Origin of the sequence: endosymbiont of Ridgeia piscesae (assembly GCF_001443665.1) — a bacterium.
In the GTDB taxonomy this organism is placed as follows: domain Bacteria; phylum Pseudomonadota; class Gammaproteobacteria; order Chromatiales; family Chromatiaceae; genus Endoriftia; species Endoriftia persephonae.
The window spans coordinates 1-56,718 of record NZ_KQ557125.1; the positions used below are offsets into that span (position 1 = coordinate 1).

Annotated in this window: 56 protein-coding genes and 1 pseudogene (1 of these 57 only partly in view); 8 read left to right on the plus strand and 49 right to left on the minus strand. The window is 60.7% G+C overall.

Going from position 1 to position 56,718, the window contains the following annotated elements:
• Nucleotides 1-34: 34 nt before the first annotated feature.
• From cas2 to Ga0074115_RS07020, 25 genes and pseudogenes are all read right to left on the minus strand, one after another.
• Nucleotides 35-268: a CRISPR-associated endonuclease Cas2 gene (gene cas2, locus Ga0074115_RS06900; RefSeq protein ID WP_057957266.1), complete on the minus strand. Its 234-nt coding sequence runs from the start codon at nt 266-268 to the stop codon at nt 35-37.
• A gap of 14 nt (nt 269-282) precedes the next feature.
• Nucleotides 283-1,317: a type I-C CRISPR-associated endonuclease Cas1c gene (gene cas1c, locus Ga0074115_RS06905; protein ID WP_057957265.1), complete on the minus strand. Its 1,035-nt coding sequence runs from the start codon at nt 1,315-1,317 to the stop codon at nt 283-285.
• Nucleotides 1,314-1,958 (minus strand): CRISPR-associated protein Cas4, encoded by a 645-nt coding sequence (gene cas4, locus Ga0074115_RS06910; RefSeq protein ID WP_057957264.1) that lies wholly within the window; start codon nt 1,956-1,958, stop codon nt 1,314-1,316. Before cas4 ends, cas1c begins: the two co-directional genes overlap by 4 nt.
• 50 nt (nt 1,959-2,008) lie before the next feature.
• Nucleotides 2,009-2,911, minus strand: a complete 903-nt coding sequence (cas7c, locus tag Ga0074115_RS06915; RefSeq protein WP_087959745.1) for a type I-C CRISPR-associated protein Cas7/Csd2 — start codon at nt 2,909-2,911, stop codon at nt 2,009-2,011.
• Between the two features lie 5 nt (nt 2,912-2,916).
• Nucleotides 2,917-4,689: a type I-C CRISPR-associated protein Cas8c/Csd1 gene (gene cas8c, locus Ga0074115_RS06920; RefSeq protein WP_232432959.1), complete on the minus strand. Its 1,773-nt coding sequence runs from the start codon at nt 4,687-4,689 to the stop codon at nt 2,917-2,919.
• Between the two features lie 24 nt (nt 4,690-4,713).
• Nucleotides 4,714-5,403 carry a type I-C CRISPR-associated protein Cas5c gene (gene cas5c / locus Ga0074115_RS06925; protein WP_057956238.1) on the minus strand — a complete coding sequence of 230 codons (690 nt, stop codon included), beginning with the start codon at nt 5,401-5,403 and terminating at the stop codon, nt 4,714-4,716.
• Nucleotides 5,404-5,522: 119 nt separating this feature from the next.
• Nucleotides 5,523-5,965 (minus strand): annotated as a pseudogene (locus Ga0074115_RS15755) (REP-associated tyrosine transposase); the annotation flags it as partial.
• A 106-nt stretch (nt 5,966-6,071) separates the two neighbouring features.
• Complete coding sequence (locus Ga0074115_RS06935; protein ID WP_060528357.1) at nt 6,072-8,390, minus strand: CRISPR-associated helicase/endonuclease Cas3; 2,319 nt, start codon at nt 8,388-8,390, stop codon at nt 6,072-6,074.
• Nucleotides 8,391-8,530: 140 nt separating this feature from the next.
• Nucleotides 8,531-9,931 carry an NAD(P)(+) transhydrogenase (Re/Si-specific) subunit beta gene (locus Ga0074115_RS06940; protein ID WP_057956239.1) on the minus strand — a complete coding sequence of 467 codons (1,401 nt, stop codon included), beginning with the start codon at nt 9,929-9,931 and terminating at the stop codon, nt 8,531-8,533.
• Nucleotides 9,932-9,942: 11 nt separating this feature from the next.
• Nucleotides 9,943-10,281 carry an NAD(P) transhydrogenase subunit alpha part 2 gene (locus Ga0074115_RS06945; protein ID WP_370443652.1) on the minus strand — a complete coding sequence of 113 codons (339 nt, stop codon included), beginning with the start codon at nt 10,279-10,281 and terminating at the stop codon, nt 9,943-9,945.
• The gene (locus Ga0074115_RS06950) at nt 10,278-11,375 is read right to left on the minus strand and encodes a Re/Si-specific NAD(P)(+) transhydrogenase subunit alpha (protein WP_057956240.1); all 1,098 of its coding nucleotides are present in this window, start codon (nt 11,373-11,375) and stop codon (nt 10,278-10,280) included. Before Ga0074115_RS06950 ends, Ga0074115_RS06945 begins: the two co-directional genes overlap by 4 nt.
• A 125-nt stretch (nt 11,376-11,500) precedes the next feature.
• A complete protein-coding gene (locus Ga0074115_RS06955) occupies nt 11,501-12,025 on the minus strand; it encodes a DUF2141 domain-containing protein (protein ID WP_138921928.1) in 525 nt (174 codons plus the stop codon).
• 44 nt (nt 12,026-12,069) lie between these two features.
• Nucleotides 12,070-13,440, minus strand: coding sequence for an aminodeoxychorismate synthase component I (gene pabB, locus Ga0074115_RS06960; RefSeq protein ID WP_057956241.1), 1,371 nt, complete (start codon nt 13,438-13,440; stop codon nt 12,070-12,072).
• Between the two features lie 86 nt (nt 13,441-13,526).
• A complete protein-coding gene (locus tag Ga0074115_RS06965) occupies nt 13,527-14,822 on the minus strand; it encodes an adenylosuccinate synthase (RefSeq protein ID WP_057956242.1) in 1,296 nt (431 codons plus the stop codon).
• Nucleotides 14,823-14,912: 90 nt separating this feature from the next.
• Nucleotides 14,913-16,094: an ATP phosphoribosyltransferase regulatory subunit gene (locus tag Ga0074115_RS06970; RefSeq protein WP_408642708.1), complete on the minus strand. Its 1,182-nt coding sequence runs from the start codon at nt 16,092-16,094 to the stop codon at nt 14,913-14,915.
• A gap of 8 nt (nt 16,095-16,102) precedes the next feature.
• Nucleotides 16,103-16,456: a DUF2065 domain-containing protein gene (locus tag Ga0074115_RS17165; protein WP_324616995.1), complete on the minus strand. Its 354-nt coding sequence runs from the start codon at nt 16,454-16,456 to the stop codon at nt 16,103-16,105.
• 116 nt (nt 16,457-16,572) lie between these two features.
• A complete protein-coding gene (gene hflC, locus Ga0074115_RS06980; RefSeq protein WP_057956244.1) occupies nt 16,573-17,439 on the minus strand; it encodes a protease modulator HflC in 867 nt (288 codons plus the stop codon).
• Nucleotides 17,439-18,596 carry an FtsH protease activity modulator HflK gene (hflK, locus tag Ga0074115_RS06985; protein WP_057956245.1) on the minus strand — a complete coding sequence of 386 codons (1,158 nt, stop codon included), beginning with the start codon at nt 18,594-18,596 and terminating at the stop codon, nt 17,439-17,441. Before hflK ends, hflC begins: the two co-directional genes overlap by 1 nt.
• A gap of 205 nt (nt 18,597-18,801) precedes the next feature.
• Entirely contained in the window at nt 18,802-20,085 is a 1,284-nt protein-coding gene (hflX, locus tag Ga0074115_RS06990; protein ID WP_057956246.1) for a ribosome rescue GTPase HflX, read from the minus strand.
• A 101-nt stretch (nt 20,086-20,186) separates the two neighbouring features.
• Nucleotides 20,187-20,453 carry an RNA chaperone Hfq gene (gene hfq, locus Ga0074115_RS06995; RefSeq protein ID WP_005961352.1) on the minus strand — a complete coding sequence of 89 codons (267 nt, stop codon included), beginning with the start codon at nt 20,451-20,453 and terminating at the stop codon, nt 20,187-20,189.
• Between the two features lie 151 nt (nt 20,454-20,604).
• Complete coding sequence (gene miaA / locus Ga0074115_RS07000; protein ID WP_057956247.1) at nt 20,605-21,555, minus strand: tRNA (adenosine(37)-N6)-dimethylallyltransferase MiaA; 951 nt, start codon at nt 21,553-21,555, stop codon at nt 20,605-20,607.
• Nucleotides 21,556-21,557: 2 nt separating this feature from the next.
• Entirely contained in the window at nt 21,558-23,363 is a 1,806-nt protein-coding gene (gene mutL / locus Ga0074115_RS07005; protein ID WP_057956248.1) for a DNA mismatch repair endonuclease MutL, read from the minus strand.
• A gap of 102 nt (nt 23,364-23,465) precedes the next feature.
• Nucleotides 23,466-24,860, minus strand: a complete 1,395-nt coding sequence (locus Ga0074115_RS07010) for an N-acetylmuramoyl-L-alanine amidase (RefSeq protein ID WP_060528358.1) — start codon at nt 24,858-24,860, stop codon at nt 23,466-23,468.
• 23 nt (nt 24,861-24,883) lie between these two features.
• Nucleotides 24,884-25,345: a tRNA (adenosine(37)-N6)-threonylcarbamoyltransferase complex ATPase subunit type 1 TsaE gene (gene tsaE, locus Ga0074115_RS07015; protein ID WP_006475686.1), complete on the minus strand. Its 462-nt coding sequence runs from the start codon at nt 25,343-25,345 to the stop codon at nt 24,884-24,886.
• A complete protein-coding gene (locus tag Ga0074115_RS07020; RefSeq protein ID WP_198295052.1) occupies nt 25,332-26,840 on the minus strand; it encodes an NAD(P)H-hydrate dehydratase in 1,509 nt (502 codons plus the stop codon). The genes tsaE and Ga0074115_RS07020 overlap by 14 nt, the downstream gene beginning before the upstream one ends.
• A gap of 81 nt (nt 26,841-26,921) precedes the next feature.
• Between Ga0074115_RS07020 and queG the strand changes: the two genes are divergently transcribed.
• On the plus strand, nt 26,922-28,013 hold the full coding sequence (gene queG / locus Ga0074115_RS07025; RefSeq protein WP_057956932.1) for a tRNA epoxyqueuosine(34) reductase QueG: 1,092 nt from the start codon (nt 26,922-26,924) through the stop codon (nt 28,011-28,013).
• Here the strand turns inward: queG and Ga0074115_RS07030 are convergent.
• Both Ga0074115_RS07030 and orn read right to left on the minus strand, forming a co-directional pair.
• A complete protein-coding gene (locus Ga0074115_RS07030; protein ID WP_060528359.1) occupies nt 27,982-29,073 on the minus strand; it encodes a VanZ family protein in 1,092 nt (363 codons plus the stop codon). The genes queG and Ga0074115_RS07030 overlap by 32 nt on opposite strands.
• Nucleotides 29,074-29,343: 270 nt before the next feature.
• A complete protein-coding gene (gene orn, locus Ga0074115_RS07035) occupies nt 29,344-29,892 on the minus strand; it encodes an oligoribonuclease (RefSeq protein ID WP_005961360.1) in 549 nt (182 codons plus the stop codon).
• 122 nt (nt 29,893-30,014) lie between these two features.
• On the opposite strand from orn, the gene Ga0074115_RS07040 reads away from it, so the two are divergent.
• From Ga0074115_RS07040 to rsgA, 3 genes are read left to right on the plus strand one after another with little or no spacing between them, the layout of a single operon-like run.
• Complete coding sequence (locus tag Ga0074115_RS07040; protein WP_057956930.1) at nt 30,015-31,262, plus strand: M48 family metallopeptidase; 1,248 nt, start codon at nt 30,015-30,017, stop codon at nt 31,260-31,262.
• Between the two features lie 12 nt (nt 31,263-31,274).
• A complete protein-coding gene (locus tag Ga0074115_RS07045; RefSeq protein ID WP_057956929.1) occupies nt 31,275-31,553 on the plus strand; it encodes a hypothetical protein in 279 nt (92 codons plus the stop codon).
• Between the two features lie 3 nt (nt 31,554-31,556).
• Nucleotides 31,557-32,558, plus strand: coding sequence for a small ribosomal subunit biogenesis GTPase RsgA (gene rsgA / locus Ga0074115_RS07050; RefSeq protein WP_057956928.1), 1,002 nt, complete (start codon nt 31,557-31,559; stop codon nt 32,556-32,558).
• Nucleotides 32,559-32,616: 58 nt separating this feature from the next.
• Here the strand turns inward: rsgA and Ga0074115_RS07055 are convergent, their stop codons facing one another.
• The 4 genes from Ga0074115_RS07055 to Ga0074115_RS07070 all read right to left on the minus strand — a co-directional run bounded on the left by Ga0074115_RS07055 (nt 32,617) and on the right by Ga0074115_RS07070 (nt 35,584).
• On the minus strand, nt 32,617-33,972 hold the full coding sequence (locus Ga0074115_RS07055) for an ATP-binding protein (RefSeq protein ID WP_060528360.1): 1,356 nt from the start codon (nt 33,970-33,972) through the stop codon (nt 32,617-32,619).
• 6 nt (nt 33,973-33,978) lie between these two features.
• The gene (locus Ga0074115_RS07060) at nt 33,979-34,674 is read right to left on the minus strand and encodes a response regulator transcription factor (RefSeq protein ID WP_057956926.1); all 696 of its coding nucleotides are present in this window, start codon (nt 34,672-34,674) and stop codon (nt 33,979-33,981) included.
• 15 nt (nt 34,675-34,689) lie between these two features.
• Nucleotides 34,690-34,944: a PepSY domain-containing protein gene (locus Ga0074115_RS07065; protein WP_006475537.1), complete on the minus strand. Its 255-nt coding sequence runs from the start codon at nt 34,942-34,944 to the stop codon at nt 34,690-34,692.
• An 88-nt stretch (nt 34,945-35,032) separates the two neighbouring features.
• Nucleotides 35,033-35,584 carry a glycine zipper 2TM domain-containing protein gene (locus Ga0074115_RS07070; RefSeq protein WP_005961367.1) on the minus strand — a complete coding sequence of 184 codons (552 nt, stop codon included), beginning with the start codon at nt 35,582-35,584 and terminating at the stop codon, nt 35,033-35,035.
• Nucleotides 35,585-35,772: 188 nt separating this feature from the next.
• Between Ga0074115_RS07070 and Ga0074115_RS07075 the strand changes: the two genes are divergently transcribed.
• Entirely contained in the window at nt 35,773-36,771 is a 999-nt protein-coding gene (locus Ga0074115_RS07075) for an SO_0444 family Cu/Zn efflux transporter (protein WP_057956946.1), read from the plus strand.
• A gap of 118 nt (nt 36,772-36,889) precedes the next feature.
• Here Ga0074115_RS07075 and Ga0074115_RS07080 read toward each other — a convergent pair whose 3' ends face one another.
• The 6 genes from Ga0074115_RS07080 to mazG form a co-directional block, all read right to left on the minus strand.
• Nucleotides 36,890-37,474, minus strand: coding sequence for a class I SAM-dependent methyltransferase (locus Ga0074115_RS07080; protein ID WP_057956945.1), 585 nt, complete (start codon nt 37,472-37,474; stop codon nt 36,890-36,892).
• A gap of 5 nt (nt 37,475-37,479) precedes the next feature.
• Entirely contained in the window at nt 37,480-38,670 is a 1,191-nt protein-coding gene (locus Ga0074115_RS07085; protein ID WP_057956944.1) for an O-succinylhomoserine sulfhydrylase, read from the minus strand.
• 120 nt (nt 38,671-38,790) lie between these two features.
• Nucleotides 38,791-40,365 carry a glutamate--cysteine ligase gene (gene gshA, locus Ga0074115_RS07090; RefSeq protein WP_057956943.1) on the minus strand — a complete coding sequence of 525 codons (1,575 nt, stop codon included), beginning with the start codon at nt 40,363-40,365 and terminating at the stop codon, nt 38,791-38,793.
• A 148-nt stretch (nt 40,366-40,513) separates the two neighbouring features.
• Nucleotides 40,514-42,613: a carboxy terminal-processing peptidase gene (locus Ga0074115_RS07095; RefSeq protein ID WP_060528361.1), complete on the minus strand. Its 2,100-nt coding sequence runs from the start codon at nt 42,611-42,613 to the stop codon at nt 40,514-40,516.
• Nucleotides 42,614-42,776: 163 nt separating this feature from the next.
• Complete coding sequence (locus Ga0074115_RS07100) at nt 42,777-43,643, minus strand: NUDIX hydrolase (RefSeq protein ID WP_087959747.1); 867 nt, start codon at nt 43,641-43,643, stop codon at nt 42,777-42,779.
• Nucleotides 43,640-44,461, minus strand: coding sequence for a nucleoside triphosphate pyrophosphohydrolase (gene mazG / locus Ga0074115_RS07105; protein ID WP_082626905.1), 822 nt, complete (start codon nt 44,459-44,461; stop codon nt 43,640-43,642). The genes Ga0074115_RS07100 and mazG overlap by 4 nt, the downstream gene beginning before the upstream one ends.
• Before the next feature lie 215 nt (nt 44,462-44,676).
• Here mazG and Ga0074115_RS16225 point away from each other — a divergent pair, with 215 nt between their 5' ends.
• A complete protein-coding gene (locus Ga0074115_RS16225) occupies nt 44,677-44,883 on the plus strand; it encodes a hypothetical protein (protein WP_157292696.1) in 207 nt (68 codons plus the stop codon).
• A gap of 126 nt (nt 44,884-45,009) precedes the next feature.
• Nucleotides 45,010-45,399: a DUF302 domain-containing protein gene (locus tag Ga0074115_RS07110; protein ID WP_006475529.1), complete on the plus strand. Its 390-nt coding sequence runs from the start codon at nt 45,010-45,012 to the stop codon at nt 45,397-45,399.
• 63 nt (nt 45,400-45,462) lie between these two features.
• On the opposite strand, the gene Ga0074115_RS07115 is transcribed toward Ga0074115_RS07110, so the two are convergent.
• Nucleotides 45,463-46,686 (minus strand): YeeE/YedE family protein, encoded by a 1,224-nt coding sequence (locus tag Ga0074115_RS07115; protein ID WP_057956941.1) that lies wholly within the window; start codon nt 46,684-46,686, stop codon nt 45,463-45,465.
• Between the two features lie 626 nt (nt 46,687-47,312).
• Between Ga0074115_RS07115 and Ga0074115_RS07120 the strand changes: the two genes are divergently transcribed.
• Nucleotides 47,313-48,155 carry a PEP-CTERM sorting domain-containing protein gene (locus Ga0074115_RS07120; protein ID WP_082626904.1) on the plus strand — a complete coding sequence of 281 codons (843 nt, stop codon included), beginning with the start codon at nt 47,313-47,315 and terminating at the stop codon, nt 48,153-48,155.
• A 278-nt stretch (nt 48,156-48,433) separates the two neighbouring features.
• Here the strand turns inward: Ga0074115_RS07120 and queC are convergent, their stop codons facing one another.
• From queC to ruvA, 11 genes are all read right to left on the minus strand, one after another.
• The gene (gene queC, locus Ga0074115_RS07125) at nt 48,434-49,111 is read right to left on the minus strand and encodes a 7-cyano-7-deazaguanine synthase QueC (protein WP_057956939.1); all 678 of its coding nucleotides are present in this window, start codon (nt 49,109-49,111) and stop codon (nt 48,434-48,436) included.
• The gene (gene queE, locus Ga0074115_RS07130; protein WP_057956938.1) at nt 49,108-49,749 is read right to left on the minus strand and encodes a 7-carboxy-7-deazaguanine synthase QueE; all 642 of its coding nucleotides are present in this window, start codon (nt 49,747-49,749) and stop codon (nt 49,108-49,110) included. Before queE ends, queC begins: the two co-directional genes overlap by 4 nt.
• 34 nt (nt 49,750-49,783) lie before the next feature.
• On the minus strand, nt 49,784-50,614 hold the full coding sequence (gene ybgF / locus Ga0074115_RS07135; protein WP_158294801.1) for a tol-pal system protein YbgF: 831 nt from the start codon (nt 50,612-50,614) through the stop codon (nt 49,784-49,786).
• Nucleotides 50,615-50,628: 14 nt separating this feature from the next.
• Nucleotides 50,629-51,177, minus strand: a complete 549-nt coding sequence (gene pal, locus Ga0074115_RS07140; protein ID WP_057956947.1) for a peptidoglycan-associated lipoprotein Pal — start codon at nt 51,175-51,177, stop codon at nt 50,629-50,631.
• Nucleotides 51,178-51,281: 104 nt separating this feature from the next.
• Nucleotides 51,282-52,580 carry a Tol-Pal system beta propeller repeat protein TolB gene (tolB, locus tag Ga0074115_RS07145; RefSeq protein WP_057956936.1) on the minus strand — a complete coding sequence of 433 codons (1,299 nt, stop codon included), beginning with the start codon at nt 52,578-52,580 and terminating at the stop codon, nt 51,282-51,284.
• A gap of 48 nt (nt 52,581-52,628) precedes the next feature.
• Nucleotides 52,629-53,477, minus strand: a complete 849-nt coding sequence (tolA, locus tag Ga0074115_RS07150) for a cell envelope integrity protein TolA (RefSeq protein WP_060528363.1) — start codon at nt 53,475-53,477, stop codon at nt 52,629-52,631.
• 3 nt (nt 53,478-53,480) lie between these two features.
• Nucleotides 53,481-53,906: a protein TolR gene (gene tolR / locus Ga0074115_RS07155; protein WP_057956934.1), complete on the minus strand. Its 426-nt coding sequence runs from the start codon at nt 53,904-53,906 to the stop codon at nt 53,481-53,483.
• 15 nt (nt 53,907-53,921) lie between these two features.
• Nucleotides 53,922-54,596, minus strand: a complete 675-nt coding sequence (tolQ, locus tag Ga0074115_RS07160; RefSeq protein ID WP_006475519.1) for a protein TolQ — start codon at nt 54,594-54,596, stop codon at nt 53,922-53,924.
• Nucleotides 54,586-54,996 (minus strand): tol-pal system-associated acyl-CoA thioesterase, encoded by a 411-nt coding sequence (ybgC, locus tag Ga0074115_RS07165; protein ID WP_060528364.1) that lies wholly within the window; start codon nt 54,994-54,996, stop codon nt 54,586-54,588. The genes tolQ and ybgC overlap by 11 nt, the downstream gene beginning before the upstream one ends.
• 90 nt (nt 54,997-55,086) lie before the next feature.
• Nucleotides 55,087-56,133: a Holliday junction branch migration DNA helicase RuvB gene (gene ruvB, locus Ga0074115_RS07170; protein WP_057955237.1), complete on the minus strand. Its 1,047-nt coding sequence runs from the start codon at nt 56,131-56,133 to the stop codon at nt 55,087-55,089.
• Nucleotides 56,134-56,718, minus strand: partial view of a Holliday junction branch migration protein RuvA gene (gene ruvA / locus Ga0074115_RS07175; RefSeq protein ID WP_057955238.1) — the 3' portion only. Its footprint extends 24 nt past the window's final position; only the last 585 of its 609 coding nucleotides appear in the window; the start codon falls outside the window, past its right edge — the gene reads right to left on this strand; the stop codon is at nt 56,134-56,136.

Below are 56,718 nucleotides of genomic sequence, written 5' to 3' on the forward strand. Positions count from 1 at the left end.
ACTACATCTTTCCTTTTCTGATCACGCTGTTCTTTTATCGTAGCCATGGAAAGCAGTATACACTGCCAATACTTTCGGAACGATTAATATCGATCTCTTCGATCAGGCGCTGTTTAAGCTGCACCCACTGGGCCGGGTCCACCAAACATTCGAAGACGGAGTATTGGACCCGCTGGCCATAATCCTGACAAGCCTTGGCAACCCGGCGCAAGCGACGGGGGCCATCTGGGGTTTCGGTGCGAACATCATAGGTAATGAGTACCATCATGACAGCTCTCCACTTCAGCGCCAGATAAAGGCGGGATAGGCATCGAGGTCACCACGCAGATAGCGGGCGAAAAGGCGTGCCTGGATATGGGGAATCAGACCAATCTCAAGCTCCTCACCCAGAAAGGGGTGGCGCAACCGATCGGCCTTTCTCTCTTGGTAAGCGACCAGCACCGCCTTGCGAATCTCATCGTTCATCATCACCGCCCCATCCTCACTTATCGTAAACCCTCCCGGTTTGAGTTGACGCCGGTTGATCAAGCTAAGCACCAGTCGATCGACAAGAAAGGCGCGCAACTCCTCCATCAGGTCGATGGCAAGACCAGGGCGCTCCGGTCGATCACGGTGCAGGTAGCCAACGGCCGGATCAAGACCAACCACTTCCAGCGCGGAGGCTATGTCATGGCGCAACAGGGTGTAGAGGAACGATAGCAGCGCATTGAGCGGATCGAGGGGCGGCCGCCGGCTGCGCCCATCAAAACAAAAGGCCGGGTCAGTATGGGTGATCAGGTCATTGAAGACACCGAAATAGGCGCGGGCTGCAGCACCTTCGCTACCACGCAGGCTGTCGAGGCCATCACCCCTCCCCACTACACTGCGCTGCAGACTGGCTAGATGCGTCACCGCTGCCTGCAACCGTGCGGCACCCTCGCCATCCGGACGATCACGCAGGGCACGTTGTAAGACCGTCCGGCTGTTGGCGATTTTGGTGGCGACCAGCACCGAGACAATACGAGCCGTGGCTGCATCATCATCGGCCCGGCGATACTGTTCCCGACGCAGCAGCACGTTGCCCGAAACTGACCCATGCACCCGCGCCAGAAATCGCCCCCGTTCGGTAAGAAAGGCCAACCCCACACCCCGCTCGGCGCAGAGCCCCATCAACGGCGCACTGGCAGAGACCTGACCAAAGCAGACGATGGCGCCAAGGGTGTGGATCGGCAACCGCAGGCGGGTCTCCCGTTCGATCCGCACCAGCACATTCTCCCGTTCCCGGGCCAACCAGGCCCCTTGGGTGGTGACATAGAGGGTATTGAGCAATTTTTTCATGGCAGACCAAGCATCCGTTGCAGATAGTCGCTGGCGGAACCCTGCCGTGGCATGCAGAGCTCAACCAACGAACAGTGTTCACACTTGGGGCCTGGCTCAGGGGATGGGGTCTTTTGAGCAGACCAGAGGGCATGCAGCCGTGCAGCGAGTACCGTAGTCTGCTCCCGCAGCAGCGCATCGAGCGGCACCCGTTCACGGCGGCGCGCCTTGCCGTAGAACAATGCCCCCTCGGGAACCGGTGTGTCGAACATCTCTTCGAGGCAGAGCGCCTGGGCACAGAGCTGGATACGGTCCCAGTCATCGCGCTTGCGCCGACCCCGCTTATATTCCACCGGGTAGGGCCGCCAATACCCCTTCCGACCCGCTAGCCGCGCCCCCTCCTCTGACTGATGAAACTCCACCACGTCGGCGATCCCGCTCAGCCCCAACTGGCGGGAGTGAAGACGCAACGAACGGGCAATATGCAGATCACCCCGGCTCTCCGCCTCACCGCTGTTGGCGCGCTGGTGCAGGATCTGCCCCTCAGCGGTAAATCGGTTCTCCTGCCAGCTCTGCTCCAGGTGGATCAGGGCGCACTGGCGCGGGCAGTAGGCCAGATGTTGCAGGGCCGAGAGGGGCAGCAGCGCATCTTCCGTGTACATGGATCACTCCTTGTGCCGGGGTTGGATGGCCTCTATCACAAAGCCACCCGCTACAGTCGCCGCAGCAGGGTGACGCCATTGCCCAAATCCTTCTCTCCGCCTGCCTCGACCAGATTGCCAATGGATTGACCATCGAACAACACCCGGTAGTCGTCAAAGGCGCGGGCCGGCTCTGCGGTATCGACGCGCTTGATGCTCACCCGATCGAATAGGGTGTGGGCCGGTGCACTACCAAGCCGGTCATCATGCCTGAAGATCAACAGGCCACGAGCGCTCATCTGGCCCCGGGCGGCAGAACGGTCGTGCTCGAACATCTGCTCCAAGGAACGCCACAACAGTTCCAGATCCTCTTCGGAGAAGCCCGTCTTCTCCGCTAGCGGCGCGCTGATGAAGCCGTGGGCGCGATAGAGTCCGTAAGGGATGGTGAATTTGCGGCCCATGGTGCGATTATCGCCCTGCTGTTTCTCCGCCTCGGCCTCAGTGGTCACCGCCATGCGAGTAATGGCATGCTCAGCGGAGACCACCGGATCGACAGAACGAGCAAAGGTCATCTGCACCGGCCCACGCACCTGTCCACAGTTGACCTCGGTCGTCATTACGGCACCAAAGGTTCGGATATCAAAGAAGTTCTGGCACATGAATCCGGTGACCCTCTTGGCGTCTTCTACCTTCTTTGGCAGCTTTTTTGATGCCGGCTTCAGCTCGAAGGCTTTATAGGCGCGGCCATGCTGACTATTCAGCACTGCCTTCTCCTTGACGTAGATCTCGTAAGGCGGCTGTTCACCATTGGCCAGCCCGACGAAGTTGCGCACCTTGCGCTTGAGGCAAACATCGGTGACCAGCCCGTGGCCAGTCTCGGCGTCGACCCGCGGCAGGTTGCCCGCATCGGGGTCGCCGTTGGGGTTGCCGTCTTTCACATCAAACAGGTAGATGAAATCGTAGCGGTTCTGCATGGTGATTACTCCTTGTCGTCAGTTGTCATGTCCTGGGCCTTGTTGCCACCAAACAGCGCCTTGCGTTGGTGATAGTAGCCGATGGCAAATAGCGCCTGAGCCTCCAGGTTCAGGTGAGGGGGCATGGTGTCGAGACCGTCGACGATCTCCTGCACCAGCTTTTCACGGTTGACCTTGGCCCCCGACACCAGCTTGGCCAAATGGTGCTGGTAGGTGCGCAGTAGGCGCGGAAAGACCATCGATGGGGTGGCCGAGGCGGCGCTGTAGAAGCGCTCACGGATGGTGGCATTGATACCAGGCAGCGCATCTTCCTGGGTCTTTTCCAGCACGGCAAACAGCCTGCCCAGCCGGTAGGCCGGATCGGTTCTTTCGGTATCCAGACTCACGGGGATTCCTCCTTGGGTGCAATTGAGACGGGTCAGCCACGCCTTGAGAACAGCGGCGCGATAGAAATTGATGGTGCGGTCGGCGCGGATACGGCGGATCACCGCGCCGGCCAGGCTGTCGGGATAGGGGGTGCCTTCGAGGATGGCGCGCATCAGGGCACCGGCCAGGAGGGGTGGGATGTCCTTACTCTCGCGGGCGGTTTCGCGCAGTAGACGCCAGGATGGCGGAAACTCCGGGTCTGGCCTTTTGCTGCCCGCCTCGAACTGGGGAACGATGCGCAATGCCTCGTAGTGGGCCTTGAGCCGGTCGAACAGGTGGCCCAGGGTGTCGGTATGCCAGAAGCGCACCGACAGCCGCGCCGCATTGGGGGCCAGTCCCAGCAGGTAGATCGGTGTGGCTGGGTCGTCGCCCAATGCCCGCAGTTCGTCACCACCGCTACGCAACGCCTTCAGCAGCACCTCGATCTGTTGCAGGGTGGCGGCATCCTGCGCCTCGTTGCTATTCAGGTCGCCAGAGAACATCGCACTCAACCAGCCTTCGGCGACGGTCGTCTCGCCAGTCCAGAAGGCGATGGTGGTATCCCCCAGTGAGAAGCGGTGCCGGTGACTATGCGGGCCGCTGAGCAGTCCGTTCAACGCAGTGGCATAACGGAAGGTGGCCGCCTCGGAGACCGGGGCGTTGTGGCTCTGCGACTTGTCGTAGGAGGTGAAGGCGTCGCAGTTAAATGAGACCAGCAGTGCGCCAGACGACTGGGCACCACCTACCCCCTTGATCTTTGGCTCATGGATCGATGCGATCGGTGATGGCTGGCCGGTGACCAGGCAGATCGAACCGGCGGCATCCAATGGCCCAACCTCATCCTGGCGCTGCCACCAGGCCCGGATTGCCGGGTACTCGTGGAGATAGCGGGTCTCGCCGAGCAGTTGAAACAGGCCGAAACCACTGCTGATCTCCCCCAACAGGGGGTGGTCGTCGCTGCATTCGCAGGCCCACTCTTCGAGAAACCGGCAGATGGCTGAGAACGCCGGATCGTCGATCTCCTCCTCCAACTTCAGGTGGCGCTCACGGAAGGCGGCGAACGACTCTTGGGTGCGCACTGCACGCTTTCGATACTTGTCGATCGACTCCTTTGCCTGACGTGGTGCGACATGGCCAAGCAGGTAGGCGCTGTTGTCCCAGAGGAAACAGGGGTTGAGACCGGAGCCGGATGGCTTCGCCTGCCCCGGCAGCAGCCGCTGGATCGGCACGGCCTTTTTGCCGCTGTGGTCCCGCAGGTCACTGATCTGGTGCAGACGTCCATCGGGATGGATCACCACCGCAAAGGCGATCTTCTGCAGGCTGTAGCCGGGGGGGCGCGATGGCGTAGGCGGGGTCGTCGGCCAAGCGGTCATAGAGCCGGTTGAGGGATTGCAGGATCATGCCAGCGCCCCTCCCGTCTGTTTCAGACACTCGCCCAGGTCGATCACCCCATCCACCATCCGGGCACGGAAGAAACGCGGGGTCATGTCGTCGGTGAAGTCGATGTCGTGGAGCATGAAGCCGAGGTCGCGCTCACCGCGCAGTTCAGCCGGGCAGTCGGGCCACTGCTCCACCGGCTCGAAGTGGGCGGCGAACTCGCGGGTGCCGAGGTAGGGGCGGTGAAAACACTGGCCCTTGCGCAGACGGCGGTTGAAGGTGTCAAGGTGCTTGGCGGCTGGATTGGCGGTGGTGGTGCCATCCCGCTCCCGTGCCTCAATAATCTCGAAGTGGGCCTCGATGCCGTAGCAGACGTTGGTCAGCAGCAGGGAGGCGCGCTGCTGACGGTTTTTCGAGTCGTCGGCATAGAGGGCGAGGACCTCGGCGCCCCCGTTCATCGCGGTCTTGATGTTTCTGAGCGGGATCTTGTAGGCCACCTCGTTGCGCCGGATGTTGGTGAAGCGGATCGGGGCGAAGGTCCTGATCCGGTCGATCACCCAGCGGATCTGCGGCTTCCAGTAGATCGCCTCCAGAATTCCGCGCGCCCCGGAGGGGGTCATCACGTCGTAGGAGACCCGCTCGGCCTTCATCTCGGGGCGGGTCCAGCAGGCGTAGTCGCCGCTGACCAGCAGTTTCACACCTTGTGTCATGGGTTGTTCTCCTCATTTCGGTCCGGGGTTGTCTCGGGGCTTTGTGGGAGTGGCCTGGGGCGCGCAAGGCGCTGTTCGCGGGCAAGCCCGCTCCCACCTGACCCGTTATAGCCATCGAACCAGATGGCATCCCAGAGGGGATAGTTACCGATGTATGCGACCAGGCCGGCTCGCAGGGGATTGGCGACCAGGTAGCGGGAGACGGTGACCAGATCCTCTTCCCGGCGCAGTGCGTGGTCGTGGTAACCGGGTTGCCAGACGGGGCCTGGCCTCTTCTGATCCGGTTGATGGCGATGGCGCTGCGGGATTTGACCCGGCGCAGGAGATCGGCCAGTGGCCCTTCCCGTAGCTCTATAAGCCAATGGAGATGGTCGGGCATGACGACCCAGGCGAGGGTGTGGCAGAGGCCGATCGCTTCTGCCCGCCACAGCTCCCGGGCGACCACGGCCCCATATCGAAAATCGGCCAGAATCGGTCTCCGCTGGTGGGTGGCGGTGGTGAGCAGATAGGCGCGGCCTGGTTCGCTGTGGCGTCCTTTTCTCAGTCGATGGCTTTGGGGCATAGGTCTCGTCCTTGAGGGCTAGGTTGTTCGCGGGCAAGCCCGCTCCCACGGATAGCCAGTTCCGATCTTGTGGGAGCGGGCTTGCCCGCGAAAACAGCTGTTGAATTCATCCTATCACTAGCTCGTTAGGGTCGTAGAGAGGGTCGGCATCGAGTTGCAGGCCCAATTCCGGGTGATAGTAGAGTTGCGGGGCGGCAAGTATTGCAAACCACTCGCAGAGCAGTTCGATTTGCCCGGCACCGAGTGCGGTGCGCCAGTGACGCTCGGCAACACTGACGCTGTAGCGCTGGAGCTTTCGCCGCAACTCACGGGGTATCCGGTTTCCGCTGGCCTCGATGGCGTAGAGGCGTTCAACCAGCGCCTGGGCCTTGTCGTCGTGGGGGACGATGATCGGGCGCTGGCTGTCGCCGATGAAGCGGAAGCGTTCGGCGACGGTGGCGAAGTTGAAGTTCAGATAGGGTGGCTGGTTACCGAGGTTCCAGTTAACCGGGTCGCAAATCCCCTGCTTGTCCCAGTCACTCTGTTGCTGCCAGTAGTGGAGCCGGAAGTAGTGTGCGATGGTGTCGAGACCTAGCAGGTCGTGGTATCGGCCCGTTGCCATGACCTGGGAGGCGGCATCGGCGCAGCGACGCAGGTAACCACGGGGAATCGGATGCTCCGATTCATCGGGCCGAAAGGCCCAGGTGATCGCACCCTGTCGCAGCCCCTCCCGGTTGCAGCGTCCGGCGGCCTGGGCGATGGAGTCGAGACCGGCCAGCGAGCGCCAGACCACCGGGAAGTCCACATCGACCCCGGCCTCGATCAGCTGGGTGGCGACCACCCGGCAGCGCTGCCCCGCCTTCAGCCGTTGGCGGATGGTATCGAGCCGGGTGCTGCGGTGGTTGGGGATCATCGCCGCGCTGAGGTGGAAACAGCTCTCGGCTCCCGCTTTCTCCTTCAGCGCCCGGTAGAGATCGGCGGCGTGGCGGCGGGTATTGACGATGGCCAGCGCCTGTTCACTCTCCAGCAGGCGGTCGGCGAGTTGGGAGCAGTCGAGTGTGCCAGCATCCCGCACCTCGACCCGCTTCAGGCGCCGGTAGAGGGCCGGGGCGTCGGCGATGATCGGGATTGCTTCCGGCAGGCCGATCTCGAACTCTTTTTCCCGATATTCGATGGCGGGCTGGGTGGCGGTGCAGAGGACGACGCTGCAGCCGTATTGCTCGACCAGCAGCCGCAGCACCTTCAGGCAGGGTTCGAGCAGGGTCACCGGCAGGGTCTGCACCTCGTCGAGGATGATCACGGAGCCGGCGATACGGTGGAGCTTGCGGCAGCGCGAGGTACGGTTGGCGAACAGCGACTCGAACAGCTGCACATTGGTGGTGACGACCAGCGGCGCGTCCCAGTTCTCGCTGGCCAGGCGCAAGCGTGTGGTCTCGTTGTCCGGGTCAAAGTTGGAATGATGTTCCAGAATCAGCTCATCCAGATCGGCGTCGAATGCCTCAAAGACTTCCCGGAAGGTCTCGGCATTCTGTTCAATGATACTGGTGAATGGGATGGCGTAGATCACCCGACCAAGTCCGTTGCACGCGGCGTGGCGTAGCGCAAAGGCGAGGGATGCGAGGGTCTTGCCACCGCCAGTGGGCACCGTCAGCGAGTAGAGTCCGGGCTGGCCCTCAGCTGCTTTAAGGCAGGCGGCCAACACCTCGGCACGGGCCTCGGCGACCCTGCCGCTGGCATCGCCGAATCTCTGTTGCATGTAATCGGAGAGGTGCCTATCAAGTGCCGTAAAATCCACTTGATCGGTCGGGCGCTGCGCCGCCTGCTGCGGGTTCATGAACGCTTCGGTGGCGAGGAAGTCGGCATCCACCAGGCAGGAGAAGAGCATGCGGGTGGCGAAGGCGAGATTGAAGGCAATCGCCTCCCGTGTAGCCCCGGGAATCTTGGGCAGTTCAATCGCGGGCGCCTCAAGCAGTTCGTCCGGGGCGCTGTACCGCCAGTCAGGAACACTCTTGGTCAGTCGGGCCTTCAGACAGGCCCCAGTGGCAAGGCCATCGAGCAACCCGGCGTGGTGACCAGCGATGGGATAGGCAAGCAGTGCGCTGAGGGGGGGTGGCAACGCCGTCATGGCGTGCTGCGCACCCGCCGAGGTGTGATCGACTTTGCCTCTGACCTCGCCGGTATGGCTGTCACCGCCCGAGGTGGCGCTTGCCCGCAGGTAGCCCTGGAAATCGTCAGAAAACTTGCCGAGATCGTGCCAGCGTCCCATCAAGGCCGCCAGCACGGGCCAGAACGCCGCCCCTTCCGAGAAGGCCTGGGCGGCAAACGCCTCGGCGCACTGGGCCACCGCCTCCAGGTGGCCTCCCTCCCCCAACAATCGCTCCCACTGCTCAAACGCTTCTGGATGGTCGGGGTGAGTATGGGCAAAGGGTGTGCGGGCAGTCATCATGACCTCTCCTCAGTGATCGATCCATGTTCGCTGTGGCAACACCCGTTCAGGTGCGTTCCCTGTTAACGACAGGCCAAATAATAGCAATAAAAAAAGCGGGCCGAAGCCCGCTTTTTCATCTGCCAACAGACCGTAGGGGGTCAGTGCCCACCCCCTTTCAGCGCCGCAACCATGCCTTCGATGGTGTCTTTGGCATCGCCGAAGATCAGCGAGGTGTTGTCCTGGTAGAAGAGCAGGTTGTCGACACCGGAGTAGCCGGGGCGCATCGAGCGTTTGAGGAAGTAGACCTGACGCGCCTTCTCGGCATCGAGAATCGGCATGCCGTAGATCGGGCTGGAAGAGTCAGTCTTGGCCGCCGGGTTGACCACATCATTGGCGCCTACCACCAGACAGACGTCGGTGGTCGGGAACTCGGGATTGATCTCGTCCATCTCCAGCACGTTTTCGTAGGGGATGTCGGCTTCGGCCAGCAATACGTTCATGTGACCAGGCATGCGCCCCGCCACTGGGTGGATGCCGAATTTCACCTCCACGCCTTTCGCCTCCAGCAGCTCCATCATCTCCTTTAGGGCGTGCTGCGCCTGGGCCACCGCCATGCCGTAACCAGGGATGATGATGACGCGGTTGGCATCCTCCACCCAGTAGATCGCATCCTCAACCGAAGCAGATTTCACGCCCTTCTGCACCGCCTGGGCCGCCGCACTGTCGCCGCCAGCGTCATCCGAACCGAAACCGCCGAAGATGACGTTGAAGATGGAACGGTTCATCGCCCGGCACATGATGAAAGAGAGGATCGCGCCGGAGAAACCGACCAGCGCGCCGACGATGATCAGCAAATTGTTGTGCAGGGTGAAACCAGTGGCCGCCGCCGCCCATCCCGAGTAACTGTTAAGCATCGAGATGATCACCGGCATGTCCGCGCCGCCGATCGGGATGATCAGGGTGAAACCGAGAATGAAAGCCAGCGCGGTCATGATGAACAGCGAGAGCATGCTCTCAGTCATGCCGAAGTGAATACCCAAACCGATGGTGAGGATTGCCAGCAGCGCATTCAGCGCGTGCTGCCCCTTGAAGATTACCGGCGCACCGCTCACCAGCCCCTGCAGTTTGGCAAACGCTACCACCGAGCCAGAGAAGGTGATCGCACCGATGATGATGCCGGCGGAGAGCTCGCCCATCAGCACCGGGTTGAGCTGTCCGGCCGCCGCCTTGTTGAGATAGGTGCCGATCGCCACCAGCACCGCTGCCATACCGACAAAGCTGTGCAGTGCCGCTACCAACTGCGGCATCGCAGTCATCTCCACCCGCATCGCCAGCACACCACCGATTAGCGCGCCCGCCGCCACACCGGCGATGATAAAGCCGTAGGATTGCACCTCACCGCCCATCAGGGTGGCCGCGATGGCGATCGCCATGCCGGCCATGCCGAGGAAGTTACCACGGCGCGCCGAGGCGGGATGGGTCAGCCCCTTCAGGGCGAGGATAAACAGCACCGCCGAGATCAGATAGGCCAGCGCCTGAATGTCCACAGAGAGTTCCATGATCTAGCGCCTCACTTATCTTTTTTCTTAAACATCGCCAGCATCCGGTTGGTCACCAGAAAGCCACCGAAGACGTTGATCGATGCCAGCAGCACCGCGAAGAAGCCGATAATCTCGGCGCTGGTGCTGGCGCTCTCCAGGCCGGTGACCAGCAGCGCACCGACAATTATGATGCCGGAGATAGCGTTGGTCAGCGCCACCAGCGGGGTGTGCAGTGCCGGGGTGACGCCCCAGATCACGTAGTAGCCGATGAAGCAGGAGAGTACGAATATATAGAGTGAAACCAGTGTATCAGGCATTGGGAGTGCTCCCGTTCTGCGCCCACCGGGCGCGGGTAAAAACTGAATCAGGCGTCGGCCCGGAGCTGCATCGCCTCGGTGATCTCATCCTCATCGAGATCCTTCAGCTGCAGCCCCGCCTCGCCCTGCTCCACCATGATATCCAACAGATTGCGGAGATTACCGGCGTAGAAGGCGCTGGCATCGGAGGGCACCATCGCCGGATAGTTGGTGTGGCCGACGATGATCACGTCATGTTTTATGACCACCTGATCCGCCTCGCTCAGCGGACAGTTGCCACCGCTAGCAGCGGCCAGATCGACGATCACCGAGCCGGCGCGCATCCGTTTCACCACCTCCTCGGTAATCAACACCGGCGCCGGTCGGCAGGGGATCATCGCCGTGGAGATGATCACATGCGCCTTGGCCAGCGCATCGGCGAGTGCCTGCTGCTGTTTCGCTTTCGCTTCGTCAGAGAGCTCCCTGGCATAGCCGCCCTCACCGGAGCCGCTCTCACCGATATCCAGCTCGATCGCCTTGGCGCCGAGGGATTCAATCTGCTCTTTGGTCTCTGGACGCACATCATAGGCATGCACATCGGCACCCAGACGGCGCGCGGTGGCGATCGCCTGCAGGCCGGCGACACCGGCCCCCAGCACCACCAGCTTGGCGGGCTTGGCAGAGCCGGCAGAGGTCATCATCAGCGGCAGGAAGCGGCCGTAGTGGGCGGCCGCCTCAATCACCGCCCGATAGCCGGCGATATTGCTCTGGGAAGAAAGCGCATCCATCGACTGGGCGCGGGAGGTACGGGGAATCCGCTCCATCGCCAGCACCCGAATGCCCTTCGCCTGCATCGCCTTGATGCTCTCATCCTCGCCACAGCTCTCGACGAGGCCGATGTAGATGGCGCCATCCGCCATCGCCGCCACCTCCTCCGCGGAGGGTTTGCGCAGCTTGACCACGATCTCTGCTGCCAACGCCTCGGCGTTGGAGACCAGCGTGCCGCCGACAGCGCTGTACTCATCATCTGGGAAATGCGCCGACTCGCCTGCACCTGCCTCGATCAGGATCTCAAAACCCTTGCCAGTCAGTTTTTTCACCACATCGGGGGTAATTGCCACCCGGGTCTCCCCGGCCAGGCTCTCTCTTGGAACACCAATCTTCATTATCTGCCCTTATCATGCAGGGTTCGGCCAGAGTGGCCACAAAGCGCGGCATTATCCTGCCAAGCCGACCTTAGCTCAAGAGAGAGCCGGCAAAGCCACAAAATCCTCAGGGGTAGTCACATTTTTCAGTGAATCTGTGATGGTTCGACAGAATTTTCTTCCCGCTCTTTGAGCAGTGCGTCGCGAAGCCTCTCCAAATGCTGCGCCACAGAGATACGGATCTCGGTGCGCGGCTCTCTGATCTCGAACAGGGCATCCTCGAAACGCACTTTGCCAAACATCAGCACACCATTGTTGGAGATGACATAGGGCTCGCTGGGCATACCGGTCAGCGGAAAAATCTGGCGGTTAAGCCGGCGGTCACCATTTTCATCATGGAAACCCGACACCGCATAGCGCCCGGCCGGTATATCGGCGAAGTGCAGCCGCGTTTCGGGCGATCGCGGCTCGACCACCTGCCAGGCATAGGCCTGAAACCCGTCGCTGGCAAAGTCGCTGTCTGTGGCGTATGTCTCCGCATTGTTGTGCAGCGCCACCAGCAGCTTGCCCTCGCTGCTGCGCACATTCTCCAGAGTCACCCACAGCTCAGCGGCCGGCAGTGGCCCCGAAACGAGGCTCCAGAGCACCATCCACCTTGCCAAATATTTCATCTCGACTCTCTCCCTGTTTCCTGTCACTGCAGCAAAGCTTTCTTTCAGCTCAGCTCCTGCAGCAGCTCGATCTGCGGTGCGACCTTGTACAGGGTCTCCTGATACTCCGCATCGACCTCGGAATCGGCGACGATACCACCACCGGCCCAGAAGCGGATACGCTGGTCGGACCAGACCATGGTGCGGATTGCAATATTGGTATCCATCGCCCCATCGAACCCCAGATAGCCGATGGCGCCACAATAGACACCACGGCGGTGCGGCTCCAGCTCCTCGATGATCTGCATCGCCCGCAGCTTTGGTGCACCAGTGATCGAGCCGCCAGGCAACGAGGCCTGCAGCAGATCCAGCGCATCCCGGCCTGCTGCCAGCCGCCCCTCGATCTGGCTGACCAGGTGATGCACCCGGGCGAAGGATTCGATCTCGAACAGTCGCTCCACCCGGATACTGCCGGGCCGGCAGACCCGCCCCAGATCATTGCGCAGCAGATCAACGATCATCAGATTCTCAGCCCGATCTTTCTCACTCTGCTGCAGCTGCCGTCTGGATCGGCGGTCCGCCTCAGGGTCGGCAAAGCGCGGGCTGGTGCCCTTGATCGGGGCGCTCTCGACCCGATCCCCACAAAGCCGCAAGAAGCGCTCCGGTGAGGAACTCAGTAGAGTCGAGTCGGGCAGCTGTAGGTAGGCGCCGAATGGAGCCGGGTTGGTGCGTCTCAACCTGAGGTAGAGCGCCCAGGGATCGCCCTCGGCTGGCGCCTCGAAACGCTGCGCAAAATTGACCTGATAGCAGTCGCCATCATGGATGTAGCGCTGGATACGCTCGAAACGCTGCTGATACTCCGCCCGAGTCAGGTTCGAACCGAGTGGGCCGGTGAGCTGAAAGCCACCTGCCTCTGCGGGCTTCGGGTTGGAAAACAGCGCCACCAGTTCATCCCAGCGCCGTTCGGTCCGCGTGTCCCGCCCCTGCCCCAGCAACCAGCTCGACTCAGCATGATGATCCACCACCAGCGCCCAGTCGTAGAGGCCGATCTGCATCTCCGGCAGCCCCTCCGCATCCTCAGCGAGAGATGGCAGGGATTCAAAGCGTCGCACCAGATCGTAACCAAAATAGCCAATGGCACCGCCACAGAAGGGCAACCCGTCGATGGCCGAGCTGGCAGAAGCGTTGAGCTGCTCACGCAGCAATTCGAGGGGATTGGCCGCCGAATGATGCGCGCTATCGCGCCCTTCAATCAGGGTCTGAGCGGCATGGGTGGTGAGCCTGCGCCAGGGATCGGCGGCGATGATGTCGTAGCGCCCCTGCTGGCTCATGGGCCGACCGCTATCGAGAAACACCGCCCAGGGCAGATGCCGTACTTCGGCGAACAGCTTGGCGCTGTCGGGGTGGTAGGGCAGACGCTGCAGGCGCGGGGACATGGCTGTCAGAGGGGAGGTAAGACAAACCGAACTGCGGTCTAGCCAATCGCCACGGCAACCGAAGCTGCCGTGGCAGGCTGTCTCACTCAGACCTCGTAGGGGTTACGACGAATGATGGTCTGGTTGCGATCCGGTCCGGTGGAGATTATGTCGATGGGGGTCTCAGTCAGCTCCTCGATCTTCGCCAGATAGTTGCGGGCCGCCTGTGGCAGTGCATCGTAGCTGACGACACCAACCGTGGACTCCTGCCAACCGGGCATCTCGATGAAGATCGGCTCGCACTGCTCGAAGCGGTCGGCACCCACCGGTGGGGTAGTCACTTCCTTGCCATCGAGCTTGTAGGCAACACAGATCTTCACCCGCTCCATGCCGTCGAGCACGTCGAGCTTGGTGATGCAGATACCGCTGACGCTGTTGATATCGAGAGAGCGATTCAGCGCCACCGCATCGAGCCAGCCACAACGGCGCTTGCGGCCGGTGGTGGCGCCAAACTCGTGGCCCTTGACCCCCAGGTGCTCGCCATCCTCATCGAACAGCTCGGTGGGGAAAGGCCCTGCGCCGACTCGGGTGGTGTACGCCTTGACGATGCCCAGCACATAATCGAGGTAGCGTGGCCCGACACCGCTACCGGAAGCAGCGCCACCGGCGGTGGTGTTGGAGGAGGTCACATAGGGGTAGGTACCGTGATCGATGTCGAGCAGCGCACCCTGCGCGCCCTCGAACATCACGCTCTTGCCCGCGCGGCGCAGCTGATGCAGGGTACCGGTGACATCTTCAACCAGCGGCTTGAGCTGCTCGGCCTGGGCCAGCAGCTGATCCAGCACCTGCTGATAGTCCACGGTGTCGAAGTTGAAGAGATTCTTCAGCGCAAAGTTATGGTAGTCCATCACCTCTTTCAGGCGGCTGGTGATGTGCGCCTCGTCGAAGATCTCACCCAGGCGGATACCGCGGCGCGAGACCTTGTCCTCATAGGCCGGACCGATGCCACGCCCGGTGGTGCCGATCGCCTTCTTGCCGCGGGCCTTTTCACGGGCACCGTCGAGGGCGATATGGTAGGGCAGGATCAGCGGGCAGGACTCGGAGATACCCATGCGCTCACGGGCTGGCACGCCAGCTTTCTCCAGCATCTCCAGCTCTTCCAGCAGCGCCACAGGTGAGAGCACTACACCGTTGCCGATCAGGCAACGCACACCCTCGCGCAGCACACCAGAGGGAATCAGGTGCAGCACAGTCTGCTCGCCATCGATCACCAGGGTGTGGCCCGCATTGTGACCGCCCTGAAAACGAACTACGGCGGATGCCTTGTCGGTCAGTAGGTCGACAACCTTGCCTTTGCCTTCATCACCCCACTGGGTACCGATAACTACGACGTTCTTTCCCATGCTCTCAGTTCTCATTGGATCGATTGAGGGGCTTTTATACCCGTTTTTGTTAAAATTTGGAAAGCTAGCGCTAACCCGCGCGGGACCAGCCTAGAGTCTAACCAGCCGCCACTGACCGTCACTGAGCCGCAACTCTTGGATGCAGCCCATCTCTTGCGCACCACCCTGTTGTCCCGGCAGACCGCTGATCACCCGCTGCCCTGCGACACGCAGCCGCTCTACCTCGGCCGCTAGCGCCGGATCATCAGACCAGGGGGCAAAGACCGCCTCCGGCTGTGGCACATCTGCAGAGTTGCCCAGGCGGATCAGGGTCTTCAGGTCGGTGGAGAAGCCGGTGGCCGGGCGCGCTCGACCAAACACCTTGCCGATCTGGTCGTAGCGACCGCCGCGAGCTATCTCCCTGCCACTACCAGGCACGAAGGCGGCGAATACCACCCCAGTGTGGAAGTGGTAGCCGCGCAGTTCCGCCAAATCGAAATGGATCGGCAGTTGCGGCAGCCAGATGGCGATCTGATCGGCCATGCGCTGTAGATAGTCGAGCGCCTGCTGCACCGACTGGTCGGCAGCTTTGAGCAGGTGCCGGGCGCGACTCAGGAGGGTAACATCGCCATTCAGTTCGCCGAGCGCCGCGAGCATCGCAGCGACTTCTGCATCCACCTGGAAATCAGCCAGCAATTCCGCCACCTCGGGCAGCGCCTTGCGCTGCAGAGCGTCAAACAGTGCCCGCTCCTGGCTCTCGCTCAGCCCAGCCTGTTGTGCCAATCCACGGTAGATCCCCACATGCCCCAGGTCGAGATAGACCTCTTCGAGGCCGGTCAGCTCGAGGGTCTGCATCATCAGACGCAGAATCTCGACGTCGCTCTCCACCCCGGCGTGGCCATAGAGTTCGGCGCCGATCTGCAGCGGACTGCGGCTGCCGGCAAAACCGTCGGAGCGGGTATGCAGCACGCTGCCGAGATAGCAGAGGCGGGTCGGTTCATCGCGACCGATGTTGTGGGCATCCATGCGCGCCGCCTGGGGGGTGATGTCGGCACGGATACCCAGAGTGCGGCCGCTCAGCTGGTCGGTCAGCTTAAAGGTCTGCAGATCGAGGTCACTGCCGGTTCCGGTGAGCAGAGCATCGAGAAACTCCACAAACGGCGGGATCACGTAGTCGTAACCCCAGCTGGCAAACAGGTCCAGCAGTTGCCTGCGCCGCCGTTCAACCAGCGCCGCTTCCGGCGGAAGCACCTCTTCGATGCCGTCAGGCAGTATCCAGCTTTCGTTTTGCATTGGATCGCTCATATCACGAAGAAAGAGAGGGCCAGACCACTGAATATACTGATCAGGCCGCTGATGCGCAGCGAGCGGTCATCCATCTGCGCAATACTTAACAACATCCGGCGCATGCTTGCGGGAGCGAGGGAGGGCCAGAGCCCTTCAAGCACCAGCAGCAACGCGAGTGCCGGCCACAAATAATCCACAGTCGCACCTTTTATCGAGGAACCTTTGAACAGATCTCGCGCGGCTGCCTTGCTCCCAAACCAACCACTGCTGCGTTGTACCCAAAGGGCATTTCCTAGGGGCAAAATCCTGGCAATAGCGCGGCCATTACCTGCGATTTCCACCCTGCAGCGGATGATCCGGCCCCACAATTCAGCTCATGCCGATTGATTCAGTGGCCCCATAAAAAAACCGGGAACTCCCGGTCTGTGTTAGGCCCGCCAGATGGCGGGCCGCTGCATATTTTCCCAAAGCGTCCGACGCTTGTCTATTTCCCCTTTTGACTCTTCAGATAGCGGAAGAAGTCGGAGTCAGGTTGCAACACCATCACATCAGCACGGCTATTAAAGCTGTTTCGATAGGCGTTGAGGCTGCGATAGAAGGCATAGAACTCAGCGTCTGTCTGATAGGCATTGGCGTAGATCCGCGCCGCCTTGGCATCGCCCTCGCCTCGCAGCTTCTCCGACTCTCTATAGGCGTCGGCCTGAATGACTACTTGCTGGCGATCGGCGTCGGCACGGATCCGCTCCGCCGCCTCAGCGCCTTTGGCACGCAGGTCCCGCGCCACCCGCTCACGCTCGGCACTCATACGGCCGTAAACCGATTCGGAAACCTCCGGCGGTAGGTCAATCTGCTTGACCCGCACATCGATTACCTCGACACCCAATTCTGATGCCTTGGCGTCGGCATCTTTGGTCAGCAGGGACATGATCTCGGTGCGATCACCGGAGATGACCTCCTGGATGGTGCGTTTACCAAACTCATTGCGCAGACTGGTATTGATCCGCGCCGCCAGTAACCGCGCGGTCTTGGCATCACTACCACCGGTGGAGCGATAGAATTGTGCCACGTTGGCGATACGCCACTTGGCGTAAGAGTCGACGATCACGTCCTTTTTCTCAAGGGTGAGGAAGCGCTCGGGGCGCGCATCCAGGGTCTGGATGCGTCCATCGAACTTCTTCACGTCGTTGAGAATCGGCACCCGCCAGTGCAGGCCGGGCTCGTAATCACTGTCGATGATCTCACCCAGACGCAGCTTGAGCGCCATCTCCCACTGGTTGACAGTGAACGTAAAGGCGTAGACCAGGACCGCCAAGCCAGCGGCGGCGGGCAGCAGTATCTTGATGTTCTTCACTAGCGGACCCTCCTGCCACGGCTGTTTTCGCGGACATCCCGCCTAGCCGGCGGCGCCTGTGTGGCGGCAGGTTTGTAAGGCTTGTACTGAGGTGCAGCAGCCCCGTCGCCAGCACTCTGGATGATCTTGTCGAGCGGCAGATACATCAGGCTGTTACTCCCTTCACTGTCGAGCATAACCTTGCTGGTCTGTGACAACATCTGCTCCACCGCATCGATATAGAGACGTTCACGGGTGACCTGCGGGGCCTTTTTATACTCCCCAAGCACGGCCAGGAAACGGCTGCTTTCACCGATCGCCTCGGCAATCACCCGCTCGCGATAAGCCTGGGCATCCGACAGCTGACGGGCTGCCGCACCACGCGCCCTCGGCACCACCTCGTTGGCATAGGCTTCGGCCTGGTTCTCTTGACGCTCCTTGTCCTCACGCGCCTTGATGGCGTCATCGAAGGCCGCTTTGACCTGCTCCGGCGGCTTCGCAGCTTCGATGTTGACACTGGTGATCTCTAGGCCGGTCTTATAATCGTTGACCATATCTTGCGCGGCGCTCTTGATACGATCGGAAATCGCGCCACGGCCCTCGGTGAGAATGAAGTCGAGGTTACTTTTGCCGATAATCTCGCGCACCGCGGTCTCAACCGCATCTCGCAGGGTCTTCTCCGGATTCTGATCCTGGAACAGATAGTCCCCAGCATCCTGGATGCGAGACTGCACCGTCAGCTGCACATCGACGATATTCTCATCCCGGGTAAGCATCTGTGCCTTGTGGGGAAACGAGGAGATCTGATCAACATTGACCTTGTAGACATTTTCGATGGGAAACGGAAGATGCCAGTGAGGACCTGGCTGGGTGGTCTCAGCATAGGCGCCGAAGCGCAACACCACGCCGCGCTCAGCTGGCTCGACAATGTAGATGCCGGAACCGATCCAGACCACCAGGGCAACCAGCGCGATCAGCCCGACGCCGACAGCACCAGGCCCGCCGCTGGCGCCGCCGCCAGCGCGGTCGGAACCTGAGGATTTACCGCCACCAAAGATCCCGCCAAACTTCGCCTGCAGCTTCTTCACTACCTCGTCCAGGTCGGGGGGACCCTGGTCACCGCCGCCTTTGCCACCCCAAGGGTCTTGATTACCGCCACCCGGTTCATTCCAGGCCATCTATCACTCCCAACACGCTGAAATCCGGGCGCAACCCAGAATTGTTTGTATCAAAACTCGCACGCCATCCACCACGATTCCGGATGATCAGCCAGAGCCCGACTTCTACTGGAGAGCCAAAGGCCTCACGCCACCGGCTCTCCGCCTGTAAATAATAAGGGCTGGCATTCTAACAGCCCCTTAGATGGAGGGGAACGGAATATCTTCAGCCTATCAGGCGCCCCTTTAGTTCAGGCACCTCTTTTAGCAGCCGTTCAAACTCAAGCTCCGCCATGTCGACCTGCATCCCCCAGCCACCATCATCGCAACCAGTGTCGGCCAGCACGTCACTACAATTGTAGAGCAGTGAACGCAGTCTTCCATCTCCAGCCTGCAGGCGCACCCCTTTTTGCACATGGTTTCTACGAAAAAACTCAGTCAGTGCCTGCCGCAGCAATCCTACCCCCTCACCGCTCCTTGCCGAGAGCCAGACGCGGCGAATCCGTCCATTCTCATCACGTTCGAGCCGCGACGAGGCCCCTTCCTGCAGGTCGATCTTGTTGTAGACCTCGATCTGATCGATCTCATGGGCACCGATCTGTTGCAACACATCGTTCACTTCAGCGATGCAGTGTTCGCGCTGATGGCTGGCGACATCAATCACGTGCAGCAGCAGGGAGGCCTCTGTGGTCTCCTGCAGAGTCGACTTAAAGGCTGCCACCAGATCGTGGGGCAGTTTGCTGATAAATCCCACGGTATCGGCCACCACCACCGCACCTTCGCCTTTCAGCTGCAGCCGGCGCAGGGTTGGATCAAGGGTGGCAAAGAGTTGATCTGCCGCGTAGACCCCGGAGCCCACCAGGGTGTTGAAGAGGGTCGATTTGCCTGCATTGGTATAGCCGACCAGAGAGACCGTCGGCACATCCGCCTTGGCCCGGCTGCGTCGCCCCTGCTCGCGCTGCATCTCGACCTTCGCCAGCCGTTTTCGGATCTGTTCGATGCGCTGATTCAGCAGGCGGCGGTCGGTCTCGAGTTGAGTCTCGCCTGGTCCGCGCAGGCCGATACCGCCCTTCTGTCGCTCCAAGTGTGTCCAGCCCCGCACCAGGCGGGTGGAGAGATGGCGCAGCTGCGCCAGTTCGACTTGGAGTTTGCCCTCGAAGGAGCGGGCGCGCTGGGCGAAGATATCGAGGATCAGTCCGGTGCGGTCGATCACCCGGCACTTGAACTCACGCTCCAGATTGCGCTCCTGACTCGGCGACAGAGTATGATTGAAGATCACCAGTTCGGCCGCTTCCGCCTCCACCTGCTGGCGGATCTCCTCGCTCTTACCACGTCCGACAAACAGCCGTGGGTCGGGATGGGAGCGGCTGCCCCCCACCATCGCAACCGACTGTGCACCGGCGGAGAGAGCGAGATCGGAAAATTCCTCGATCTCTTCCGGGTCGCTGACACGCCCGAGGTCGAGATGTACCAGGATCGCCCGTTCACCCGATTTGGGTCGTTCAAACATTTAAGGATTGGCAGGAGTTGGGGGAGGAAATAAAGGAATTCGCGCCCAAGCCAGAACAGACATGTCCCGACCCAATGGCGCGCAGGCTATGAATGATCGGTTCAGAAGTTACCGCCGGAAGAATCCGGAGCACTATCCGCCGATGTGTCGTTGTGTGGCAGGCGAACATTGCGCGCCGGCACCACAGTGGAGATTGCATGTTTATAAACCATCTGGCTTACGCTGTTCTTCAACAACACAACAAACTGGTCAAAAGATTCAATCTGCCCCTGAAGCTTGATTCCATTCACGAGGAAGATCGAAACCGGAATCCGCTCCTTTCGCAACGCGTTCAAAAAAGGGTCTTGTAAGCTCTGCCCTTTAGACATTGAAGTACTCCTTATTGTCTTTGTTCACTTAACCGGGACGCTCGATTTTGAGTGAATTCATTGAAATCACCCCCCAGTACTGTCGGAATTGTAGCACAGAGACCAACGGCAGTCGGCAAATTGTCTCCGGAATAATAGCGAGGTAATCGGCTCAGTTAGCTCCGTGATCGATGAAATTCACGATCAGTTCCCGAGCCTGCCCCAGCAAATCAGGCACCTCTTCATCAAGCCATATAAGCTCTTTGTCGGCCCGCAGCCAGGTGAACTGGCGTTTGGCCAGTTGCCGGGTGGCGATGATGCCCCGTTCGATCATCTCCTCCCGGCTGTACTCACCCTGGAGATATTTGATCATCTGGCGATATCCGACAGAGCGCATCGACGGAAGTTCCGGGCTCAGATCCCCGCACCCGATTAGGCCGGCCACCTCCTGCTCAAAGCCCGCCTCCAGCATGCGCTGAAAGCGCAGCGCGATACGCTGATGCAGCTGTGCCCGCTCACGCGGCGCCCTGACCAGTTTCAGCAGACGGAAAGGCAGTGGCTCTGCCTGCCGCTCCGCCTGCAGTTCACTCAGCGGCCTACCGGTGATCGAGATCACCTCCAGGGCACGCAGCACGCGTTGCGGATCGTTGGGGTGGATCTTCGCTGCACTCGCCGCATCCAGCTGCTGCAGACGTTGATGCAGTTTTTGGATACCCAGGACGCGCATCTCTGCATCCAGGCGGACACGCAGCACTGGGTCGGCGGCAGGTAGCTCTGCCAGGCCATGCTCGAGGGCACGAAAATAGAGCATGCTGCCACCCACCAGCAGCGGGATATTGCCCGCCTCGGTGATCTCGGCCATCGCCTGCAGGGCGTCCTGGCGAAATGCAGCGGCGGAGTAGGCCTCAACCGGATCGACAATATCGATCAGACGATGCGGCGCCCGCTTCAGCAACTCGGCATCAGGCTTGGCCGTGCCTATATCCATGCCCCGGTAGACCAGCGCCGAGTCGACACTAATGATCTCCAGCGGCAGCCGCTGTACCAGCTCCACCGCCAGCTCGGTCTTGCCCGAAGCAGTTGGCCCCATCAGGAAGATCGCCGGCGGCAGCACTTGATCCATCACTATTGGCCCCGCATGAAGAGCTTGTCGAGCTCACTCATCGACAGCTGCACCCAGGTCGGCCGACCGTGGTTACACTGGTCGGCCCGTTCGGTTCGCTCCATATCCCGCAGCAGACTGTTCATCTCCTCCCGGTTCAGGCGGCGATTGGCCCGCACCGAACCATGACATGCCATGGTCGCCAACATCTTGTCGATCTCCTCCTGCACCCGCCGGCTCTCACCGAACTCCACCAGGTCGGCAATCACATCCCGCACCAGCTGCTCCGCATCCGCACCCTGCAGCAGGGCCGGAATGCCCCGCACCGCCAGCGACTCTTTGCCCAGCCGGCTAAGTTCGATACCCACCTCACGTAGCAGCTCGCTGTGGGCCTCGGCCAAATCAACCTCACGACTGCTCAGGTTGAGCGAGATCGGCACCAACAGCGGCTGGCCGGTCACACCCTGCCCCGCATAGCTGCGTTTGAAGCGCTCGTAGGTGATCCGCTCATGGGCGGCATGCATGTCGACCAACACCAGCCCCTGCTGGTTCTCCGCAAGAATGTAGACGCCGCCCACCTGGGCCAGGGCATAACCGAGCGGCTGCGATGTATCATTCTCGCCGGCTGCCGGCCCGGGACTCTGCGCCGGTTGCTGGGCGCGAAAGCTAGCCTGATAAGAGCTGGGGCGTTCCTGCACCCGCCAGGCGGCGGGGGCAGCTGCTGCCAACGGCGTCTCCATCGTCAGGCGCTGCTGTTCCAAAGCCGGCTCGCGGGGCGCCTCCGGGAGTGGTGTCTGCATCTCCTCCGGGGATGGCTGGCCGCCACCGGGACGGGTCTCCGACAAGGCATGGTGCAGACCGCGAAACAGAAAGTCGTGCACCAGGCGACCCTCACGAAACCGCACCTCATGCTTAGTCGGATGTACATTGACGTCGACCTTGCTCGGATCGATCTCGAGGAACAGCACATAGGCTGGATGGCGACCGTGGTAGAGCACATCCTGAAACGCTTGGCGGATCGCATGGGTCACCAGCTTGTCTCTCACCATGCGGTTATTGACGTAGAAAAACTGCATGTCGGCCTGGCTGCGGGAGAAGCTCGGCCGGGCCACCCAGCCGGAGAGGCGCAGCGACAGCACCTCATGTTCGATATGCAGGGCATTCTTCAGGAACTCGCCCCCCATCACATCACTGATACGCCGCTCCTGATCACGACGATCCTGGCAGGCGGGCAGGCTCAGCAACTGGCGGCGATTGTGTTGCAGATGGAAGGCGACATCGAAACGGGCCAGCGCCAGCCGCCTGACCAGGGTCTCGATATGGCCAAACTCGGTCTTTTCGGTGCGCAGGAACTTGCGCCGGGCCGGCGTATTGAAAAACAGGTCAACCACCTCGACCCGAGTTCCCTGGGGCAACGCTGCCGGCACCGGCGCCTGCAGATTGTCGCCGCCATCCCCGCTCACCTCCCAGCCATGCGCCGCACCGCTGGCCAGCGAGGCCAGCTTCAGCCGGGAGACCGAACTGATGCTGGGCAGGGCCTCACCGCGAAACCCCATGCTGTGAATCTGTTCGAGATCATCCAGGCTGGCGATCTTGCTGGTGGCATGGCGTGACAGCGCCAAAGTCAGCTCATCCTTGTGGATGCCGACACCATTGTCCCGCACCTGAATCCGCTTGATCCCCCCCTGTTCAACCTCAATCTCGATACGGGTGGCGCCGGCATCCAGACTGTTCTCGATCAACTCCTTGGCCACCGAAGCGGGCCGTTCCACCACCTCACCGGCGGCGATCTGGTTGATCAGTTGGGTCGGAAGGGTATGTATCGACATGATGGATGACAGCAAACAGCTCCCCGGACAAAACTCGGATCGATAATCCGCCATTCTGCCACGGGGAGCCATCCTGGTAATCTAAAAAAGCAGTAAAGCAGTTTAGCTGCCGGGGATCTCAAGCACCTGACCGATCCGGATGCGGTCACCCTCAATCGAATTATAGTTGCGCAACCGGCTCAGGCTGACCTGATATCGGCGGGCGATCTTGGTCAGAGTGTCACCACGACCGATGATATGCCGGGTCGGCTCACGGTTGTGATGCGCTGCCAGCCAGGTGCCGGGCGGGGGCTGGAAACGGAAATAATTGTCGATACCCGACGCCAAAGCCTTGGCCAGCCTGTTCTGGTGAGCGGCATCTTTCAGACGCCCCTCCTCCTTCGGACTGGAGATAAACGCTGTCTCCACCAGAATCGACGGAATATCGGGTGACTTGAGCACCACAAAACCAGCCTGTTGCACCTTACGTTTATGCACTTTGCCAAGGTGCTTGAGGTTTTTCAGTACACGATCGGCTGCCTCTGAACTGGCCTGCAATGTGCCGATCTGGGAGAGATCCAAAAGCACCGAAGCGAGCGTATCATCGCGGTCATCCAACGATACGCCACCAATCAGGTCGGCACTGTTCTCTTTTTCCGCCAGCCAGCGCGCCGCTTCACTGGATGCCCCTTTGCGCGAGAGGGTATAGACTGACGCCCCGGTAACTTTGGAATCACGGAACGAGTCGGCATGGATCGATATAAACAGGTCCGCCCGATGGCGACGCGCAATCTTCATGCGTTTGCGCAAACCGAGATAGTAGTCTCCGTTGCGTACCAGTACGCCGCGCATCCCTTTCCGCCGGTTGATCTGCTTGACCAGCTTGCGGGCAATCGCTAACACCACATCTTTTTCATAGGTGCCGTGTTTGCCTCGCGCACCCGGATCCTCACCACCATGCCCGGCATCCACAGCGATTACCACATCCCGTTCCCCAGCATTCGCAAGAGCCTTGACCGGGATCGAGCGTTTCGCCGCCGACTTGCCTTTCTCATAGAGGTCAACCACCAGCCGGTGGCCATACTGGCGATTTGGCTTGAGCAGGAAACTCTTGGGTTTCACCGCCCCCTTCAAATCGAGCACCACCCGAACATCCTGCTTGCCCCTGGTTGCGGAGCGCAGCCCCGTGATAAAGCTATCGTTTTCAGGGGTGGGCAATTTGACACCCAGTTTGGCGCTCTTGAGATCGAGCACCAGGCGATGTGGTTTGTCTAGAGTAAACAGATTGTGTTGCAGCACCGAATCAGTATCAAACACCAGACGCACATGATCGGGGGCCGACCAGATGCGCAGACTCTTGATCACACTCTGTCCGGCATGTAGCGACAGGCTCCATACGAGCATGGCTATGAACAGTAATACGGATTTATTCATCCCCAGCAGTCCTGCTTCACGACATTTAATCAAAAAATAGCACGAGGTCTCGATTTTTCCAATCTTATCCAATGGATAGAGCAACTTCTTTCATTAATACTCGAGCCTCAGTCAACTCCATTAAACCTTTGGATAAGCATCCGACCCTTGGCGCTTTTTCCCTGCAGACGGATCCGCCTGCCTGCATCGCAATAGCTGAGTTCGATCAGCAGATCTGCTGGCGGCAGCACACCCAGCCCTTTTTCCGGCCACTCGACCAGCATCACTGCCCGCTCGTCCAGCAGATCCCGCAGCCCCAGATACTCCAACTCATCCGCTGCCGCGAGCCGGTAGAGATCCAGGTGGTAGCAGACAACCTGCCCCAGCGGATAGGGTTCCAGCAGGGTGTAGGTTGGGCTCTTCACTGCCCCATGGTGGCCCATGGCACGTATAAAACCACGCGTCAGGGTAGTCTTTCCGCTACCCAGATCACCTTCTAGATAGATCACGCAAGGGGCTTCGCAGGCCGCCGCAAGCTGCGCCCCAAAGGCCATCTGCTGCTGCTCGCTGGTGAGTTCAAGCTCCAACATCGGCGCTCTCCGGGTTCAACAACCGACGGATATGCGGCAACAGATCGCTAGCCAACATGCCCCTCTCACCCGCCTCTGCCGCTCGGTCTGCCGCTGCCGCATGCACACAGACAGCCGTCTCCGCCGCATCTTGAGCCGCCAACCCCTGCGCCAACAGCGCCCCGAGCAGACCGCTGAGGATATCGCCGCTGCCACCGCTGGCCAGGCCCGGATTGCCGGCGCTGCAAAGTCCCGGTCTTCTGGAGGAATCATCTCCTACCAGGCTGCCCGGACCTTTCAGTATGACAACACCACCATAGCGCTGCGACAAATCCTGCAATGCCTGAAAACGATCCCGCTGAACCGAACCGACATCCGAGCCAAGCAGGCGGGCGGCCTCACCGGGATGGGGCGTCAACACCCAGTTGGCACGTCTTTCCGGCTGCGCTGCCAGCAGGTTCAGGGCATCTGCATCGACCACCATCGGCAGCCCGGCGCTACAGGCGGCAGCGAACATCGCCCGCCCCCACTCGCCCTGGCCCAGCCCCGGCCCAAGCACCAACTGATCGGCCCACTCGAGCAGCGCTTCGAGCTCGTCAGGTTCGGCCACCCCGTGACACATCAGTTCGGGTCGACCAATATTCAGCGTCGCCGCGTGGGCCGGATGGGTCGCCACCGCCACCAGGCCGGCGCCGCCACGGGCCGCTGCCTCGGCGGCCATGCGCGCCGCTCCGGAGTAACCCTGGTCGCCGCCGATCACCAGCAGCCGCCCGAAATCACCCTTGTGAGCAGTGCGCGGCCGCGGTGTCAGATGCTGGACGATCTTGGGATAGTCGAGCCGCCGCGCCGCCAGGATCTGACGCGCATAGATCTGCGCCGGTAGCTCCAGCGCATCGAAGCGAATCTTGCCGCAGACGCCCGGCCCGTCAGCCGTGAACATCCCCTGTTTCAGCCCGATGAAGCTGAGCGTGGCATCGGCCTGCACCGCCGTACCGCGCATACACCCTGTATCTGAATCCAAGCCGGAGGGGATGTCGATCGCCAGCACCGGTGCCGGATGGGCATTGATCTGCCTCACCGCCGCGGCCCACTCACCGCTGATCGGCCGCACCAGCCCAGTGCCGAGCAGCGCATCGACGATCAGGTCGGTCTGCCGCGGCAACTGCTGCAACGGCTCGCTCTCGCCACCGCTGGCGTGCCAGGCATCGGCCATGCGCCGTGCATCCCCCTGCAGCCGTGCCGGATCAACCAGCCAGAAGACCCGGCAGGCAAGGCCGGCCTGGCACGCCAGACGCGCCACTACATAACCATCGCCGCCGTTGTTACCAGCGCCGCAGACCACGCTCAGATCCGCCACCTCAGGCCACAGCTCACGAATCAGCTGAAACGCCCGGCTGCCGGCCCGCTCCATCAGTTCGCTGCCGGAGATGCCATACTCCTCGATCGCAATCCGATCGAACTCCCGCACCTGTTCAGCGCGATAGAGCGCGTTTGGCACCCCCTCTGTATATGGCATAACTCGCATCGACACCCCCGGAAAACAGTCGCGCACCATACCGCGAAGTCTATATTAGAATCCAGTGGTATAGTTGCACGAATGAAACAGGTGCTATCCGATCAAACGCAGGCTGAACTGGTCCAACAGATCAGGCAGTGGAGCCGGGAGCTGGGTTTTCAGCAGCTTGGCATCAGCGATTGCAACCTGGAGAGCGCCGAGACGCATCTGCAGCGGTGGCTCAACGCAGGCTTTCACGGCGAGATGGGCTACATGGCCCGCCATGGGCTCAAGCGCAGCCGCCCGCAACTGCTGGAGCCAGGCACCCGCAGCGTGATCTGCGTGCGCATGAACTATTTGCCGGAGCCGATGGCGCAGAGCTGGCAGCGTCTGGCTGATCCCGCAACCGCCTTCATCTCCCGCTACGCCCTGGGGCGGGACTACCACAAGCTGATGCGCAAACGGCTTCAGCAACTGGCCAAACGCATCGGCGAGCAGATCGGCCCGTTCGGCCACCGGGTGTTTGTCGACTCCGCGCCGGTACTGGAGAAGCCCCTGGCGGAGAAGGCCGGGCTCGGCTGGGTCGGCAAACACAGCAACCTGATCAACCGCCGGGCCGGCTCCTGGTTCTTTCTCGGCGAACTCTATACTGACCTGCCGCTGCCCCCCGACCAGCCGGTGAAAAACCACTGCGGCTCCTGCCGGGCCTGCCTCGATATCTGCCCGACCCGTGCCATCGTCGCTCCCTACCGGGTCGACGCCCGCCGCTGCATCTCCTATCTCACCATCGAGCTGAAAGGGCCGATCCCAGTGGAGTTCCGTCACGCCATTGGCAACCGCATCTACGGCTGCGACGACTGCCAGCTAACCTGCCCCTGGAACCGCTTCGCTAAGCTCAGCACAGAGCCCGATTTCCAGCCGCGCCAACGCCTCGACAGCCGTATCCTGCTTGATCTGTTCAGCTGGGATGAAGAGCGGTTCCTGAAGCTTACCGAGGGTTCCGCGATCCGCCGTATCGGCCACGCCGCGTTTCTGCGCAACCTCGCCATCGCCCTCGGCAATGCTCCCAGGCAAGAGGCCATCGTTGCTGCTCTCGAGGGGCGCATGGATAGCGCCTCAGCACTGGTGCGCGAGCATCTCGAATGGGCCCTGCAGCAACAACTCAGCGGAAAGAGAAACGACGCAGGGAACTGACCAGCGCCCAGCCCAGCAGCACCCCAATCATATCGACGCTGACATCGGCCAGATTGCTGCTGCGCCCCGGCACAAACATCTGCAGCAGTTCACTAGCCACCGCCAGCAGAAACAGCACAGCAAACAGATTGAGGGGGGCAAACCGCCCACGCGCAAACAGGGCGGAGCTGATCAGGAAAAAACTCAGCAGATGTCCCAGCTTGGCGATGCTCCACTGCGCCGGCAGCAGACTGATGTGATTGAGATGACGGCTTGAGCTGGCCTGCAGCGCCAGACCAAACAGGCGGGCAACCCCTTCGATCTGCAGCTCCAGCCAGAGCTTGATCTCCTGCGGCATCAAGATGCCGAGCAGGCTGACCAGCAACAACCCGCAGATCCACCAGCCGAGCCCCTCCTCACGCTGGTAGCTCAACAACGAATGCAGCAACCAAACTCCGATCACCACCCAGGCCAGCAGCAACACACCCCGCAAGGGTGGATAAAACCAGTTCGCCTCGGCCTCGCGCAGCGAGAGATTACGTACCTCAAAACTGCCACGGCTGTGGTAGAGATAGATCTCCAGACAGACCCGCTCTGCCTGCTGCGGCAGCTGAAACAGCCCCTCCAGCTGGCGCCAGTCGTGGCTGCCACTGCTACCAGCAAAGCCATGACCATCGTAGATGCCCCGCCCCTTGGCATCGTAGCCAATCAGATCGATGCGCGCATGGTGCCAGTCGAGCCTGCCCGGAATGACCCGGTCAACACGCATCTCCACTTCGAGCCAGAGCTGCTGTGGCAAAGCATCAGCAGAAAAGCACTGACTGATGCCGAGATTGCTATCACCCCGCTTGGAGCTGATCGTAAGCTGTGGGCCGAGCGTGCCAATGCTGCCGGACCCTCTCTGCAGCTGCCAACCGTTCAGGCCTTTGTGGAAATCGGGATTGTGCAGGCGTTGCGGGCCAAGGCCATGGAAGGCGCTGAATCTGCTGAAGAAGAACAGGGTCAGCAGACAGAGCAGCAACAGTACCACGAACTGCCAACGGGTGAAGTGGTCTGGCTGGTGGGAGGCATCCGGTGCCATGGATATCCGATATCCTCTGTTGAATGACGCAGAAGGCAGCAGGCTAGCGAAAACAGCCAACTCGTTCCGCGAGGGGCATCACACTGAGTTCAGACTGATCGACTGTTTTTCCATCAGGAGGACAGCCTAATCGCCTCTTTGACTTGCATAAACCCGGCATTTAAACACGGCACCTGTATAGGTCGAGCTGCGCCCGACATCTTCCTTGATTTCAATTTATTACAGGCAGCGGCCATGAGCCGCCCTATATCTAGCCGAGCGTAGCCCGACTCAGCTCAGGCGCAAAAACTTCTCACGGTAGTGGCTCAGCTCGGCGATCGAGTCTTTGATATCCTCCAGCGCCAGATGCTGCGCGTTTTTGGTGAAGCCCTCCGCCACCGCCGGCGCCCAGCGATTGACCAGCTCCTTCAGCGAACTCACATCCAGATTGCGGTAGTGGAAATAGGCCTCCAGCTTCGGCATGGTGCGGGCCATGAATCGCCGATCCTGGCAGATGCTGTTGCCGCACATGGGCGAGACCCCAGGCGGCACATACTGCTCCAGAAAGGCGATCGTCTCCGCCTCGGCCTTCGCCTCGTTGTAGCTGCTCTCACGCACCCGCTTGAGCAGGCCAGAGCCACCGTGCTGGCGCTGGTTCCACTCATCCATGCCGTCCAACAGCGGCTGCGGCTGGCTAATCGCGATCACCGGCCCCTCTGCCAACAGATTCAGATCGGAATCGGTGACGATAGTGGCGATCTCGATGATCTCGTCATTGAGGGTGTCCAGGCCGGTCATCTCCAGATCGATCCAGATCAGATTATTGGGGTTTTGCAGCATCGATTTTTCCGGGGTTGTCAGAAGCATGAAAGTGGCCAAGGATTCTAGCAGGATCTCCAGTGAGACTGTATTCTTGGCCCCGAAGCAGACTCTCCATCCATAAAGAACGCCCCAAACCGCTGATGCCGCTCTTCACCACGATCTTCCTTGCCGCCCTGATCGCCGGCACCCTGCTGCAGCTCTGGCTGCTACAGCGTCACCTCCAGCATGTGCGTGCCCATCAGCAGCAGGTGCCCGAGGCCTTTGCGACGATGGTCTCGCTGGATGAGCATCAAAAAGCCGCCGCCTACACCCAGGCCAAAGGTCAGCTGGGACGGCTCGATATCCTGCTCGGCAGCCTGCTGCTGCTCGGTTGGACGCTGGGCGGCGGTCTCAATCTGCTCAACCAATTCTGGCTGGGGTTGAAACTCGATGCGACACTCACTGGCATCGGCCTGATCTTCTCAATGTTTTTCATCTCCAGTCTCATTGAACTGCCGCTCGCGCTCTGGCGCACCTTCGTCATCGAGGCACGCTTCGGCTTCAACCGCAACAGTCCAAAACGGTTCCTCCTGGACCGGCTGCTCGGACTGCTGCTGGCAGTACTGCTAGGCGGGCCGCTATTGTGGGTGATCCTGCAGCTGATGGCTTCCGCCGGCAGCCTCTGGTGGCTGGCGGTATGGGCGGTCTGGATCAGCTTCACCCTGCTGATCCTCTGGGCCTATCCGCGGCTGATCGCGCCGCTGTTCAACCGTTTCACCCCACTGGAGGCGGGCGAGACCCGCGATCGGGTGCAGGATCTGCTGCACCGCTGCGGCTTCAACTCCGATGGCATCTTTGTGATGGATGGCTCCAAGCGCTCCAGCCACGGCAACGCCTACTTCAGCGGCTTCGGCAAGAGCAAGCGCATCGTCTTCTTCGACACCCTGCTAGAGGCTCTGGCACCGCAGGAGATGGAGGCGGTGCTGGCCCACGAACTGGGGCACTTCCGGCTGCACCATGTGATCAAACAGATGCTGCTCATGTCCGGCGTGTCACTGCTCGGGCTGGCGCTGCTCGGCTGGCTCTCCAGCCAACTCTGGTTCTATCAGGGGCTGGGGGTGACACAGCCCAGCAACGCCGTGCTGCTGATGCTGTTTCTGCTGGCCACACCGGTGTTCACCCTGTTCATCGCACCGATCGGCAGCTATCTGTCACGCCGTCACAAGTTTGAGGCGGACGCCTTCGCGGTGGAGCAGAGCGGTAGCGAACCGCTGATCCGGGCGCTGGTCAAACTCTATCAGGATAACGCCAGCACCCTGACACCGGACCCGCTCTACTCGCTGTTCTACGACAGTCACCCGCCTGCGGCGGTGCGTATCGCCCAGATTGCTAACCACTCCAGCCCATAGGAACTTTGGGAAATGAAACAATTGATCCCTGTCTCCATCCTCGCATGCCTTTCAATTGCCAGCAGCGCCTCTGCCGCCGACCAGGCAAACGGCAAACAGCTGATCGATACCCACTGTTACAAGTGCCACGGCACTGAGATCTACACCCGGCCCGACCGGCGTGTCACCAGCCTGCCCGGCCTGCATAAGCAGGTACAACGCTGTGAGCTGATGCTGGGGCTGAAGTGGTTCGATGACGACATCAATGACGCCTCGACCCACCTCAACCAGCACTTCTACAAGTTCAAATAAACCATGGGCCGCCGCCTCTCCCAACGACAGCGCGAACGCATCCAGGCGATCCAGGAGAAGCGCCGCAAGCGACTGGAAAAGCAGATTACGGAGAGCCTGGCGCAGAGTGACATCGCGCCACCCCAGGAGGGACGTGTGATCATCCGCCACGGCGCCACGCTGATGGTGGTGGGCGAGAGCGGACAGCTCTTCAACTGCCGCACCCGGCAGAACATCGGTCATCCGGTGTGTGGCGACCGGGTAGTCTGGCAGGCAATCGACGAAAAAAGTGGTGTAGTCACCGCCCTGCTGCCGCGGGAGAGCGTGTTGAGCCGCCCCGACTACGCCGGCCGGGAGAAGCCGCTGGCCGCCAATATCAGCCTGATCGTAGTGGTGCTCGCCCCCAGGCCGGAGCCCTCCGGCTATCTGCTCGATCAGTATCTGGTGACCGCCGAGACCATCAACGTGCCGGCACTGATCGCGATCAACAAGATCGATCTGCTGCAGGGCGACGAGCGGGATAGATTTCTGAGGCAGTTCGACTGCTATCGCAGCATCGGCTACCCGGTGGTAGAAGTCAGCGCCACCCTCGAACACGGCCTGGACCCGCTGGTCGAGGCGCTGCACGACCAGCGCAGCATCCTGGTAGGGCAATCGGGGGTCGGCAAGTCATCACTGATCAATGCGCTGCTGCCGGATCACCAGGTGGAGACCGGGCGCCTCTCGAAGGCCACCGGATTGGGTCGGCACACCACCTCCAGCGCCACCTGCTACAACCTGCCCGGTGGCGGCGAGCTGATCGACTCTCCGGGGGTACGCAGCTTTCGACTCACCCGGCTCAGCAAGCAGCAGATAGAACAGGGTTTTGTCGAGCTGCGTCCCTATCTGGGACGCTGCCGCTTCGCCGACTGCGCCCATCAGGAGGAGCCGGAGTGTGCAATCAAGCAGGCCGCCGAGGCCGGGCAGATCGACCCGATCCGGCTGGCGCACTTTCACCGGCTGGTGGCAGGCGCCTCAAACCAGTAGGCGCGCTGCTTACAGCGCGAACATCTGCGATGGAATCTTCGCACCGCGAACGGTGCTCCTACACTGAACGGTCTGTCGCCAGCGGCAAGTTCAGTGAGACATCTACCCCTCCCAGGGTGGAGCTCGCCAGGCTCAGCGTGCCACCGTAAGCCTCGACGATATCTTGCACCACCGAGAGGCCGATGCCCTGCCCCGGCAGCTGTTGGTCAAGCCGCTTGCCGCGCATCAGCACCGCCTGCGCCTGATCGGCGGGGATACCGGGGCCATCGTCCTCGACATGGATCTCGAGCCGCCCCGCCCGCTGCCCGGCGCCCACCCGCACCTGCGAACGGCCATACTTCCAGGCATTGTCGAGCAGGTTGCCGAGGATCTCCATCAGATCCCCCTCGTCGCCGTGGAACAGCAGCTTATCGCTTACCTCAATCTGCCGCTCGACCCCCTTCTCCCGATAGACCTTATCCAGCGAGCGCGCCAGCCGCTGCAGGGTCGGTTTGAGCGGCACACCGCTAGTGAGTGTGGTGCGACCGGAGGCAGCGGCACGCTGCAGTTGATGGGCAACGATCTGGTTCATCCGCTGCACCTGATTCTCCAGAATGGCGTGCTCCTCCGGGGAGAGCGGCGGATCCCGATCGGCCAGCCCCTGCAACACCGCCAGCGGCGTCTTCAGACTGTGGGCCAGATCCCCCAGGCTGTCACGAAACCGTTTCTGGCGGGCTTGGGCGTGCTGGATCAGAGAGTTGATGTTGTTGGTGAGGCGGGTCAGTTCAAGCGGGTAGCGCCCCTGTAGCTGTTCACTGCGACCCGATTCGATCGCCTCCAACTCAACCGCCACCGTGCGCAACGGCGTGAGCCCCCAGCGCAACACCAGGCCTTGGATCAGCAGCAGCAGTGAGACTCCCCCAAGCCAGAGAAACAGGGTGTTGCGAAACGCCTCAATCTGATGCTGATGGGGGCTCAGGTCGATCGCTACCGCCAGCACATAGTCAGTCTCATTGGCCTCGAAATCCTCCCAGGAGACACCGAAGCTGATCGCCAGCAGGTCGCCATTTTGCGGCTGGTGGAAACGCCGCTGGCCAGGTGGCGTCGGCTGCAGAAAGCTGAGCTGGCGCCCCACCATCGAGGCGGATTGCCAGCTAAACCCACCGCCAGCACCGGAGACCTGGGCATAGTAGCCGGAGTCGGGCCGGTTGAAGCGGGGATCGGAGAGCAGTCTGGGCAGGCTCAGACGACCCTGCTGATCCTCCTCGGCGGCGGCCAGCAGGCCGTAGATCTGGCTCTCGAGGCGTTCCTTCATCGCCTTTTCGGCACTCGCCCGGTAGGCCTGTTCTAGCACCAGGCCGGTCAGCCCGAGAAAGCCCGCCAGCACCAGGCTGGCCACAACCAACAATCGGGCATGGATCGAAAAACGCACCACCCAGGATCACTCCGCAGACGACGACTCGGCGCGTTTCAGGACAAAGCGATAGCCGCGCCCGCGCAGGGTTTCGATCGGCTTGTAGCGTGCCTCAGGATCGAGCTTCTTACGCAGACGACGCACAAATACCTCAATCACGTTGCTGTCACGATCCCAGTCCTGATCATAGATATGCTCGGTCAGCTCACTTTTGGAGACCACCTGACCGGCGTGCAACATCATATATTCGAGCACCTTGTATTCGTAGGCGGTGAGATCAATCGGTTGCTGCTGCAGACACACCGTCTGGCTGCGGGTATCGAGCTCGATGGGGCCACACTCGATCAACGGCTGCGACCAGCCTGCAGCACGCCGCAACAGGGCGTTGAGGCGCGCCAGCAACTCTTCGACATGGAAGGGTTTGACCAGATAGTCGTCGGCCCCCGCCTCGAGCCCCTCCACCTTGTCCTGCCAGTTGCCGCGCGCGGTAAGGATCAGGATCGGGAAGTGTTTGCCGGCCTGTCGCAGCTGGCGGATCACCTCGATACCTGAGAGCTGGGGCAGACCGATATCGACGATTCCCACATCGATACCGTACTCGCGGCCGAGGAACAGGCCGTCGCGGCCGTTGTCTGCCGCATCCACCGTATAACCCTCACGACGCAGGCGTGCCTCGAGCGGGTTGCGCAATTCTGCCTCATCTTCGACTAGCAATACCCGCATCGGGTTCTCCTGGGGTCAGGGTCTCGGTTTGCGTTTGATGAAGCGGCCGCTGCGGCCATCCATCTGATAGCGGCGCAACTTGCCCTCATTGGTGAGGATACGGATATTGTGGACCGGACGACCATCGTACTCGCGGGTCTCGGCGGAAATCACCCGACCACCGCTCTGCCGCTTGGCCTGTTTCACCGCCTCATCCAAGCTGATCAGGCCCCGCGCACTGACCCCCTGGGTCAACAGCAGGCCACCAAACAGCAGCATGAGCGGCAACATTATTTGTCTGACACGCATTCAGTTCGGACCTTTCCAGCAGCGGGAAGGCTGACCGACTTGGGTATCGGACAGCTCTTCCACACTTGATTCATAACTCATCGATCGGCGTCACCGCCACCCGCACCCGGATATGCTTGCCCGGATGGCTCTTGGTGCGGGTGGTGAAGACCTGACCCTTGTAGCGGTATTTTACACGATAGCCCACCAGCTGCTCCTCCTGCTCTGTGTAGTCGATCACCTCACAGCGCCGCTCGGTCTCGGTCACATAGTGGCCACTCCGGTTGCGGCTGGCATCGTGACCAACCGATGCGCCCAACAGTGCGCCGGCGATGGTGGCCGCATCCTTGCCCTTTCCCTTGCCGAACTGGTTACCCACCACACCACCAACGATGCCTCCAAGTACGGTTCCGGTATAGGACTTGTCGCGATTTGGACGATAGTGAGAGACCTGCTCATCCCAGCAGTGCCGCTCCGGGCGGGAGATCTCCACGGTCTTGTAGATCGGATCCACATCGATCACCTTGGCGGTGTCTTGGTAACGGTGCTTCCAACCTGCATTGACGCTCAGGGATGCACTCAGCAGCAGGGTGGCAATGGCGATAGTGGTTTTTTTCATCTCGGCTTCCTCGATCTTTAACATGGGTGAGGAGGCTCTCTCCTCATCTCTTGGCTATAGATTAAGCCGGAGAAACTGAACCGCGCCTGAACCGGAAACGCCCCACAAAAACCCTGAAGTTTATTGCCATGAATCCTGATCGATAGGAGGTAGAATAACGCCCGCCCCATCGCAATCTTCGGACTCGACATACCCCCAAGAGCTGCATCACCATGGCCTTTCTGCACAACCTGATGGCAATCTATCTCGATGCCGCCTTCTGGCTGGTGATCGGGCTGCTTAAGGCCTGGATGCCAGCGGACCTACTGCAGCGCCAGCTCGGCCAGGGGCGCCTGGCGCCGACTCTCAAGGCGGCTCTGATCGGCGCCCCGCTGCCGCTCTGCTCCTGCGGTGTGCTGCCCGCCGCGCTTGGGCTGCGCCGCGCCGGGGCCTCCAACAGCGCCACCGTCTCCTTTATGATCGCCACCCCGGAGACCGGCCCCGACTCCATCGCCCTCTCCTATGCCCTGCTCGGACCGATCATGGCCGTCGCCCGTCCGCTGGCGGCCCTGTTCAGCGCCATCACCACCGGCCTGTTGACCTCGCTGATCCCCGAGGCGTCCCCTCTCCCGTCTACGCTGCCGGTGGCCGTAGCAACCGGCAACTGCTGCAGCAAACCTGCCAACCAGCAGCAGCCGCTGCTCAGCAGCTTGCACTACGCCTTTGTCGATATGCTCGACGACATCCTGCTGTGGTTGGCGGCTGGCCTGATCCTGGCCGCGCTGGTGATGACATTCATCCCACCAACCGCCTTGGCCGAGGTCGGCAGCGGACCGCTGACCATGCTGCTGATGCTGGTGGTGGGAATCCCCATGTATATCTGCGCCACCGCCTCCACCCCACTAGCGGCGGCGATGCTCGCCGCCGGGCTCTCGCCTGGCGCGGTGCTGGTGTTCCTGCTCGCCGGCCCCGCCACCAACCTCGCCACCATGGGGGTGATCGGCAAGGAGATGGGACGCCAGGTGCTGCTGGCCTATCTACTGGGGATCGCAGCCAGCAGCCTGCTGATGGGAGTGGCGCTGGATGTGCTGCTCGAGGATATGGGGTGGGTGGTCGATGCCTCTGTCGCCGGCGAACAGGAGTGGCTGCCCGACTGGCTGAAGCATCTGGCAGGGGTGGGCCTGCTGACCGCCGCGCTAGCCAGCGCCCGGCGGAGTCTGAAGCAGAGATAGAATGTAGGAGCACCGCTTGCGGTGCGGTCGCCGTAACACCTGACGATCGCCACTGATCCTGCACTTCTGGATGACTGTTCGCGCTGCAAGCAGCGCTCCTACACAAGCAACCTTCCGGCTAGGGCTTCTGCCCTACCAACATCGCCAGATCCCGGCTCCCTTTTGTCACATCCCCCAGCTCGCCCTCCTCCCGGTAGAAACGCAACCTGAGCGATGAGAAGAGACTCAGCAGTTCGTTGTCTGCCAGACGGAAGGCCGGATCGTTGGGACCGCGACTGGTGAGGCGGGTCTGGCTGAAAGTCTGGAAGAAGATTAGCCCGCCGGGCCGCAGCGCCTCGATCCAACCGGGGATCAGGCTGCGATCGAGAAAATAGCTGGCGACAATCACATCGTAGCTGGCCGGTGCTAGCGCCTCGCTCTCAATATCCCGCACTTGAGCACTGAGCGACAGGCCTTCGGCGTCAGCCGCGGTATTCAGCTGTTTGATCGCCACCGGGGAGAGGTCCCAGGCAGTGACCCGCAGTCCCGCCCGAGCCAGCGCCAAGGCGTTACCTCCCAGCCCGCAGGCCAACTCCAGGGCATCCCCTGTCGCAGGCAGCAGGTGGAGGTTTTCACTCAGCACCTCGGCGGCGTGCACGGGTTTCTCCGGGGCGGCGTGGCGCTCGTCCCATTTCGCCCTGAGTTTCTCGAGACGCTCCTCCATCCGCCTCAGAGCCGCTCCAGCCCCCGCGCCAGATCGGCGCAGATATCATCTACACTCTCCAGCCCCACCGCGATGCGCAGAAAACCCTCACCGATGCCGGCGGCCTGGCGCTCTTCCGGGCTGAGGCGACCATGGGTGGTGGTGGCGGGATGGGTGATGGTGCTCTTCACATCGCCGAGGTTGGCAGTGATCGAGAGCAGCTCGGTGGCATCGACCACGCCCCAGGCGGCCTGCTGCCCCCCCTTCACATCAAACGCAACAATGCCGCCGGCGGCGCTCTGCTGGCGTGAGGCCAGTGCATGCTGCGGATGCGAAGCCAACCCCGGATAGTAGACCCGCGCCACCTGCGGCTGGGCCTCGAGCCACTCGGCCAGCGCCAAGGCATTGCGCGAGTGAGCCTGCATGCGCAGGTCCAGGGTCTCTAGCCCCTTGAGGAAGACCCAGGCGTTGAACGGGCTCATGGTCGGGCCGGCGGTACGCAACACACCGTAGACCTCTTCGCCCACAGTGTTGGCGTCACCCACCACCGCGCCACCGATGCAGCGCCCCTGACCATCCAGGAACTTGGTCGCCGAATGGACGACAACATCCGCCCCCAGCTCCAGCGGACGCTGCAGCGCCGGGGTGCAGAAGCAATTGTCCACCACCAGCAGGGCGTCATGGGCATGTGCCAGATCGGCCAGCAGGCGGATATCCGCCACCTCGGTGAGCGGATTGGAGGGGGTCTCGATAAACAGCATGCGGGTCTCGGGGCGGATCGCCGCCTCCCAGGCGGGCATATCGACCAGATCCACATAACTGACCTCAATGCCAAAGCGGGTCAGATACTTATTGAAGAGGATGGTGGTTGAACCAAAGATGCTGCGCGAGGAGACGATATGATCCCCCGCCTGCAGCTGCCCCATGCAGGTCGCCAGGATTGCCGACATGCCGGAGGCGGTGGCGACACAGGATTCGCCCCCCTCGAGATCGGCCAGACGCTGCTCGAAGATGCGCACGGTGGGGTTGGTAAAGCGGGCGTAGATATTGCCAGCCTGGTCGCCGCTGAAGCGAGCCGCCGCCTCCCGGGCGCTGTCAAAGACAAAACTGGAGGTGGTGAAGATCGGCTCGCCGTGCTCCCCCTCCATGGTACGCTGATGGCCGGTACGGATCGCGCGGGTGGCAAATGCCCAGTCGTCTGAATCTCTCTCGCTCATGGCTCTCGCTTGCCGAAATCTGTTGCTGACTGGCAAGGGGAATCGAATAGGTTCCGCTGCCTGAAACGGGGAAGCATAACACCAATTTAGTCTCGTACCGCAGTCCTGGTGGAGATGACCTCACTGGACAAAGTAATCGGCCAGATACTGACCGAATGGGGCTTGCGGCTGGGCTTCGATCTCCCGCTGACGCTGCCAGGAGGTGGCTGCCGCTTGCCGGAACAGTGCCTCCCGCTCAGCAGAGAGGCGCTGCTGTCTGAAATAGTCGTTGTGCTGCTGCGACATGCGCTGAGCAAAGCCAAAGAAGGGTTCACCCTGCTGGCGCATCTGCGCCAGCATCTGCGCAGAAGGGGTCAGGTCGGGGTCGATGATCCGCTCGCGCAGACTTGACAGAGCCTGCTGATAGGGCTGATCAGCGCTGTCGGCATCGAGCAGCTCACAGATCGGCAACATCGCATCGAAGATCTCCAGTGCCCAGTCGCGCAGGCGGATCTCCCGCCCGTTACGCTGCAGAAACAGCCGTGGATCGCGCCCGCGATGCGCGGCAGCACCCTCGTTGCGGTCGATCTCTTTCTGCTCGAAGACGTTGATCGCAGGGCTCTCCAGCAGCAGACAGAGCAGCAAGAAGGCCTCAAGAAAACGAATCTGCGGCTGGTCTATCCCCAATGGGTCGAAGGCATTCACATCCAATGAACGCAACTCGATATAGCGCACCCCACGCCGCCGCAGGGCGAGGATCGGCTTCTCCATACCATCGGGGATCTGCTTCGGCCGCACCGTGCTGTAGTATTCGTTCTCGATCTGCAGGATGTTGGCGTTGAGCTGCTCATAGCGCCCATCCACCTCCACCCCGATCGTCTGATAGATCGGGCAGGGGGTCTCGACGGCACGCCCCAGGGTCTCCAGATAGGCATCGAGACAGTCGTAACAGACCTTCACACCGGTGCCCTGCTCCTTGCTGTTCTGATAACCGATATCCCCCATCCGCAGGGAGGTGGCGTAGGGCTGGTAGTAAGTATATTCATCGAATGACTTGAGGCTGCTGGGGCGCCCGCCGAGGAACGACTTGCAGATCGCCGGCGAGGCACCAAACAGGTAGGGCACCAACCAGCCAAAACGCTGCAGGTTGCGGATCAGGCCAAAGTAGGCTTCGGAGATGAAACCTTGCAGATCCCCCTTACCGCCCTCCAACGCCTGATAACCGGGCCAGAACGCCTCCGGCAGCGAGTAGTTGAAGTGGACCCCGGCGATCACCTGCATCACGCGGCCATAGCGGTGTCCCAGGCCACGCCGGTAGACCGTCTTCATCAGCCCCGCATTGGAGCTGCCGTAACGGGCGATGGGGATAGTGCAGCCGCCCTCCACCACGCAGGGCATGCTAGTCGCCCAGAGGATCTCATCCCCCTCCAGCCGGTCGTAGACAAACTTCTGCGCATCCCGCAGGAACTCGAGCACCGCATCGCGCTGCTGCAGTGGTGGAGTGATGAACTCAGTCAGCGCTTCGGAATAGTCGGTGGTGATGTAGGGGTGGGTCAACGGTGCGCCCAGCGCCTCCGGATGGGCACTCTGGGCGATACCGCCTGCGGGCGTGACCCGCAGGCTCTCCTTCTCCAGGCCGATCAAGCCCTGACCCAGCAGGATGCCAAGCTGGTTCTGCTCGATCTTTTTCAGTCGCTCTTCGAGGCGGGATAACAAAATAGCGGCTGCCCTTGGATGCCTCTGAATGAATCTGGACGATGTGCGCGTCCAGATTCATTCAGACACGCCCTTGAAAAAGGGGGCGATTATAGCCCGCACCGTGACCAGCAACACTGATATTTTACGGGGTTAATGAGACGCCGCATCAGCGCATCACTGCACGGGGAGGCTGATAGAGAATGGAATCGGCCAGAATCCTAGCCGCTTCGTTGACCTGGATCTGGTTGGTCGCTTTCACCTCCGGATCCTCGTCATCCTGGAGTAGTTCTTCGTCATCGGCCTTGCGGTCGGTCTCGATCTGCTTCAGACCAAGCGAGAGACGGAAGCGGTTTTTGTAATCCATGCGCGCCTTCTCACGCTGATCCCATTCTCTGCGGCGCTGCACCTCCAGCAGCGTCACCTCGGTGCGCTTATCGGCCTTCTTAAAGCGCTTCTCCTGCTCGACCAGCATCACGAAGCCCGGGTCTGAACCAACACGCTGCTGGTGGCGATTCAACAGGTGGGAGACGGCGTTAACCCCTTTGGAGGCGTATTGCGCAGCCTTGATGCTGGCCCAGGGCAGGGCGTTGTCGAGGGAACGCTCACCATGCTCCGAGGAGTATTGCGCGGTGGGATAGAGTATGTCTGGCACCACCCCCCGGTGTTGGGTGCTGCTGCCGTTGATGCGGAAGAACTGCGCCATGGTGAGCCGCAACCGGCCCAGATCGGTGTCGTCGCCGGGCACAAACCGGGTCAGTTCCACCAGCGTCTGCACCGTGCCTTTGCCAAAGGTCGGTTCACCGACCACGATGCCGCGTTGATAATCCTGGATGGCACCGGCGAATATCTCCGAGGCGGAGGCGCTGTTGCGATCCACCAGCACCGCCAGCGGCCCCCGGTAGGCGATGTCGCTATCGGGGTCGCGCTCCACCTCCACCTTGCCGAAGGCATCTCTGATCTGCACCACCGGCCCGGTGTCGATAAAGACGCCAGTCAACTCGGTAGCCTCGCTCAGGGAACCACCACCGTTCTGTCGCAGATCAATCACTACCCCATCGACCTGCTGCTGCTTCAGCTCGGCCAGCAGCCGGCGCACATCCCGGGTGGTGCTTCTGAAATCTTTTTCACCGCGGCTCTCGGCGGCGAAGTCACGGTAGAAGGTGGGGATCTCGATAACGCCGATACGCAGATCCTTCATGCCATCGAGCTTCTCGATGATGGAACTCTTGGCGGCCTGATCCTCCAACTTTATCTTGTTGCGCACCAGAGTAACCAGTTTCGATTTGCCGTCCGAGCTTTCGCCCTTCGGCAGGATGCGCAGGCGCACCACCGAGCCTTTCGGACCCCGGATCTGCTCGACCACATCCTGCAGGCGCCAGCCGACGATATCCTGCAACTCACCATCCACACCCTGCCCCACGCCGAGGATGCGATCCCCCGCTTTCAGCTGGCCGCTCAGTTTGGCAGGTCCGCCGAGCACGGTCTTCTGGATCACGGTGTACTCGTTGTCGGAGCGCAGCACCGCGCCTATGCCCTCTAGGGAGAGGCGCATGCTGATGTCGAAGTTCTCCGAGGTGCTGGGCGACATATAGCTGGTGTGGGGTTCGATGCTCAGGGTATAGGAGTTGATGAAGGTCTGAAACACATCATCTGCATCAAACTGGCTGATGCGCCGCTCCAGCCCCTGATAACGCTCACGCAGGGTCTGTTTGATCTTCTCCTCAGGCTTGCCGGTCATGCGCAGATTGAGCACATCGTTCTTCACCCGCTGGCGCCAGATCTCGCGCCATTCGGTACGGGTCTGGGCCCAAGAGGCCTCGGATCGGTCAAACCGATACTCCTCATCGCGTTCGAAATCGAAGCCCTTGTCGAGCAGATCGATAGCGTAAGCCACCGCATCGCTAACGCGTTTGCGGTAGCTGCGAAAGATCAAAAAGGCCGGCTCCAAGCGAGCGTTGAGCAGATAGTTGTCGAGTTTCTTCTCGTAGGTGGAGAAGTGATTGATATCCGAGGCGAGGAGAAAGGAGCGATTGGGGTCGAGAGAATCGAGATAACGATCAAGGATCTTGCTCGACATCTCGTCATTCAGCGGGGCCTTCTTGTAGTGGTATTTGTCGATCACCTTGAGGATCACCACCGTCGCCTGCTGGTGGTTACGCGAGGGTATCAACTCAGAGAGTGGAACCGTCCGCTTCTCAGCCAGGCTCTGGCCGCTGACCAGTACAAGTCCGATAACAAGCAGCAGGAAAATTTTAATTGATTTCATCCGATAACACACACGCGCTGTAGTTAGTGGTTCTAGAAAGATAATGAGGGGTTTGACCCTCTTTCTGCCTCTCGCGTTCCACCCTCTTTATTAACCCGGACAAATCCGGGAAGCAAGGGCAGATCCGATGATGCCAATTCGCTGCGGCAAACTGCACTCCGGCTCACAGTTTTTCATGCAAACCCTCGATTATCTCCAGATAGTCCGGCTCCTCCGGATGCATAATTCCGTGCCGGATCAGGAAGTCGATAATCACCAGATTGCAGTTGAGCTTGAACTCGTCGGTCTCCCGCACCAGCCCGATCACCTCCTCCACCGGCATCAAGTAGAAGGCCGCCACCTCGCCATCGCTGTTCTCCGGCACAAAATCGGTGGGCAGCTCCAGATCGTAACAGTAGATGGTATCAGGCTTGAGTCCGGTCTCGGTCTCCCGACAGTAGCTTAGGGCGCTGACTGGCACCGCCCGGCTGGCAAGCTGCGGCGGAATCGATGCCTCCTCGGCACACTCTTTCTGCAGGTTCTCCTGTAGACTCAGCTGATGCGGCAGACCACCCGCCACCATGTTGTCGAGCTTGTCGGGAAACACCCGCCGATCGGCGGCACGGCGCGCGATCCACATCTTAAGCCCTTCGCTGTCACGAACATAACCGTTGAGGTGCTGGCCGTAGGCGCGCAGGCCAAAATAGGGGGCCGAGGTACGATCGATGGTGGCAAAGGCGTGCTGCCGCTCAGCTGCGGTCACCGGGTAGCGTTCACCGTGCTGATGGGTGATCACACCCTGTTCGACCAGTGCATCCACCACCTCGTCCAACTGCGCGGTGCGGTAGTCGAAGTCGTCCTGCTCGTCGATCAGCTCGACCTGCTCCCGCCTGATGCGAAACCGCTCTGGCCACTGACCAAGCGCCTCGACCAACGGTTGCTTTAGACGTCCGACCCGCTCTCCGGCGATACAAAAAGGGGTGAAGTTGGCTGGATTCCAGGTGTTGCAATTATAGATGTGCCGCAGATAGCCCATTGCGGACTGGCTCATTCCTGATTCTCCTCAGTGTTGCGCCTGTTGCGCTCCTCCGCTTTCACCCGTTCCCAGAGCGGATCCAGGGTGTCGATACCGGTGGCATGGATATCACCACCCTGTTGCCGAAGCAGACGCTCCATGTGGGCAAAACGGCGTTCAAATTTGTGGTTGGCGCTGCGCAGGGCACTCTCGGCATCCACCCCGGCATGGCGGGCAAGATTAACACAGCTGAACAGTAGGTCACCGATCTCCTCCTCCCGCTGCTGCGCTTGATCAGCCGCAATCACCGCCTCCACCTCGCCCAGTTCCTCCCGCAGTTTGTCGGCAACAGCCTCGATCTCCGGCCAGTCAAAGCCGATCTTGGCCGTCCGCTTCTGCAGCTTCTCCGCGCGCATCAGGGCCGGCAGCGCCTGGGCTACCCCATCCAGCACCCGGTGCCCCGCATCACCCGCCTTGGCGCGACGTTCCTGCAGTTTCTGCTGCTCCCAGGCGTGACGCAGTTCTGCTTCATTGGCCGGGGTCTGATCGGCAAATACGTGGGGGTGCCGACGCACCATCTTCTCCACGATTCCTGCCACCACCGCCTCGAAATCGAACTGCCCCGCCTCCTCCGCCATCCTGGCGTGGAACACCACCTGAAACAGCAGATCCCCCAGCTCCTCCCGGAGATCCTCGAGATCGTCGCGCTGAATCGCATCGGCCACCTCGTAGGCCTCTTCGATGGTGTAGGGCGCAATGGTTGCGAAGCTCTGCTTTCGATCCCAGGGACAGCCAGTCTCCGGATCCCGCAGTCTGGCCATAAGTTCGAGCAGACGTTGCATCGATTCAGACACGGCGAACCTCTCTAGTGCGCGGAACCATAAAAGGGGAAATCTGCTCAGAAATCTTTGAATTGGGTCAATAGATTGATTATCAAGGAGATGCGTGGATCTTGTTGTGCAAATAATCTTCCCACATCAAGCTGATTTCCACTTGTCCGCTAGTGTGATGCGGCTCACAATACGCGCCCCTTCAAATCTTTATACCAACACATTTAGGAACAGGGAAGATGACCGCTTCAACAGCAATTTTACTGCAGCAACAGGAGCATAAGCTCATCCACCCATGCGAGATGTCCCCCATCGAACAGGTCGCCCACTATGAACAGGCAATAACCCGGCTCACTCCAGCCAACTCCGAACTGGAACGCAATCTGATCAGCACCTACCGCAGCCTGCTGCTGCAGTGTCGGGAGCAGTTCGCCAGCGACTACTGAGCAGCTTCCCAACCCCCGGAGTTCCCCCTTTTTCTACAAGGGCGTTGGCATATCTCCATTGATAATCCTCGTTGTCTACAGCCATCATGAAAGCTATCTTCTGCGCACCCAAACAACGGAGGCTTTATGTACGAATTTCACACAGAACTTGATCTGCCCTTCGATGAGGCAGTGGAACGGGTCAAGGCAACCCTGATGGAGGAGCACCTCGGCATCGTCAGCGAGGTAGATGTGCAGGCGATCCTCAAGGCAAAGATCGACAAGGCGATCCCCAACTATCGTATCTTTGGTGCCTGCAATCCTAAACTGGCCGACCGGATCATCTCAGAAGAACCCAATGCCGGCACCCTGCTGCCCTGCAACTTCATCATGCGCGAGAGCGAAACCGGCCAGGTGGTGGTCAGCTTCATGGACCCGGTGGCGGTATTGGGACTTGCTGAATCCGATGCGGCCAAGAGCGTGGCCGAAGAAGCAAAAGCGAAGCTGGAACGGGTAGTGGCTAAGCTGAAGGGCTAATCCTGCCAATCCAAATCTAAACGACCGCCGCTGGTTGAAGCGCCAGCGGCGGTCGCAACTGAATCAGACCGCCTCCAGCTTGCGCAGCTGTTCTGGCAGCAGTTTCAGATCCACCAACCCGGTCAGCAGGGCGGTTAAAAAGCTCGCCTCCTCTTCGTAGACCAGCTTGTAATACTGCACCTTCATGGTGAGCGCGCTGCCCAGGATGATCGAGGCCAGCGCCAGCATTGAGCCCAGCGCCAGGGTCGATATCCCGGTGACACCTTGGCCGATGGTACAGCCCACCGCCAGCACGCCGCCCACACCCATCAGCACCGCACCAATCGCGTGATTGAAAAAGTCGCGCCAATCGTGGAACCACTCAATACGGAAGCTGCGGCTAACCAGCGCATAGCTCAGGCTGCCAAGGATCACCCCAACCAGCGCAGCGACGCCAAAGGTGATCAGCAGACTGTTGTTCGGATCGGTCAGATAGGCCAGGGTCTCACCCATCGGATTGATAAAGGTAAAGGCCTGCACGCCGATCCCCACCGGCCGTTCGTCCCCTTCCAGCCACTCGGTAGCTTCGACCCAGGTGCCCTCATCGCCGAACACCATGCCGCCGGTCACATACCAAGCCGCCAGCACACACAGACCCACCAGCACGCCACTGACGACGTGTTCGAGATGGCCGCGGAACTGGGCGGAGCGGAAGATCTGGAACGCCAACAGCACCGCCAGCAGCCCGCCGATCAGCAGCCGCAGACTGGCCGCATCACCGCCCACCAGCAGCGCCGCCAGACTGCCCAGATCCTGATTCGACGGCAACGCGATGGCCAGCGGATCGGTCCAAGGGTAGAACAGAACTGAGTAAAGGGTGTTATCAGTCTCCGCATGGAGAGTATGAGTCATGAAGTAGGCCATGGTGCCAGCAATCAGCAGCACAAAAACCGATTTGATATTGCCACCACCGATGCGGATCAGGTTTTTGTTACCACAACCACTCGCCAGGGTCATACCGATCCCAAACATCAGGCCACCCACCAGGTACTCTGCCCAACTGAGGTTGCTGCTGCGATAGAGCGGCCGCGTCTGATCAAACCCAACCAAGCCACTGCCCTCAAGGACCATCACCCCGACTATGCCCACCAGCATGGCAAGAAACCAGGCGCGCATACGATTGGTATCGCCCATGTTGACCCAGTCGGAGACTGCGCCCATGGTGCAGAAGTTGGTCTTCGATGCGACCACCCCCAGCACAAAGGCGATCCCGCCCCCCATCAAAATCACCTGTGTTGTGACATTCATCGAATCCTCCTCAGCCTTCAAAAATGGGGCGTCGCGGCACCCCTCATCAATTTTTCATAAGCCGGAGGATTCTACATGGATGGAAAAGAATGGAATAGGGACAGGAATTCCTTACCGAAGCAGTTACCGGCGTGGCCCAGATCTGAATTCAAACCATGGCGAACTACACCCAGCAACACGAGCGTCGAAATTTCTTACACTCCATTCTGCAGCACACAGAAGAAACCTAAGCCATTGATGGGACAAGCATTCTCAACAAACCACGAAAGATTCCAGGCATTTTCTGTTGAATTTGTGGCCAATACTAGAGAAGCCCCAACAGCCGTAGCGTCGAGATTTTTTACACATCGATCATTCGCCGCCATCCAGCCAATACGCTCATCTGAAAAACGACATAACATAGTGTCGCGTCACAGTTTGGTTGCTCACTTGAGCTTTCTTTTAACGAAAAGACCGGAAACGTGACCCAATTCCTTTAATTTCGACGGAATTTATGTCGCATGAATGTCGTTCCTGCCTTTGGCATGGCATTTGCGCGCCTTAGATCCTAAGCCCTTAGAACAACCAAGTGCACAAACGCAACATTCAACTCTTCAGGGTTCAAAATCACTTGCAGGAACAAGGCGATGAATAAAGCGGGCAACCAGTCGATTTGGGCAAAATCAGCACTCATAATGTTGATAGTGACCGCAGCGTCTTACACACCATTTGCCAACGCAACAACCATAGAATTGATTCGAGACGTTATCGACATCGAGACAAAAGCATGGTTTGAAGAAAGAGGCACATCCACTCTACTTGCTGAGGCGACATCTACATACCACGGCCCAGCATTTGGTCCAGCACTCACTCAAGATGGAAATGCCTTCCGTGCCGCGGATGCATATATCGAATACGTCCCAAGCCAATATGGAGTTTCAGAGACATGGGATCAAATGGCCTGGGGTGAACTCGTCATGTTTTTGGACCCTGCCACTCCCGACCTATTTTACTGGGAGAGCACAACCGGCGGATACAGCTCAGACACATCAGTACCCGTTGACGGGTGGAGTTCTATCGAGACGGAACTCAGCTGGCTATTTTACGTGAGCGGCGGTGACCTATCCTTGGACGTTGAAACCGATGGCGTAAGGCCCACAATCTCATGGCAAGAGATGATGTTTGGTGTGGACTTATACGATATAACGATTTATGCACCGCTATTAGTTACACCCGAGTTAATTGGTGCCCCTTGGTATGCAAATACTGCGTGGCACTTTCCTCTCCAAGACAACCATACGTATCTTCTCTCCTCGCATATGTATGTTGCAGTTCAGTTCCAGGATACTGACCCTGACCCCACTGCCTACTTCTCATTTGATAATGCACAAATAGCCTATGTACCTGAACCATCGGCGTTGTATTTGATGATTACAGGAATAGCGGGGCTTGGCTTTGCACGCACCAGAAAACACCAAATAAAGAAATAAAGCGCCTTCAATTAGAAATCGACACCCATATACAGTACCACTCTGCCCCTGGCGTCCGGGTAAATTCATCACAGTCAGCCGGTCTGTGATGACTGTGACAAATATTCTTGATGAAGAGAGGCAACTAACTGTTGATTCGATTGTTGATATCGATTGGGTTTGTGGAGTAACTGGCAATACCAATATCTGCGATGTCACGTCATATATCCCTGAAATCACGGGCATGCGCATTGCCATATCAAGATACTGAGTTAATCACTGCCAAATCTAAGGGTGGATCAGCGATATCGGGTCGGATCCGCAACTCCCGCCTCTTCAAAACCTTTCAGCCTGAGCCGGCAGGAGTCGCAGACCCCACAGGCGCGCCCCTGCGCATCGGCCTGGTAGCAGGAGACGGTGAGAGCGTAGTCGACTCCCAGCCCGATCCCCTGGCGAATAATCTCACCTTTGCTGAGGTCGATCAGCGGAGTGTGGATATGAATTCGCCGTCCCTCCACCCCCGCCTTGGTGGCCAGGTTGGCGAGCTGCTCGAAGGCGGCGATGAACTCAGGTCGACAGTCTGGGTAGCCAGAGTAGTCCACCGCGTTGACGCCGATGAAGATATCCTGGGCCTCGAGCACCTCCGCCCAGCCCAGCGCAAGAGAGAGGAATACGGTGTTGCGCGCCGGTACGTAGGTGGGGGGGATGCCTTCGCTGGGCGTCTCGGGCACCGCGATCTGCTCGCCGGTGAGCGCCGAACCACCGATATCGTCGAGACCAATATTGATCAGTTTGTGATCGACCGCCCCCAACGCCTGTGCCACTTGCCGTGCGGCATCGAGTTCCGCCGCATGACGCTGACCATAGAGCATGCTCAGGGCGTGGCACTCAAACCCCTGCTGGCGCGCCATCGCCAGCACGGTGGCGGAATCGAGTCCGCCGGAGAGCAGCACCACCGCACGTTTGGCTAGGCTCATCGCCCCGCCTCCTCGCCCCATAGCTGCTTATGCAGCTGCAGCTGGAAGCGCACATCGAGCCGATCCGCCAGGATCCACTCCGCCAGCTGGGCGGGATCCTGGCGTCCGAAGGCGGGTGAAAACAGCAGCTCACAGCGGCCGATCAGGCCATATCGTTCGAGCATCGAACGGCTCCAGTCGTAGTCTGCCCGATCGCAAATGACGAACTTGAGCTGATCGTTCGCGGTAAGCTGGTCGAGATTGGCATAGCGGTTACGCGTCTCCTCGCCGGAGCCGGGGGTCTTCAGATCCACCACCCGCGAGACCCGCGGGTCAACCGCTGAGATATCGAGCGCGCCGCTGGTCTCGAGCGAGACCTCGCAGCCCTGCTCCAGCAGACTATCGAGCAACTCGATGCAGGCAGTTTGCGCCAGCGGTTCACCACCGGTGACACAGATCCGCCGGGCAGCGGATCGCTCGACCTGATCCAGCACCGCCGCCAGCTCCATCCACTCACCACCGCTGAAGGCGTATTCAGTGTCGCAATAGCTACAACGTAGCGGGCAGCCGGTGAGACGAATAAAGAGTGTCGACAGACCAGCCGTGCGACTCTCCCCCTGCAGCGAATAGAAGATCTCGCTGATGCGCAGACGGGCCATTAGACCGGCCCGCAGCACAGTTCAGTGGCGCCACTCAATGCCCTTCACGCTCCATACGTTCCAGACGCTTGGCCGCCAGGCGCGCCTCGGTAGAGCCGGAAAATTCGCTCTGCAGACGATTGAAGAGACGTCTCGCCTCATCCCACTGGTGCTTCTCATAGTAGATATAGCCGCTCTTCAACAGCGCACCTGGAAGCTTGCTGCTGCTGGGATAGCGCTCCAGCACCAGGCTGAACTCTTTCAATGCGGCATCAAAGTCGCGGCTGACATAGCTCGCCTCGCCCAGCCAATACTGGGCATTATCCCCATAGCTGCCGCCGGGAAACTGCTGCAGGAAGTCGCGGAAGGCTTTGATGGAATCGGGATAGCGTCCCTGCTTCAGCAGGTTGAAGGCGCGCTGATAGGCGGCCGCCTCCAGTTTTGGATCGGGTGGTGTCCGCGCCCCCACCTCTCCACTCTGAGCGGCATCAGCCGAAGTCGCTGCAACCTCGGAGCTCGCAGCCGGCATCACCGTCTGCGGTAGAGGCTGACTGGCTGGCGGCGCCGGCAGTGTCTGCATCCGGGAGAGACGCTGGTCGATATCAAGATAGAGATCCCGCTGGCGTTTATTGAGCGCATCCATGGCGTGTTTCTGTAGCTCCATCTCGCCACGCATCTGCTGGATTTCCTGCTGCAGCTGCTGCAGTTGCATGATGATGTCTGCCAGACTCTGATTCTTCAGGATCCGTTCCAGCCGGCCCAATCGCTGCTCCAGCGTCAGTGGAGCAGGCTGGGCCTGCACCGCCCGGGGCTGACCAGTTTCAGCCGCCACAGCCGGCAGCGAGAGGAGCAGTCCGGCCAATATCCCTAGTCGAAAATTCTTCATCTTCTCTATCCGCATCAGTAGACCAGCTCAACCCGGCGGTTGAGCGCCCAGGCCTCTTCATTGTTAGCGAAGCTGGCTGGGCGCTCCTCACCGTAGCTGATGACGATCAACTGGTTGGTGTCCACCCCTTCCGCCATCAGCAGCTGACGCACCGCATTGGCGCGGTGCTCGCCCAGGCCCAGATTGTATTCGCGGGTGCCGCGCTCGTCGGCGTGCCCCTCCAGTCGCAGGCTCACCTGAGGATGGCTGGCGAGGTAATCGGCATGGGCGCTGAGCACATCACGAAACTCGCTGCGCACCTGGCTCTGATCGAAATCGAAATAGATCACCCGGGTGCTCAACAGACTCTGGGGATTGTCGAGCGGATCACCACTCCAGGCCATGCCTTGTGAGGCGGCGGCGGTGGATGCACCGCCGTAACTGGCGCCCCCCGCCCCGGTGGACTGCTCGCTGACTTCGGCACCAGCACTGGCCGACTCATCTTTCTCCGGTGTGGATGAGCATCCCGCCACCAACACCAGGGCCAGAACAGAGAACGCCCACTTGATCAAATCACTCCGCATCTTTATCTCCTCCACCAATCAGTTCAGCTCGTCCACATCGGTGCGAGCCTCTGCAAACGCCAAGATCGAACTCAAAACGCGACTCGCATCATCCGCTCAGGCTGTCATTTTATAAACGGGGACCAGACCGGCTCACGCAGATCTCCCCCCTCCAACGCCAACCGCTGATGCACCCGACCATCCACCGAGACCGCAGAGAGCACGCCTTGCCGCCCCTGTTTGGAGGCGTAAATTATCATGCTGCCGTTCGGCGCGAAACTCGGCGACTCGTCCAGCGAGCCGCGGCTCAACACCTGCATCACACCAGAGTCGAGCTGCAAGGTAGCGATACGATACTGACCGTTCTCCCGCGTCACCATGGCCAGCGACTTACCATCCGGCGCATAGGAGGCGCGGGCATTGTAACTGTTCTGAAAGGTCACCCGCTCCGCTTTGCCGCCGTAAGAGGGGGTCTTGTAGATCTGCGGTTTGCCGCCCCGGTCTGAAGTAAAGACGATGCTGCGGCCATCCGGCGACCAGGCCGGCTCGGTGTCGATGGCGTAGTGGCGGGTGATCTGGCGCAGCTTACGGGTAGTGAAGTCGAACACATAGATGTCGGGATTGCCGCCCTTCGACAGGGTCATCGCCAGTTTACGGCCATCTGGCGACCAGGCCGGCGCACTGTTGATCCCCTTGAACTCGGTGATCTTACGCCGATGGCCGGTGTAGACCTCCTGCATGTAGATCGCCGAGCGACCGTTCTCAAACGAGACATAGGCGATCTTGCGACCGTCCGGCGACCAGGCCGGCGACATCAGCGGCTCGCTGGAACTCACGATGGTCTCTGGATTGAATCCATCTGCATCCGCCACCCGCAGCGCCACCTGCTCCTGACCATCGGCGCCTTGTTGCGAGGTAATGTAGGCGATGCGGGTGGCAAAGGCCCCCTTCATCCCAAGCAGCGCCTCATAGATCAGATCCGCCACATGGTGGGCGGTGCTGCGCAGATTGGGAGCGGTAGTGGGGATACTGTAGCCGGTCAGCTGCTCGCCACGGAATACGTCGAACAGCTGGAAGCGGACGATGTAGCCACCCGGACCGTTGGGCTGGATCTGTCCCACCACCAGATTCTCCACGCCGAGGATACGCCAATCCTTGAACTCGACCTCATCGCCACTGCTTGGCAGCGCCAGCAGATCCTCCCGCGGCAGTACCTTGAAACGGCCACTGCGATGCAGATCGGCGCTGATCACTGCGGAGATATCCTCATCGAGTGGCGTGCCGCCGCCGATCAGCCCGAACGGCACCACTGCGACCGGCAGCGCGCCCTCCACCCCCTCAGTGATCTCGATCGTCAGCTCCGCCTGGGCGGACCATGGCAAGCTAATCAATAAGGCAAATACCAGAAAAAAGTGCTTCATCATCTGTGTCTAAAGTTTCGTTTATCTTGGTTGATTTTACGCCTGAAGCCTTCAGCCCTCGGGCTCGAACTCCAAACGCAGATCCCGGAATGACTCAAACAGGCCGCCGCTGGGTACCGGCAGCGGACTCGCCTTGTAGACCGCCGACTCCACCGAGCGATCAAAAGCGCCGTTGCCGCTCGAACGAAGCACCCGAACGCTGCCTGGCATCACTTCACCGCCGGGCAGCAGCCGCACCCGCACCACGCAGGCGAGCCCTTCACCAGCGTTGGGTGGCCGCAACCAGCTGCGCTCGATCTGCTGGCGGATGGCGATCGTATAGCGATCGAGTTGGCGCAAGTTCTGCTCCGCCGCCAGTTGCGCCTGCAACTCCTGTTCCCTGGCCACCTGAGCCGCCGCCTCTGCCTTGCGCTTTGCTTCGGCCTTGCGTTTCGCCTCTGCCGCCGCCTTGCGTTTCACTTCAGCTTTACGCTTTGCCTCGGCCTCGGCCTTTTGTTTCGCCTCGGCTTTGCGCTTTGCCTCTGCCTGCGCCTTTTGTCTCGCCTCGGCTTTGCGCTTTGCCTCCGCTTCGGCCTTGCGTTTCGCCTCAGCTTTACGTTTTGCCGCCACCTTGCGTTTCGCTTCGGCCTTGCGCTTTTTCTCGGCGGCTTTTCGCTTCTGCTCCTGCGCCAGGCGTTTTTTGCGCTCCGCCGCCTGCTCTGCCTGGCGCTGTTTCTGCTTCGCTGCCGCTAGTTTGGCGGGGTCCTCCACCGCCTTCGCCTGCACCACCGGGGCGCTGGTCTGGGGCCGTTGCGGCTTGTCGTTCCACTCCATACCAAACAGCAGAAAGAAACCGAGCGCCAAGTGCAGCAGCAGCGCCAACAGCACCGCCACAGGGTTGCGCTTAACCACCGAGAACATTCTTTAATGCTCCGGCGGTTCTGTAATCAGACCAATCCCGGGGGCGCCCCCGGCTTGGGCTAGCACCATCACCTCGACCACTCGCCCATAGGCGACGCCGGCATCGCCACGCACCAGGATCGGGGTCTTCGGCTTGTGTTTCAACACCGCCCGGATGCGCGCCTTGAGGGCCTCAGGAGCGACCGGCTTGCCCTGCTCACCACCGATATCGATGAAGATATCGCCATTGCGATCGACACTGATAATCACCGGCTCATTCGCTTCTTGCGATATCGGCTCCGCATCCGCCTGGGGCAGCTCCACATGCACCCCCTGGGTCAAAAGCGGCGCGGTCACCATGAAGATCACCAGCAACACCAGCATCACGTCGATGTAGGGCACCACATTGATCTCCGACATCGGGCGGCGGCGATTGCGCTGGCGGCTCATATCTCAGCCCCTAACTCAACCGTGGATCTGCCGATGCAGAATGGTGGAGAACTCTTCGAGAAAGTCGTCGTAACGGTTATTGAGCCGCTCTACCTCGTTGGAGTAGCGATTGTAGGCAACCACCGCCGGAATCGCCGCAAACAGGCCGATGGCAGTCGCGATCAACGCCTCGGAGATGCCGGGCGCGACCAGCGCCAAGGTCGCCTGCTTGACGTTACCGAGGGCGTGAAAGCTGGTCATAATGCCCCAGACGGTACCGAACAGCCCCACGTAGGGGCTGGTCGACCCCACTGTGGCCAGACTCGGCAGATGCCGTTCCAGATTGTCCAGCTCGCGGCTCAGGGCGACCCGCATCGAGCGCTGCGCCCCCTGCAACACGGCCATCGGTTCGATCTGGCCGCGCCCCTTAAGACGGGCAAACTCACGAAAACCGGCGCGGAAGATCACCGCCATACCGGTAAGATCGCCCTGCTCGCGCTTGATATCCCGATAGAGATCATTGAGATCACCACCGGACCAGAAGCGCTTTTCAAACTCATCAGCGGCGCGGCGCGCTCGGCGCAGCACCCGCATCCGATCAAAGATCATGGTCCAGGAGCCGAGCGAGGTCAGCACCAACAGGCCAATGACAAACTGTACCACCGGACTGGCATTCAGAATCAGCTGGGCAAATGAGAGGTCAGTCGACATGCCTTATCCTTTCTAATAATGCTTCGGGCAGAGGCGCGGGACGCATCCGCTGGGCATCGACACAAGCCACTTTGACCTTGCCGCTGCACAATAACTGATCATCCGCATCACGCCGGATCGTCTGCTGAAAGCTTAAACTCGCCCGGCGCAACTCGATGATGCGGGTGTCAATCTGCAACAGATCGTTGAATCGGGCGGGACGGTGGTACTCCGCGCTCAGACTGTGCACAGCGAAGATCACGCCCCCATCGTTGCGCAGCCGGTCCTGTTCGAAGCCAAGGCCGCGCAGCCATTCGGTGCGCGCCCGCTCCATGAAACTCAGATAGTTGGCGTGGTAGACCACACCCCCTGAATCGGTATCTTCGTAGTAGACCCTGACGGGCCAGACAAATGTGTCCAATGTTGCTCTGCTTCCCGAACCGCGCGGCTGCGTGCCCCGTACTATTGATTCTGCCCTTGGCAATGAGTTCCCCCGCGAGGCCCAGCCTCTTCAGGATTTGTCGAACAGATCCCGCCCAACCGGTTTTGCCTCCGCCTGCGGCGCCAGGCCAAAGTGCAGATAGGCTGCCTGGGTCGCCACCCGCCCACGCGGAGTACGCATCATGAAGCCCTGCTGGATCAGGAAGGGCTCGAGCACATCCTCGATGGTGCCACGCTCCTCGCCGATCGCCGCTGCCAGATTATCGACCCCCACCGGGCCGCCGTCGAACTTTTCGATCACCGCCAGCAACAGCCGCCGGTCCATCGCGTCGAAACCGTTGCCGTCCACCTTCAGCATCCTCAGCGCGCGGTCCGCCAACTCCGCACCGACCCGCCCATCACCCTTCACCTGGGCGTAGTCGCGGACCCGCCGCAGCAGCCGGTTGGCGATGCGCGGGGTGCCACGAGAACGGCGTGCGATCTCCATCGCACCAGCGGCATCACTGCCGATATTCAGAATCCCGGCGGAGCGTGCGACGATATGCGCCAGATCCGTCGCAGAGTAGAACTCCAGCCGCTGCACGATGCCAAACCGGTCGCGCAGCGGCGAGGTCAGCAGACCAGCGCGGGTGGTGGCCCCGACTAGGGTGAAGGGCGGCAGGTCGAGCTTGATGGAGCGCGCCGCCGGCCCCTCGCCGATCATGATGTCGAGCTGGAAATCCTCCAGCGCCGGGTAGAGCACCTCCTCCACCACCGGGCTGAGACGGTGGATCTCATCCACGAACAGCACATCGTGGGGCTCCAGGTTGGTCAGCAGCGCCGCCAGATCACCTGGTTTCTCCAGCACAGGGCCGGAGGTCTGGCGCAGGTTGACCCCCATCTCGTTGGCGATAATGTGCGCCAGGGTGGTCTTGCCCAGCCCCGGCGGGCCGAAGATCAGCACATGGTCGAGTGCCTCCTCGCGTCGGCGGGCCGCTTCGATGAAGATCTCCATCTGCTCACACACCGCCGGCTGACCGACATAATCACCGAGGCGTTTTGGCCGGATGGCGCGATCGATGACCGCGTCATCGCCGCTCTCCGCACCCTCGATCAAACTGCGATCTTCCTGCACCATCTATCCCTTGTGCGCCGTGTTCTGCAGCGCGGCCCGGATCAGCGCCTCGCTGGCCATGCCCTGCTGCGCCACCGCCTTGACCATGCGCGAGGCGTCCGGCGCTTTGTAACCGAGCGAAACCAGCGCGGCCACCGCATCGGAGACCGGCGTCTGTGGCCGGCCGCTCTCCATCACACCGGCAACCGCCGGCGCAGAGCCCCCGAGCATATCCCCCAGACGATCCCGCATCTCGACGATCAGCCGCTGGGCGGTCTTCTTGCCGATACCCGGCAGGCGCACCAGCGAGGCCACATCCTCGGCTTCGACACACTGCGCAAAGGCCTCGGCGCTCATCCCGGAAAGGATCCCCAGCGCCATCTTGGCGCCAACTCCGTTGACCTTGAGCAGGCTGCGAAACATCGCCCGTTCCGACTCGGTGGCGAAGCCGTAGAGCACGTGGGCGTCGTCACGCACTGCCAGGTGAGTGTAGAGGGTAGTCTGCTGGCCCGACTCCGGCAGCTTGAAGAAGGTCGACATGGGCGCTTCGATCTCATAGCCGACGCCGTTCACATCGAGCAGTAGATGCGGTGCCTGTTTGATGGCGAT

Bases quoted from the DNA above. Each gene is read 5' to 3' on its own strand.
- cas1c (WP_057957265.1), bottom strand. From the start codon at position 1,317: ATGAAAAAATTGCTCAATACCCTCTATGTCACCACCCAAGGGGCCTGG.
- rsgA (WP_057956928.1), top strand. From the start codon at position 31,557: ATGGGCCGCCGCCTCTCCCAACGACAGCGCGAACGCATCCAGGCGATC.
- Ga0074115_RS06935 (WP_060528357.1), bottom strand. From the start codon at position 8,390: ATGATGACTGCCCGCACACCCTTTGCCCATACTCACCCCGACCATCCA.
- Ga0074115_RS07075 (WP_057956946.1), top strand. From the start codon at position 35,773: ATGGCCTTTCTGCACAACCTGATGGCAATCTATCTCGATGCCGCCTTC.
- Ga0074115_RS06970 (WP_408642708.1), bottom strand. From the start codon at position 16,094: ATGCAAAACGAAAGCTGGATACTGCCTGACGGCATCGAAGAGGTGCTT.
- Ga0074115_RS07085 (WP_057956944.1), bottom strand. From the start codon at position 38,670: ATGAGCGAGAGAGATTCAGACGACTGGGCATTTGCCACCCGCGCGATC.
- hfq (WP_005961352.1), bottom strand. From the start codon at position 20,453: ATGTCTAAAGGGCAGAGCTTACAAGACCCTTTTTTGAACGCGTTGCGA.
- cas8c (WP_232432959.1), bottom strand. From the start codon at position 4,689: ATGACCGCTTGGCCGACGACCCCGCCTACGCCATCGCGCCCCCCCGGC.
- Ga0074115_RS07070 (WP_005961367.1), bottom strand. From the start codon at position 35,584: ATGTTAAAGATCGAGGAAGCCGAGATGAAAAAAACCACTATCGCCATT.
- queG (WP_057956932.1), top strand. From the start codon at position 26,922: ATGAAACAGGTGCTATCCGATCAAACGCAGGCTGAACTGGTCCAACAG.
- Ga0074115_RS07120 (WP_082626904.1), top strand. From the start codon at position 47,313: ATGAATAAAGCGGGCAACCAGTCGATTTGGGCAAAATCAGCACTCATA.
- hflK (WP_057956245.1), bottom strand. From the start codon at position 18,596: ATGGCCTGGAATGAACCGGGTGGCGGTAATCAAGACCCTTGGGGTGGC.
- tolA (WP_060528363.1), bottom strand. From the start codon at position 53,477: ATGTTCTCGGTGGTTAAGCGCAACCCTGTGGCGGTGCTGTTGGCGCTG.
- Ga0074115_RS07045 (WP_057956929.1), top strand. From the start codon at position 31,275: ATGAAACAATTGATCCCTGTCTCCATCCTCGCATGCCTTTCAATTGCC.
- ruvB (WP_057955237.1), bottom strand. From the start codon at position 56,133: ATGGTGCAGGAAGATCGCAGTTTGATCGAGGGTGCGGAGAGCGGCGAT.
- Ga0074115_RS06950 (WP_057956240.1), bottom strand. From the start codon at position 11,375: ATGAAGATTGGTGTTCCAAGAGAGAGCCTGGCCGGGGAGACCCGGGTG.
- tolQ (WP_006475519.1), bottom strand. From the start codon at position 54,596: ATGTCGACTGACCTCTCATTTGCCCAGCTGATTCTGAATGCCAGTCCG.
- Ga0074115_RS07115 (WP_057956941.1), bottom strand. From the start codon at position 46,686: ATGAATGTCACAACACAGGTGATTTTGATGGGGGGCGGGATCGCCTTT.
- pabB (WP_057956241.1), bottom strand. From the start codon at position 13,440: ATGTCCCCGCGCCTGCAGCGTCTGCCCTACCACCCCGACAGCGCCAAG.
- cas7c (WP_087959745.1), bottom strand. From the start codon at position 2,911: ATGCAGAACCGCTACGATTTCATCTACCTGTTTGATGTGAAAGACGGC.
- Ga0074115_RS07095 (WP_060528361.1), bottom strand. From the start codon at position 42,613: ATGAAATCAATTAAAATTTTCCTGCTGCTTGTTATCGGACTTGTACTG.
- tolB (WP_057956936.1), bottom strand. From the start codon at position 52,580: ATGATGAAGCACTTTTTTCTGGTATTTGCCTTATTGATTAGCTTGCCA.
- Ga0074115_RS06955 (WP_138921928.1), bottom strand. From the start codon at position 12,025: ATGAAATATTTGGCAAGGTGGATGGTGCTCTGGAGCCTCGTTTCGGGG.
- Ga0074115_RS06940 (WP_057956239.1), bottom strand. From the start codon at position 9,931: ATGGAACTCTCTGTGGACATTCAGGCGCTGGCCTATCTGATCTCGGCG.
- cas4 (WP_057957264.1), bottom strand. From the start codon at position 1,958: ATGTACACGGAAGATGCGCTGCTGCCCCTCTCGGCCCTGCAACATCTG.
- Ga0074115_RS07060 (WP_057956926.1), bottom strand. From the start codon at position 34,674: ATGCGGGTATTGCTAGTCGAAGATGAGGCAGAATTGCGCAACCCGCTC.
- Ga0074115_RS07040 (WP_057956930.1), top strand. From the start codon at position 30,015: ATGCCGCTCTTCACCACGATCTTCCTTGCCGCCCTGATCGCCGGCACC.
- miaA (WP_057956247.1), bottom strand. From the start codon at position 21,555: ATGGATCAAGTGCTGCCGCCGGCGATCTTCCTGATGGGGCCAACTGCT.
- pal (WP_057956947.1), bottom strand. From the start codon at position 51,177: ATGCGGAGTGATTTGATCAAGTGGGCGTTCTCTGTTCTGGCCCTGGTG.
- cas5c (WP_057956238.1), bottom strand. From the start codon at position 5,403: ATGACACAAGGTGTGAAACTGCTGGTCAGCGGCGACTACGCCTGCTGG.
- Ga0074115_RS07030 (WP_060528359.1), bottom strand. From the start codon at position 29,073: ATGGCACCGGATGCCTCCCACCAGCCAGACCACTTCACCCGTTGGCAG.
- cas2 (WP_057957266.1), bottom strand. From the start codon at position 268: ATGATGGTACTCATTACCTATGATGTTCGCACCGAAACCCCAGATGGC.
- Ga0074115_RS07080 (WP_057956945.1), bottom strand. From the start codon at position 37,474: ATGGAGGAGCGTCTCGAGAAACTCAGGGCGAAATGGGACGAGCGCCAC.
- Ga0074115_RS07110 (WP_006475529.1), top strand. From the start codon at position 45,010: ATGTACGAATTTCACACAGAACTTGATCTGCCCTTCGATGAGGCAGTG.
- Ga0074115_RS07020 (WP_198295052.1), bottom strand. From the start codon at position 26,840: ATGCCATATACAGAGGGGGTGCCAAACGCGCTCTATCGCGCTGAACAG.
- Ga0074115_RS07100 (WP_087959747.1), bottom strand. From the start codon at position 43,643: ATGAGCCAGTCCGCAATGGGCTATCTGCGGCACATCTATAATTGCAAC.
- Ga0074115_RS07065 (WP_006475537.1), bottom strand. From the start codon at position 34,944: ATGTTGCCGCTCATGCTGCTGTTTGGTGGCCTGCTGTTGACCCAGGGG.
- Ga0074115_RS16225 (WP_157292696.1), top strand. From the start codon at position 44,677: ATGACCGCTTCAACAGCAATTTTACTGCAGCAACAGGAGCATAAGCTC.
- Ga0074115_RS06965 (WP_057956242.1), bottom strand. From the start codon at position 14,822: ATGGGAAAGAACGTCGTAGTTATCGGTACCCAGTGGGGTGATGAAGGC.
- tsaE (WP_006475686.1), bottom strand. From the start codon at position 25,345: ATGTTGGAGCTTGAACTCACCAGCGAGCAGCAGCAGATGGCCTTTGGG.
- queE (WP_057956938.1), bottom strand. From the start codon at position 49,749: ATGGCCCGTCTGCGCATCAGCGAGATCTTCTATTCGCTGCAGGGGGAG.
- tolR (WP_057956934.1), bottom strand. From the start codon at position 53,906: ATGAGCCGCCAGCGCAATCGCCGCCGCCCGATGTCGGAGATCAATGTG.
- ybgF (WP_158294801.1), bottom strand. From the start codon at position 50,614: ATGAAGAATTTTCGACTAGGGATATTGGCCGGACTGCTCCTCTCGCTG.
- orn (WP_005961360.1), bottom strand. From the start codon at position 29,892: ATGCTGCAAAACCCCAATAATCTGATCTGGATCGATCTGGAGATGACC.
- hflX (WP_057956246.1), bottom strand. From the start codon at position 20,085: ATGTTTGAACGACCCAAATCGGGTGAACGGGCGATCCTGGTACATCTC.
- mutL (WP_057956248.1), bottom strand. From the start codon at position 23,363: ATGTCGATACATACCCTTCCGACCCAACTGATCAACCAGATCGCCGCC.
- queC (WP_057956939.1), bottom strand. From the start codon at position 49,111: ATGAGCCTAGCCAAACGTGCGGTGGTGCTGCTCTCCGGCGGACTCGAT.